The sequence below is a fragment of the Effusibacillus pohliae DSM 22757 genome, from assembly GCF_000376225.1.
Lineage (GTDB): Bacteria > Bacillota > Bacilli > Tumebacillales > Effusibacillaceae > Effusibacillus > Effusibacillus pohliae.
Genome location: NZ_AQXL01000127.1, coordinates 1 through 57,499, shown reverse-complemented (window position 1 = coordinate 57,499; position 57,499 = coordinate 1). Strand labels below are relative to the sequence as shown.

Sequence of the window (57,499 nt, the reverse complement as noted above, 5' to 3'; positions counted from 1 at the left end):
GCGGCGGGATCGTCTACTACCAGCCGGATTCGTTTGAAAGCTACATGTTGGCGTCCGAATTGCAGACTCGTCTCAACCGGTTATCGAAAAAGAAGTATATCCCGCGCCAGGGGAAGAGCTTTTTTATCTTGAGAAGATCGGACATCCCCAGCGTACTGGTCGAGTACGGCTACTTGTCAAATGACGAAGAGCTGGCCAACCTGCTCGACGAATCGTACCAGAATCGGCTGGTCCAATCCCTGTGCGACGGAATTGGGCAATTTGTCATGTTGTATCATGTAACAAAAAAATAGGAGGACTCGCGTCCTCCTAGTTGTGGAAACTCTCTTCTCTTTGCCCGCGTTACTTCTGGTAGCGCAGCACCGGATTTCTGGCGGCGGTCGCTTCGTCCAACCGGTTGACGACCGTCGTGTGCGGTGCCGACTTCACCATCTCCGGATTTTCGTCCGCTTCTTGCGCGATCTGGATCATCGCCTCGACAAACCGGTTCAGTGTATCCAGGTTCTCCGATTCGGTCGGTTCGATCATAATCGCTTCTTCCACATTCAGCGGAAAGTATATCGTCGGCGGATGGAACCCGAAATCGAGCAGCCGCTTCGCAATGTCGAGCGTTTTGATGCCTTTTACCTTCTGCCGCTTGCCGGACAGGACAAACTCGTGTTTGCAGATCCGGTCATAAGGCAGGTCAAAATATGGCTGCAGCTTGCGCATCATATAGTTGGCGTTCAGGACCGCATCCTCCGTTACCCGCTTCAGGCCGTCCGGCCCCATCGTCCGAATGTACGAATAGGCTCGCACCAGAATCCCGAAGTTGCCGTAGAACCCTTTTACTTTGCCGATCGTTTGCGGACGGTCGTAATCAAGCACGTACTTGCCGTCCTTATAGTCGACCACCGGAACCGGCAGGAACGGGATCAATTCTTTTTTCACGCCGACCGGACCCGCACCGGGACCTCCCCCGCCGTGCGGTGTCGTAAACGTCTTGTGCAGGTTCAGGTGAACCACGTCAAACCCCATGTCACCCGGCCGCGCATATCCCAAAATCGCATTCGCGTTCGCCCCGTCATAGTACAGCAAGCCGCCCGCTTCATGGACGATTTTCGCAATCTCCTCGATCTGTTCCTCAAACAGCCCCAACGTCGACGGGTTGGTCAACATCAAAGCGGCCGTATCGGCGCCGACCACCTGCCGCAGCGACTCCAGATCGACGTTGCCCCGTTCATCCGATTTGATCGTGATCGTATCGTAACCGGCCACCGTAGCGGAAGCAGGATTGGTTCCATGCGCCGTGTCCGGCACGATCACTTTCGTCCGTTTTTCTCCCCGCGACTCATGGTACGCACGGATCATCATCAGGCCGGTCCACTCCCCATGCGCGCCAGCCGCAGGCTGCAAGGACACCTTGTCCATGCCGGTGATCTCTTCCAATTCGGTTTGCAGTTTGTACATCAGTTCCAACGCGCCCTGCACCGTTTCTTCCGCCTGATAGGGATGAATCGACGAAAATCCGGCCAGTCGCGCCATCCGTTCATTCCGCTTCGGATTGTATTTCATCGTACACGAGCCCAGCGGGTAAAATCCGTTGTCCACACCGTAGTTGCGGCGGGAAAGTTCAGTAAAGTGACGGATCAGATCGACTTCGCTGACTTCCGGCAGTTCGGCCGGCGTTTTTCTCACGTAATCGGCCGGAATCAGTTCCTCCACCGGCTGTTCCGGCACGTCGCAAGCCGGGAGGCTGTATGCGACACGCCCGGGGCGCGACAGTTCAAAAATCAGCCGTTGGTCCTGCTTTTGTCTCATACGATCGCCTCCAATCGCTCCGCCAACAGATCGATTTCCTCTTTCGTGCGCAGTTCGGTGACGGCTAACAGCATGCCGCCTTCGTATTCCGGATAGGCGCGTGCCAAATCATAGCCGCCGATGATCTTCGCCTCGAGCAGTTTCCGGTTGATTTCTGCCGGATTGCCGTTCAACTTGACAGCAAACTCGTTAAAGAAAGGCGCTGTGAAAATCGGCTTGATTCCATTGATGCCGATTAGTTTCCTGTAGGCATAGTGCGCTTTTTGCAAGTTCAGCCGGGCCACTTCCTGCAGCCCCTGCTTCCCCATATAGCTGAGGTACACGGTCGCAGCCAACGCATTCAATGCCTGGTTGGAGCAGATGTTCGAGCTGGCCTTTTCCCGGCGGATGTGCTGCTCTCGCGCTTGCAACGTCAACACATAGGCGCGGCGGCCGTCCAGATCCTTCGTTTGCCCTACAACGCGGCCAGGCAGACGCCGCACCAAATCTTTGGTGGTCGCCAGCATGCCGAGATACGGACCGCCAAACGCTACCGGGTTCCCCAGCGATTGCCCTTCCGCGACGACGATGTCCGCGCCAAACGTCCCTGGCGCTTCCAGAATGCCCATCGCGATCGGATTGACTGCGGTGATCAACAGCGCTTTGTGCTGGTGAACCCGCTCCGAGATCGCTTTGAGGTCTTCGATCGAGCCGAAGAAGTTGGGATATTGCACCAGCACGCCGGCGATGTTGTCGCCCAATTTTGCCTCGAGATCCTGCAGACTGGTCAGCCCGTTTTCAATCGCAATCTCCTCGACTTCGATGTTCTGGCCGGATGCGTATGTTTTCACGACTTGCCGGTATTCCGGATGCACCGCCCGCGACACCAACAGCTTCGAACGACGGGTTGCGGCGCACGCCATGATGCCAGCTTCCGCCATCGCGCTCGGGCCGTCGTACATCGACGCGTTCGATACATCCATGCCGGTCAGTTCGCACACCATCGTCTGGTATTCAAAAATCGCCTGCAAAATCCCCTGCGAAATTTCCGGCTGATAAGGCGTATACGCCGTATAAAACTCGGAACGGCTGATGATCGCATCGACCACCGAAGGAATGTAATGCTGATAAGCGCCCGCCCCCAAGAAGCAAATGTACTCCTCGAGATTGGCGTTTTTGCCCGCCATCGCAGCCAGATTGCGGTTGAGTTCAATTTCCGACCAGGCCGCCGGCAGGTTGAGGTCCCGCTTCAGACGGACCGATTCCGGAATGTCTGCGAACAGTTCCTCCACATCGTTGAGCCCCAGCGAATCGAGCATCGCTTTGCGATCCGCTTCGGTATTGGGGATATAGCTGTGCTGTTTCAAAATCTCGCCTCCTGCACTGTTGTAGTGATCAGATCCTGGTGGGTCCGCCGCACGCTCCGCCCGGAAAACGGATGGCACGATTCGGACGCAGATGGCACACGCCCCGCGCGGAACGGACAGTCAAAACGGTGTCGCTGTGCCCGGGCGTGAGATTCCTTGCTACTTTTGCCGTTTGTAAAATGGAGTCTTCACAATTACCCCTTTGACCGGTTTGTTGCGGATGATGACGTCAAGCTCCTGGCCGATTTTTGCATAGTCGGCTTCGATCAACGCCAGCCCGATGTTCTTCTTGACGGTCGGGCCAAACGTGCCAGTTGTCACCTCACCGATTTTGCGGCCGTCCACCTGCACTTCGTAGTGGCTGCGGGGGATGCCCCGCCCGATCATCGCAAACCCGACCAGCTTGCGCCGCGGGCCTTCTTCCTTCTGCTTGGCCAATGCCTCGCGGCCGATGAAATCGCCCTTGTCCAGCTTGACAAACATGCCGAGCCCCGCCTCGATCGGTGAAATCGACGGGCTCAGTTCCTGCCCGTACAGCGGCAGTTTCGCTTCAAACCGCAGCGTGTCGCGGGCTCCCAGTCCGGCGGCCACCACGCCTTCTTCCCTGCCGGCTTCCAGAATCGCCTGCCAGAGTTTGGGTGCCTGCCCGTCATCCATATAAATCTCGAACCCATCTTCCCCCGTATAGCCGGTTCGCGACACAAGGCACGGAACACCTGCCACATTGACATTTTGCGCAAACCGGTAGTGTTTGATGGTCGGCAGGTCGTAATCGGTCAGCTTCTGCAGCACTGGTTCCGCCAGCGGGCCTTGCAGCGCCAACTGGGCGATGTTGGGCGACAGGTTGGTGATTTCCACGTCACCGGCAGCGTGTTGTTTTACCCACTCGTAGTCCTTGTCGATGTTGGCCGCGTTCACCACCAGCCAGTAGCGGTCGTTGTCCAGCCGGTAGACAAGCAGGTCGTCGACGCATCCCCCGTCCGGGTAACACATCGGCGAATACATCGCCTGGCCGACCTCCAGCCTGGAAGCGTCATTGGTGATCCAGCGCTGGATGTTGGCCAACGCGTCCGGTCCTTTCACTTCGATTTCGCCCATGTGCGACACATCGAACAAGCCGGCACGCGTGCGAACCGCCTCATGCTCCTCCAGAATGCTGGAGAATTGCACGGGCAGTTCCCATCCGCCGAAATCGATCGTTTTCCCGCCGTATTCCGCATACAAGGGAAACAGCGGCGTTCGTTTCAGGTCTGCCATCCATACCCCTCCTCAACATGTTCCGCAAGCGCATTCCGATTCCCGCTTAGTATAAAGTTCCCGATTTGAGAGAAATAAAAAGAGACACGAGCGGGAAAAATCCCTTCGTGTCTCTGTCCTCGCTACCTGAGAGTTCCCTTCCCGCCGCGGGAAGTTGCCCCTTTGGTGGCCGTTTGCACAGCTCTCTCCAGAGTCGCGTCCTGTTTACGGTACTTCTGCCTGAGAGATTCGTGGACATCCGGGCCATCTCCACTTGCTCCTTCGGCGACGATCGATCGTTCTCTCCCGTAACAGTCATCCGCCGCGTATAAAATTCCAATTTTGACACAATCTATTTCAGCACCTTGATTATACCACAAGAGGTGAGCCCATGAAACCAGATTCTTTGCAAAACGATCAAATGTCTGGTGCACCCGAATGCTCGATTGACGAGACGCTGTTCGGGCAGTTTTTGGAGCGGGTGCAAAATGGGCAGTGGGATGACTGGACCCTGTTTCAGCTCATATGGGAAGCGGAGGAGACAAAGGTCGTTCCGACGTTCGACCAGCTGCTTTGCTTGCAGCATCTGCCCTCCATCATCCCGTATCCGCATCAGATTGAGACAGCCAGACGGGTGTTGAACGAACTGCACGGCCGGGCGATTCTTGCCGACGAAGTCGGGCTCGGGAAGACGATCGAAGCCGGCCTGATCCTGAAAGAATATATCATGCGCGGACTTGTCAAAAAAACGCTGGTCCTCGTCCCCGCGTCGCTTGTTTTGCAGTGGACGCGGGAATTGAATGAAAAATTTGCGATCAAAGCGTTCGCCCAGCGCAACGAATGGTCATGGACGACCTATGACATCGTCGTCGCTTCGATCGACACCACCAAACGCGAGCCGCACCGGACGATCGTCCTTGAGCAGGATTGGGATCTGGTGATCGTCGACGAGGCGCACAAACTGAAAAACCGCAAGACGAAAAACTGGGAACTGATCAACCGGCTCCGGAAAAAATACATGCTGCTGCTGACCGCCACCCCGATTCAAAATGATATGCAGGAACTGTACAACCTGATCACACTTTTGAAACCCGGCCAATTGGGCAGCGCCCAGCAGTTTTCCGCCGCGTTTATGGAAGAAAAGCGGAAGCCGAAAAATCCGGCCGAACTGAAAAGCGCATTGTCCCAAGTGATGATTCGCAACAAGCGGAGTGAAGGCGGCGTCTTTTTTACCGAACGCAAGGTGACGTCGATCCCGCTGGATCTGTCACCGCAGGAGCGGGAATTGTACGAAGCGGTGTCGTCGTTCGTCAAGGAAGAATATTTGAAACGCCGCTCCGAAAAAGGAAACGTGCTGCCGCTGATCACCTTGCAGCGGGAGATCTGCTCGACACCTTACGCTGCCTTGCCGACGCTGGAACGAATGCACCAGGATCCGAAAATGCCCGCCGCATTGAAAGCGAGGATCGGCCAGCTGCGTGAGATGTGCGGTGCGATTCCGCTTGACGAATACACGAAAGGCCAAAAGGTGATCGAGATCATCGAGGCATGCAACGACAAAGTGATCGTCTTCACCGAATACCGGGCGAGCCAGGACTATCTGATGTACATGCTGCAGCAGGCCGGTATCCGCGCGATCCCCTTCCGCGGCGGATTCAAGCGCAGCAAAAAAGACTGGATGCAGGACCTGTTCGAAAAACGGGCGCAGGTATTGGTCGCAACAGAAGCGGGCGGCGAGGGGATCAACCTGCAGTTTTGCAACCAGGTGATCAATTTCGACCTCCCATGGAACCCGATGCGGATCGAACAGCGGATCGGCCGCGTGCACCGTCTGGGGCAGGAACGGGACGTGTTTATCTACAACCTGGCCACCCGCGGCACGATCGAAGAGCATATCGTCGATTTGCTGCAGGAAAAGATCCGCATGTTCGAGATGGTGATCGGCGAACTGGACATGATCATCGGCAGGATGAAACTGAGCAAGAATTTTGAGAACGATATCATGGATTGGTTTGCCGAATCGAACTCGACAGAGGAGTTTGCCGCCCGTTTCAACGAGCTGGGGGACCGGATGGAACAAGTCAAACAGGAAATCCTGAAAGAGACCTTCACAGACTACGCGAAAACGTGACAAGCCGATTGGTGCAATGCTGCGTGAGGGGGAAAGGGGAATGGATAAGACGCAGATCCAGCACTATTGCAGACGCTATTTTCAGGCCACAGGTTGTCCGATTTTGCGGGACGAACCGGGTTTTCTGCAAGTGGAACTGCCGCGCGAGATCGACAAGGAACTGATGGATCGCCCGTATTATTGGATGTGGGTGGAAGCGATCGGGCAAGATGTACCTCCGACCGTGCTGAACCTTGTGTTCGATTCGGAGACGGAGATCGCCGGCGTCGAGCGAACCGAGCTGGTCGCACTGGGCAGCTACCGGCTGGAAAAAATTTTTCAATCGGCCGCCCGCCGCGGCCAATTCGTCTGCCAGTACCAAACGGCAACCCCCTCCAATCGGCGCGTCCCGTTTTTATTGACAAATGTCAAGATCTCCTATCTGGCCGACCGGCGCCGGGATGAACTCCGCTCCTTCGGCGTCAACCTGCGAAATAACCAAGTGATCCCCGATCTGTACGAAGCGGTCCGCGACCTGCCGATGTCGTGCCAACTGCCGGAACATTACCGGGAACAGCTCAAGCAAACCGGTTTGCTCGTTGCATCCCTGCAAACCGGCTGGCAGCGGATCAAAAACACGATCCTTGAGGAAATCCGGAACAGCGACCACACCTGGGCGGAACTGGCAAAAGAGCAATTGGCGCAGGAGATCAATCAGCTGGAAACCTACTATGAATCGCTCATTCTGGAAAACGAGGAGAAAATGGACCTGTATTCGGCCGAGCGGGAATTAAGGGTCGCCGAACTGAAATGGCGATGCCAGCCGCGGATCCAGGTGCAGCCGCTGCACTTTGCGCTGCTTTACCTGGACCCTACCCAGTTCACCGCCGCTCCCGTCCGTACATAAACCGGGTACCTGGCGGCGGAGAACACATCCTCGATTTGCAAAAATTCGGTGTATTGCCGTCCACCGGTTGCAATCCGCTGTCGGTTGATACAGATGCATGCCTGGACCCGCATACAGATACGTTCCTGCCTGGTCGGCCGCCAGCATCGGTACAGGGGTCCTCCAACAATCGCTTGTCCGTCGCCTGCAGTTTGCCCGCTTGCCGGATGAATCCGCGGTATTTTGCCAGATCAAAGGATGCACAGCGGGCAAGGAATTATTTGGGAATTGAATGAAAAATTTCCACCCCGCGCTCGGCCGGTTGCAGATATAAAATGTTCGAATCGATCCCTTCCGAACGAAATCCCGACTGCAAAGCAGCCCCTACATCGGCCCCTTCGCCTCGGCAGAAAGCGATCAGGGCGGGGCCGGAACCGGAAAGCACAGCCGCCAGCGCACCGGCCTTCTTGGCACGGGCGATCGCTTCCTTCATGCCGGGAATGAGCGGCATCCGGTACGGTTCATGCAGCCGGTCTTCCATCAGTTCACAAAACAGCTCCAAATCGCCGTCCACCAGCGCGGCGACCATTAGACTCGCCCGATTAACGTTGCTCACTGCATCTGCATGAGGAACCGCAGGCGGCAGCGCCTTGCGGCTGGTACGGGTGGCAAGCTGAAACTCGGGCACCGCAACCACGCACTGCATGCCGGCCAGCGGCGAAAATCGCTTCACGTACACTTTTCCGCCAACCATCCCAGCCGCGACGATGCCTCCAAAAATCGCCGGCGCCACATTGTCGGGATGCCCTTCCAACTCGACCGCCAGTTGCAGCAATTTTCCCTTGGAAAGCGGCTGTCCAAGCAGTTCGTTGGCAACCCACAAGCCGCCGACGATCGCCGTCGCCGAGCTTCCCATGCCGCGCGTGACGGGTACCTCGTTGTGAATCCGGATGCTGAGCCCCCGCTCGTCCAGCAGGCTCGCCTGCCCGGCCAGCTCAAACACCGATCGCATCGCCTGGTACACTGCATTCGTTTCATCGACCGGCACAAGCTGTGCGCCATCGCCGGTCACTTCGATTTGCAGACCGCCGCTCGACCAGGCGGCTTCCACTGTATTGTAAAGCGATAACGCCATGCCAAATGTGTCAAATCCGGGACCCAAATTGGCAGTTGTCGCCGGAACGCGCACACGAACTCCCATGCGGCTTCCTCCTACCCGAAGATCGATCGGACAACCGCCTCTTGGCTGGCAGGCACGACCTTCGGTTCAATCGAAATGCCGTATTTCATCGCAGAATCCGGGTCTTTCAAACCGTTGCCGGTCAACACGCAAACGATCCGGTCGTTCTCGGAAAAATAACCCGATTTTGCCAGCTTCAACACGCCCGCCACCGATGCGGCCGAGGCGGGTTCACAAAATACGCCCTCCGCAGCAACCAGTCGATAGGCATGCAAAATCTCTTCATCCTCGACCAGATCGATTTTGCCTTTCGACAGCTTGGCCGCTTCCACCGCATGCTGCCAACTGGCCGGATTGCCGATCCGGATGGCGGTTGCGACCGTTTCCGGATTTTCAATCACCTTGCCCTTGACGATCGCCGCCGACCCGGCCGCCTCAAAGCCGAGCATCTTCGGCAGCTTGCCGCAGCGGCGGTGCCGCCTGTATTCGTTGAACCCTTTCCAGTAAGCGGTGATGTTCCCGGCGTTGCCGACCGGAATCGCCAGATGGGTCGGCGCTTCGCCCAACGAATCGCACACTTCAAAAGCGCCCGTTTTCTGCCCCTCGATCCGCTGCGGATTGACGGAGTTCACCAATTTGACAGGGTGGGTCTCCGAGATCTGCCGGACGATCGCCAGCGCCTCGTCGAAGTTGCCTTCGATCTCGATGATTTCCGCCCCGTACATCACCGTTTGCGCCAGCTTGCCGAGCGCCACCTTTCCGTGCGGAATCACCACAACCGCTTTCATGCCCGCTCGAGCCGCGTACGCTGCCGCCGCGGCCGACGTGTTGCCGGTCGACGCACAAATCAGCACTTCCGCCCCTTCTTCTTTCGCTTTCGTCACCGCCATCGCCATGCCGCGGTCCTTAAACGAACCGGTCGGATTCAGCCCCTCGTATTTCAACCAGACTTCCGCCCCCACCGCGTCCGACAGTTTGCGGGCCTGGTACAGCGGCGTATTTCCCTCGAACAGCGTAACGACCGGTGTCTCCTCCGAAACAGGCAGAAATTCCCGATACTCTTCAATGATTCCTCTCCACATGCTGGTCTCTCTCCTTCCGATTCAAGCCGATCAACTGTAGCCGACGATTTCCACTTTGCGCACGCCCTGCAAGTCCTGCAGCCGCCTGGTCAGTTCGTCCGTCGACACGTTCAGATGGCGGATGTCGATCGTCGTGGTCACATGTGCCGCCTGGCTCAACGGGATGCCCTGTGTGATCGTGATAATATTGCCGCCCGTTTGCGCGATCGTGTTTAAAACGGTCGACAAAATCCCCGAACGGTGTTCCAGAATCAGCGACAGAGTGATCAGCCGCTCCCGCTTTTCGTCATCGAACAAAAACACTAGATCCCTGTATTTGTAAAACGCGGACCTGGACAACCCGACGACGTTAACCGCATCGTTCACCGTTTCAAACTCCCCGCGGGCGAGCATTTCCTTCACTTGTACCGTTTTGATCATCGCTTCCGGCATGATCTCCTCGGCCACCAGGTAAAATCGTCTACGCGCTTTCAAGCAACTCTCCCTTTCATGACACGGATCCGGACTCGTTGTTCACTCCAGGAGGAATACAGTCTTTATATAGTAGACAGTATAACATTCTGTCCTTTTTCGACTCAATGATTTTTTGAAACATTTCCTGCGCCAACTCAACGATGCGCTTGATTTTTCCGTTGTCCATGATTGGGTGGCGCCGCTGTGCACGGAACGTACCCTCTGGTCAAGACCCGGAAATTGTGGCGAAAACACGGCGTTTTTAAGACGCTGATGAAACATGTTGTCGATCAATTCATCGCTGATTCCGATGAGGACAGAAAGCCGCCCGCACCGCCTGCACGAAAGGAGCAACGGTCAGGAAATGCATCTGCGGTATTTGGTGTATGATGTGGTCGATGTCAAATCGGGCGTTATTCTGTCCAGACAAGCGAGTATCGCATCTGGGACGGCGGAGCGGGAGACGAGTGTACAGCAACTGGCAGCGATTTGCTTTGCCCATCCGCAAATCCGGATTCGTACGCTCTCTGCCGACAAAGCCTACGGCACGACTGAGTATCTGCGTGCGTTGTTCGAGCAGGGGATTATTCCCTTGGTTTCGCTTCGCAACCTGACACTGGAAGATCTACCGACCTGGAAACGTCAAACGAACGATCTGGAGAAAAAACGCAAGCGGCTGGACAAAATTCAGGAAATCCAAATCCGAAACAAAGTCAAACAAATTCAACTTCAGGGTTCCTACCGTCATCTGCAAAAGTTACGGACGCGGTGCGAGCATGTGTTTGCCGAAAGCAAAGTCTCCCATGGTCTGGGTCGCGCACGGAGCCGCGGGCTGGACTGCATGCAAGAGCAGGAGCTGTTGACAGCGATCGTCCAAAATTTGAAAAGACTATGCCGATTTCAGAACAAGCGACCTCAAACCGGTATTTCGGCATGCCAAAAACCGGAATTCGTGATGACGGAAGTGGTATCAGGCCTGCCCATATCGACGCTGGTTGGGGTGTTTTCCTCATTTTGCATGCCGAATAGACGGCTAAGACTGAACTAAATCACCGGACTCTAAATGACTTGTTTTATTCTGTTGATCTTGAAAATAATGAAGCAGATTTCGATAAACATATATACTAACAAATCCAATCACCATATACAGAAGTGCCATGAACCAAGAAGGGAATAATACTCCAACCGTTATCCCAAGAGAGCCTAAGATCATCCCCCCCCGTACATTCAATTTGTTGACAGCTGAGTATTTACTTCTAGCATCCACAGGAATAATTTCTGCAAACATGGCTTGGAATACGGGAACATAAATTAGCTCTCCTAAAGTAAATACCAACGCAGCAAGTAACAAAATCCACACATCGTTGCTAATTGCCAATACTGCATATCCACTGACGAATAATAAAACTCCTAGATAAAAAGAAATGCGATCAGAGATATAATGAGATATCCTGGCAACAACTGAAGCAAGCAAAACTACTAACACCGTGTTTACTGTTCTAATTATCCCAAACATCTTAATGCCATCGATATTTCCAATAAATACCGAAACCTCAGGTATTGATTGAGTACCAAACTCTTTAGCCAACCTAACACTGATATAATTTCCCAACTGCATTTCAACGCCTAGCATTAGTACCCCAATAAGGAAATATTTCATGAATAAACGATTTCGAAAAACGGTTTTGTAACTTCGGAAAATATTAACAATTGAAACTTTCTCGACTGGCCCCTTCAACCGAAACGTATCCGTAACGAATTTATGGATAATTATGCAAGAAAGTAAGGACGATAATGCCATAATAATCACCAGCTGAAAAAAGTTTGACTTGTAAAAAAAAGACCCAAACATCGCTCCAATCGCAAGAGAAAAATTGGTGACCCAATAAGAAATGCTGTATACATATTTTCTTGTCTCAGTTGTACTTACATCAATGATTAAAGCTTCGTTAGCCGGAGTAGATATACTAATAAGTATAATATTTATTAAAAAAAGAAAAAAGGTTATTATTGGTATATGAATCCAATCTGAATTAACCACTGCTAAAAAAAGTAAAGAAACAAAACGAATCAGTTCCGAAACAACTAAGACTTTTTTTCTTCCTTTAACGTCCGCATAGTAACCACCAAAAAAACTGGATAATAAACCAGCAATAACCGTTGCTAACATGAGAAGACCGGCAATTGTTGGGCCAAAATGATCCGCAAAATAAATGGACATAAAAGGAAAAACCATGGATTGACTAGCTCTTTGAAAAAAACTAACTATTAGCCTCGTTTTTATATTTATGTGCAAATCTCTAAATCGCATTATCCAGTCCTCCCTCACTAACAAAATACCTTCCTTTTGCACTCACGATACAGAAAGCACATGGGTATTTTTTACCTTTGTTTCATCAACTCATGCTTCATCCTATAGCTTTCGCCTTCGAATACGAGAAGGTGTCCATGGTGTGCGAGGCGGTCAATCATCGGGGACTTCGGTAGATACAGGAAGGCGCGGCGATCTTCTTCAAATTAAAGGCGCTCAATCGTCAACCCTTTCTTGTAATGCTCGCGCTTCCAGTCGGCTTCCAAGCGGCTTAGCAGTTCCTGGTTGAAGGCCTGCGCATCGGTCACGGTCCGTCTCTCCGCCGAAAAGCTGCACGTAGGCTACGTTGCTGTTCGGGAAACTGAGGCAAAGATACTTGCCGGTTTTCTTTCGCCGCTTCCGTCGTAGAAATCCGCTTCGCCGAAGTCGGCCTGAGCCTCACCCGGGTGCCACACGTGCTGTTGCGTTCCCTCTTCATGGCGTTGATCCCACAGCCGTTTCACATAGCGTTGCACCAGGGATAGGACGCGTCGTAATCTTCGCATTCCTTCATCAGACGCATTTGAATCCGCATGGCCGTATGCCGCTCCTTGTAGCGATTTTCGGCAAGATGAATTTGATAGCCAAACCAAGTGATCTTATTGCCAAATGAGTCAAATTTGGCACCCCATGAAGCATTTCCGGTTTGTTGGCATCGGGACTTTGGCTGGTTTCGGTCAAACGCTCCGATCCGAGCCTTCATTGGCTGTGTGACTCCCGTCGATAATCCCTTCCAACCGGCACTGTTGAACCAAATCGTTGAACAGTTTTTCTGCCAGTCCTTTTTGAACAATCCTCAGAAATACACGACTCAGTGTCGAAACCGAGGGGCTTCCTGTCAAGCGAAACCACATCGGTAACGGTATCGCAGGGCAGAAACAAACCGGTTCCGAAAGGCCGTAAAGGTCGAAATCCCTTCTAGCGGAGCCACCAAGAGGGCTCGTAATATCGCTTCTCGTTACAACCTTTGGCTCCTTGGGGTGATGAACTACTCGATTCCTTGGCATAAGGTCGAAGATCCAATACAGAAAAGAATAAGTTTAATCGCTCATGTGAATCAAGTTTTAACCAATGCAAAACTCTCATTTACGAATGAAGTCAGCAAGCCGAGTCATTTTTCCTGATTCTTACCTGAATCATAGATATAATCATTTCCATTTTTTCTTTGACCTCTTCAAAAGTTTTTGCAAACACAATAACATAACCGTATCTGCTGGCAGAATCTCTAATAACCGGTACAACGTCTCCTGCTTGCAAGGTATTTTCGAAATGAATCACATAAGGAAGTTCTTTGACTTTATCCACCCCTTCAATACTTTCAATATAACCAGGTGGCCATTGGAAATATCTGATCATGGCAACCCCGTTGGATTGGGGAATCGGAGGATGAATCCCTTTTATACCTTGAAAAACTGCAGATTCCAATTCTATCCCAGTCGCTAAATGCACCAATGTTGGGATTCTGTCACCACCTAATCTGGCCTGTGATTCCACAATTTTAGGTCCATCTTGTGTAATTATTAATTCTGTGTGAGTAGGTCCGAACTGATAATTTGCAGCTGTGAGGAACCGGATGACCATCTCATGTATTTGTTCCTGAATATCCCTTCCCAACTGTGAAGGATGTACATGCCCCAGTTCAACAAATAGAGGAGGAGTCGTTTTTATCTTATCTGTTATTCCGATTATATAATGTTTTCCGTTTATAGTTAATGTTTCCACGCTGACTTCAGGTCCTTGTAGGTACTCTTCCATTAAGAATGGCCCTCGATAATCATACTGTTCCATAAACTTTATCCATTGCTGCACATCTTCCTGGTCGTTACACAGGTAGACCCCTCTGCTTCCGGACATCTTTGTAGGTTTCAAAACCAATGGGAAACCGAATTTGTCCATCATGCGCAGTACATCTTTTGTCTTTTCAGCAAACTGGAATTTAACTGTAGATATTTGATGAGCCTGCAATAACCTGCGCATGAAATATTTGTCGTTAATCAATTTAATAGTTTTGGATGAATTTAAAGCGCAACCATACCTCTCCGCAATTTGGTACGTCTCCTGCATGTTGTCTTCTCGACCAATATGATAAATATAGTCAACTGGATTCCTTGACTGAATCATCTCAACAATACCTTCTAAACGCATAAAATTATTAACGTCGAAAACGTACAACTCATCGGCCAGTTTAGCTATCTGAGGTAAAAATTCTTTGCCCTTTGTTTTCTTATCCCAAAGAGCAATGAGGTAAAAATCCTCCTCTTTTGCTTTTTCAACAAAACGTAGCCACGGAGTGACCATTAATAATTTCTTTTGTTCCATTGGATTCACCTACCCAAATGGATTAAATAGGATATAATCAACTTATTTGATATTAAAATAACTAATCATTAACAATTATCTGTACGATATTATAATGTTTTCCCAGTTCAGCTAATAGCTCTTTGATTTGACGTTCATCAAAATCAAGGACATAAAATTCCTCACAAAAAGTGATTATCTCGGGTGTTATCTGGTCTTTCCGCAGAATCGCAATCAACGTTTCTTGTTTTTGAAAATCGGATGGAATCCCTCCGATAACAATCGTACAGTTATTCAATTAACATTTCCCCATTTCTTTGCGATTATTTGATACAAATAAATTGGTAACAAAAATGAGATTGTCTACCAACTGTGAAACCTGATTTTTCCCATCCTCATGGAGTAAGGCGCCTTCTTCATTGAACATGTAAAGATCAAAAACGACTTGTTGCGGTAAAACGATAGCAAACACACCACGCAATACAAGTCTTAGATTATTCAAGGCGTTTATACCACCCTTACCCCCGCCGGCTGTTGCAGTTATTACAACAGGTTTGCCGTTAAAGTGGGTCTTTCCTAGGAAGTCAAATGCATTTTTCAGAGCACCACTCATTCCATTGTGGTATTCTGGCGTACAGATAAAGAAACCATCCGCTTCTTGGGCATACCTGCGAAGTTTATTTACCTCCTGGTGTTGATTTTGTTCTTCATCACCTAAATAAACAGGAAGCAGATTATTCCTAACATCAAAGTAATTCACATTTGCTACACGATTTTCGAAAAGTTCCCTTGCATACTTGGCTACACCGCGGCTATTCGAGTTTTCTCGCGGCCCTCCATTGATTACTAGAATATTCATACTCTACTCCTCCAATTTTTTCTGTGATAAAACAGCCAGATAATAACGGTTTCGATCTTGCACAAGGATTCTTTTCATTTGTAGACAAACAAACCCATTCTCATTGAGCAATGATAGAATCTCTTGTTGGGAAAAATGACGTTTATATTTTCCACTGGGCATGACATGAAAATTCCCTGCTCTTTCGTGCTCATCAACGGTGTACAATCCCAACGCCAGAAGTCCGCTGTCATGTAACAGATGATGTATCTTTTGCAGATATAATGTATATTCTTCCGGATGCTGATGATGAAAGCATCCGTTGTCGAGGACGGCAGTAAAAGTTTCTTTATGTTGCCATTGCCATTCAAGAAATGATGAGTTTACAAACATTACGCGATTGGAATAAAGACTCTTGTAACGTTCCCAATCACTATGAGGGCATATATCAATACCCGTATAACGAAACCCCTTTCTCAAAAATAGCTCCGCATGTCTACCATTTCCCGTCCCTATGTCCAAGACATGTTGTGGAGATTCTTTGTTCAGATGGTTTAACAAAAATAAAGCGATGTCTGTGAGACCTTGATCCTTTGACCACAGGTCCGTCCCTGTCTGATAACTACTGGCAAAACTATTTCTAAGTTTGATGCTATATTCTTCAGGCGAATCAATTTTGTCCATAAATTTCACTCCATTCTTCAGGTGCACCCGCATCCGGAAAGATGGTGACAACGGTAGAATTCGTTCCCAATTCGGCAGCAATGCTACGGGCAGCCAGCAAATTTGCTGCTGCGGAAGTTCCAATTTGAACTCCCGTCTCTACGTAAAACCTTTTCGCCTCTTCCAAAGTCTCCTCGAACCTGTATGTCCAATGACGAGTTACTTCCCCTTCATTACGTTCAACAAAATACTGCTTTCTTCCACAACCCAATCCTCCCGATCCCGCAAATTTACGCAGACCGTTTGGAGGTTGATCACTCCCGTAAGGAAGTTCAGCGGGAGTAACAGCGTGAAGTTGAATATTCGGGTATTTGGAAGATAAAGTTTCATAGACTCCCATCAGTGTGCCTCCCGTTCCAATGGAAGCCACCCATGCATCAATTTGATTGGGTATTTGTCTTAATATTTCGATTGCCGTCCCATTTCTATGTGCCCTAAAATTGGCTTCATTCCTATGTTGATAAAGAAAAGTATACGAATCACTCGATTCACTTAACCGAAACGCCGTTTCCATTACACCCCAAAATCCTTTTTGTTTGTCCACAAGCTCTACTTTGGCCCCAAGCATTTGCAACTTTTTAAGAAGACTTTTGTGCGAACCGGAGCTAAGTACAAGAGTAAGATTGATCTCCAACAAATTACAAATAGTAGCAAGTGAAATCCCTAGGTTTCCTCCACTGTACTCGAGAATATGCAGATGCTGCTGGTTATTTCTCTCTTTCTCTAATAGAACATCCATCATCATTTCATAAGCAGCTCGGTCTTTAACCGATCCCGTTGGATTATACCACTCACATTTAGCAAAAATTCTACCCGAACCAGGTACTGCAGGGATTTCAACAACAGGAGTATTTCCTAATTTTTGGGTGAACCTCTTCAATCTTTTATCTTGGATAAAGTTAATAAACTCCATATTTTTCTCCCTTTCCATCAATCGTGTTTTGGCAATTTGATGTTATGAGAAAATACCTTTGCTTTCGTAGCTAAATAGACATAATTATATTCGTTGACTTCTCCCGCCAATGGCTCAATCTCTGAAATGGACACTCCATGATCGCTAAGGAATTGAGCCTTTTCAGGATTATTGCTTAAGAGAATTACAGGTTTTCTCCGTAAGTATTTCAGAACAGTAACCACCTCATCATAACGACGCAGATCCACATGGAATCCTAAAGTAAGGTTGGCCTCAGCAGTATCCAATCCTTGTTCCTGCAGGGCATAGACTAACGCTTTGTTAAATAACCCTATCCCTCTCCCTTCATGATTGGCGATATAAAAGATTCCGCCAGCCCCAAAATTTACAATTTGTTTAAGTGCTTCTCGAAACTGACTTCCACAGTCACAACGCTGACTTCCAAAAATATCTCCTGTATGACAAATGCTATGAAGGCGAATTTTAACCGCATCGGCGTTAGAAAAATCGCCGTAAGTCAATAAGGAACTTTGCTGAACACTGGAAAAGTCTCTCAGAGTTATACTTTCAAGAAATTCTTCTATGTGTTCAGAAAGGTGTTCATCCTTGAGCCATGTATACCAATTAAAGTAAAACACTTTGTTATTAATTTTTATAGGAAGTTTATTTGGTCCGAACAGATACATAATTTCTCCTTTTTCATCCTTTAACACTTGCCAACGGGACAATATAACATCTCTGTATGGGAGACTTTTTGTCAGCATCAGTGGTCACCTCGCCTGTAAAACTTTTTGCTCCATTTCCTTTATCGTTTTCAAATTCGTGAGTTCGTAAGGGTTAACGAAATAAATTCCGCCGTCATAAGAAACAGCCACAATCTGGTTATTCATGCGAGCCAAACTGCTGATTCCGTTACCCGCGATCTTACGGCGTAACACATCACCCTTAGAAAGTTGTACTCTGACTAAATGCCCCCAGTAATCTCCCACAACAATCGTGTCTTCATCATAGAAACAAACGGATTTCAAGGATCGTCTGCCAAGACTGAATGAATGCAGTAATCTACCAGTAAAGAATTCGTATACCTTTAATGTGAAATCCCTCGATACACTTGCAAAAAATTTCCCAGTAGGATCCATATCTGTATCATTGATAATGGCCGTATGTCCCAAGTAGCGGTGCAGAACCTCTCCTTCATAAGTCCATGACAATAATTCTCCAGCCGCGGAACAACTTAGTCCTAATGTTTTTTTCGGATGGAGCCGTAATGCTTTGACTGCACCGTCATGAACACGAAGGTGGCCCTTAATACTCCCATCCCGGCCCACTCTAACAATCGCACCGCTGTAGCAACCTACAAATGACTCACCTTCATATCCAGGATGTTCAGAAATCCGAATTGTATTGATCGGACCTTCCCCAATCCATACTTCTTTTCCATCACACAAATTTCCATTCGCATTGGTGAAAATGTGCAGTTTTTGGTTGTGTGCTCCTCCCACAACCAAGTTATATTTTTCGTTTATCGACACACCATTCATAAGAAATCTTCCGGAAACCGGCTCAAATGCTTCTGACAGTACGGATTCTCGTGTGATTTTTTTCAGTCGGATATACCCGTCATCACTAACCAAGGCGAGTTCACCATTATCTGTGACGGCCACATCGTTAAAACAGGGATTTCCTTTAACGTCACCTTCGTTGCCAACCTCTTGCAAAAACTTCCCAGTAAGTACATCCCACGCTAACACCGTTCCGTCAAATGTACCTGCCAGGACAGTCTCCCCGTTTGTTGACCATGTCAAAGAACGTTCCCATTTTGTAGGATAATTTTCTAACCACAGCTTTAATTCAAAGGATTCTGCATCCCAAATCAAAAGTTGTTGGTCGTAAGCAGCAGATAAAATGTCGCCAGATACTGGTGAAATGGACACTTTTTTAATTCCGGAACGATGTGCTTGAATCTCGGAAAGTAATAAACCATTTTCAATATCAAAAACACGTATATATCCGTCATCACATCCAAGAATCACACGGTTGTGATGCACATCAATCGCACACGTATCCGTTTCGACTTCAAAAGGTCCCCACATATTGAGTATTTGACCCGTTTGCAAGTCCCAAACCCGCAGTGTTTTATCGTCTCCGGAGGAATATATTTTTCCTTCGTGATACGCCAAAGACAATACATCCTTTTCATGTCCCTCTAAGACATTCTCAATCGCGCCTGTTGTCAAATCCCAAACTAAAATCCGTTGATCCCGCGAAGCAGATACCCCAACATGCTCGGACACAAAACCGAAATCCTCGACATCATCACTGTGCCCACATAGTATTTTTTCCACCTCACATGTTTGAAGATTCCAAATTCTAATTGTGTAATCAGAAGAGCACGAAGCGGCTTTTGTTCCTTCTTTGTTAACAACTATTCGGTTTACCAAATGATTATGGTAGCCTAATAATCTTGCACTTCCGTTATTCAAATCAAACATTGCAACGGCCCCATCATAAGCCGACGTGACTACATTTTGCGTTGTCCCAACCTGAGCCACGCTTGTAACCGGACCTCTGTGTTTGGTAAAACTATCCCTAACCCCTGTTTCAAATACATCCACAATAAAACCCCCATAATATTAATTATTTTTAAATATTGCATTCAATTACTATTTTAATGTGTTGATTAAGTTGACTAATTCTTTCCTTAATGCCCCGACTCTGATCCTGAACCACAACATACCCGAGACGATCAAAATTTGACCGTAACTTGGGGAGTAAGGCTCCTTCCTCCCTCCACCATTGAGCATCTTCTACAAATGGCGATTGAACCAGTTCTTTCCATCCTTTTACTTCGATTAATTTTCCTTCACACGGTGGAGTGTAATGATAGGAATAGGCATAACTCCGTTTTCGTGGAGTTAAATCGATCGGATTCCCCAAATGAAGATTAATCGCTGCTTGAATCATATCTATTCCCATCGACAATTCGATCAGCTTTGGAATCAACCCCCCCGCAAGCCTCGGATTGACTTCAATTACTACAGGGCCATTGTCGGTCACAACCAACTCAATATGGCAAATTCCAAAATCAATCTCCAAAACTTCCACGACTAATTTGGCAGTTTGCTCTATTAACACCTTTTGCGGATGTTCTGAAGGAAAAAAAGATCCTATTTCTACAAAATACGGGTATCCAGTTACATCCCTTTCGGTAATTCCAACTACGTGAGTTTTTCCGTCAAACGTGATGGTTTCCGCACTAACAAGGAGACCTTGAACGAACTCTTCAACCAGAAATCTTTTCTCTCTTCTTATTGACCGTCCATACTCCTTAACGCTTTCAAGTTCACTGAAGTATTCTTTCATTTCGGCATCATTATGAATACAACGGACATACAAACTCCCCGTTCCATCAGTCGGCTTCACAATAACCGGATAGCCAATTTTGTGTGCAGCTTCTAATGAACCTTCCAAAGTCTCAACACATATGGATAAAGGAAAAGGAATGCCCCGTTTATAAAATATTTCCCGGCATTTCCATTTGTTTCTCGAACGTTGTGCAACATGATGCTTCAATCCTTTTACCCAAAACGGGCGGCCAATTCAGCAGCCACATGTACGTGAAGTTCATTAAATGTCATAATCGAGTCAGGCTTCTCATTACCCAAGCTCTTTAGTAAGTCCTTTTCAACCTGATTCATGTCATCGTAAGACGTAAGTTCGATAATTCTATCTATATTTTGTTGAACCGGTTGTAACTGATTTCTCTTATAGTAGTAATTCAAGTCAGTTGTAACAAAAGTTACCGAATGTCCATGTTTTTTTGCTTTTTTGATTCCTTCAAAACCAATAGGATTGCTTTCAATGAACAAAATATGCGCCACTACCCTTTCCCTCACTTAGGATCTACTCGTAATAATTTTAATTTTGCTACCCAACTTTTTCGCTGCTTCGATTGCTTCTTCAGTTGTAGCGCCGGTACATATCACATGTCCCAATCGATGGGACGAATTCTTCCATACTTCGACTTTATCCCCTACTTTGCATCGAATGGAAAAATCAAATACAGACCTATCTCTATGGACTTCCTCGACTCCCAAAATTTCCTTAACGGTTCCGGGTTCTGACTGAATGAAATAGATGGCCGCCCCTCCTTTTCCATCTTTAGGTACATAATTTTCATCAAACAGTTTTTTTACTGTCATCTCAAAAATATCGATCCCTAGCGCCCCCTCAAGCATGTGATAAATACGACCGCCCGGCCGAATCTGTGACTCTATAATTTTGACTCCGTCTTCTGTCACCGTTACTTCAGTATGGGCAGGCCCAAAAGTTAGCCCGACACAATTCAGAAAATCTTTCACCGCTTCTTGTATCTTTTCCTGAAGTTCTATAGGTGTAACACTAGGTAAAGAGTGAAAGGTTCCTACAAAGTGTGGTGGCCCTGTATTGGACTTGTCTGTAACCGCCAGTATCTCATGATCACCTTTGTATGTGAAAGACTCAACACTAAATTCAATTCCATTTATATATTTTTCAGCCAATATTCTTGCTTCACTTTCACTAATACTGTATTGAAATGCATTATCAATTTCATCAGGAGAATTTACTAATATAACCCCCCTACTACCAAAACCGATTAATGGTTTTAATACAATCGAAGAATTTACCTGCTCAAAAAACTCTCTTACCTCCTGTGGATTCTTACAAAGAGAATACGGTACGTTAATACGAGGATTCGCGTCCAAAGACCGCCTCATAATGTACTTATTGCAAGTTTTTTGTACCGACTTCAGTTCAATCCCAGGAATGTTCAGGTAATCTGCTATCGTAGCCGCCGGGATAAGACCCTGATCTGAAAATGAGAGGACTCCGTCAAAAGGATCCACTTGATGTAAGGCTTCTACTTTATTTATTAACTCTGATAATTTCGATAAATCGTGAATCAATACTTGGTCAGATAATTTAATTCCTTCGATCCCGAATTTTAGTTCCTCAACACAGGAAACGAGTGTGGTCCGATAATGTAAAGAGTATTTTCTTTGAGCATTCGGAAAACTTCCTACCAACAAAATGTGTTTAATTGTTTTCTCCCTCATGTACATCCTCCGCCAATCGAAATCCCACGGCATAGATATCGCGCGGAAATCTTCCGTGTCTTCGCTTACAGCGTGCCAAATCTCTAAGCCGAGTAAAACTACCACCTCTCGCAACACGATAGGCCCCTTGTGAATGAGATAAATCATCTTCAACGGTTTTTCCACCAGGATATGGGCCATAGTTGTCCGCTACATATTCTTCTACATTCCCAGCCATATCTGCCACCCCAAAGCGAGAGTATCCTTTCGGAAAAATACCAACAGGGGTACTAATAAGTAATCCACTCTCTACAGTATTTGCATGATCATCCAAAAATTCATTCCCCCACGGGAACTCCAATCGCTCCGGCCCGGCCGCCGCGTATTCCCATTCGTATTCTGACGGCAACCGGAATTTCCGACCGGTTCGTCGAGAAAGCCATCTTATATACGCATCAGCTGTTTTCGCTGAAATCGTATACACCGGATGATTTAGAAAATTCAAAGGGGTAGCGTCCAAATTTCCAAAAGCTAGGTATTTCGTTGTCCGGATTATCACGCAAAAATGCAAGATACTCGAAGTTCGTTACAGGATATTTGGCTATTTTGAATGTTGAAATTTCCACTTCAAAGGCAGGAGTTTCCTTTTCAATCCATTCAGCTATAATACCATTCTCCTCATATTGCTGGGTAATCTCATTGACCCTCTCGGGTTCCAATCCAATTTTTGCTTTGGAACCGGGAATAGTGATCATGGTAGGATTTAAAACATCTATTCTTGGATCACCTAATAAACCAAGGATTAATCCGGCAGTATAACGGATTTCCAAAGAAAAATCCTTTCCCTCAACAATCTCTACTAATTCTCGTATATCTTTTTCTCTTAGTACAGAAAAAACTTCCTGAACACCTTCAATTCGACATGAAATATAGTGTTCAGGTAACCCCATGGCTGCACGATCACTTAATTCATTCAACCGACCTTTAAATGGAACAAGTGAAATCAGATTCCACACAATCTTCACACTCCTTTTTGTAAAATACGTGATATCTCGACCGTCTCATTAATAAAGAGCAAATGATGTGGTTATGCCCTCTACTCAGGATCCTCTTCCAAATACGAACTTACGTGTTGTATATTGAATTTAAACAAACATATGTTCTGGTATCAAGAAGATAGCTAAAGCAGAGCCGATGTCTTTGATTGAATTCCAACAGAGGTTTCATAACGAAGAAGGTTGCCTATTTTATTTGAGCATCGTTGATCTGATGGAATTCGTTTCCTGTCTGCTACTATGACTAACATTACCTCATTCAGAAGTGTTTGTCAACTTCAAAATCAAATGTATAAAACCTATCAATCAAGTCAAACTTCAAGAAAAAAATTTGATATAGATAAGCAGGACAAGTACGTGAAGAAATTGATAACCAATACCCTACATCCTGTTGTTTCTTTATGCGGCGCTACAAAAACGGAAAGGGATTCAAGCGATCACCGATGACCTGGTGCAAGAAGAGTTTCAACAGGCTTTGGGATTGGAGTCGATCAGCGACGCCCCACTCTCCCGCAAACATAGGCAAGTGGATCCTGCATGGTTGGCTGGTATTTTCTATGATCTGGCAGCGTTAGTGCATATTTGGTCGAAACCCTTCGGCCTGCGGCACAGCCTCAAAAACGTGGACTCCACAACCATCAGTCTCTGCTTGCAGAAATACAAATGGGCCACCTTCCGGGAAACCAAAGCCGGAATCAAAATGAATCTGCGGCTTGTATTTGCCAGTCAGGATGTCGATTGATGTTGGCTTTCCTACCTGTTCAACCACTCCGAACGGGAATTGTATCAGCTGCTGCCCATGCATGCAGGCTATTTGTGGTTCTTGGGACAGGATTTCGAATCCGTCCTGCGACCCCATCCATCGCGGCCGACTTTGCCGGATCGGACCACTCTGGTCAAGACCCGGAAATTGTGGCGAAAACACGGCGTTTTTAAGACGCTGAACACTGGAAGAGATCCCGACCTGGAAACGTCAAACGAACGATCTGGAGAAAAAACGCAAGCGGCTGGCCAAAATTCAGGGAGTCCAGATTCGAAACAAAGCCAAGCAAATTCAACTCCGGGGTTCCTACCGTCATCTGCAAAAGTTGCGGACGAAATGCGAGCATGTGTTTGCTGAAGGCAAAGTCGCGCATGGTCTGGATCGCGCACGGAGTCGCGGACTGGACTGCATGCAGGAGCAGGCGTTGCTGACAGCGATCGTCCAAAATTTGAAAAGACTATGCCTGTACGTGCCCGTCAGCGGCAAAATTCGACACTTTCAAAGCATAGATACTAACCAATACCGATCGTATACTTGAATAAAAATTCAGGTTCAACCTAAATTTTTATTTATAGACACTTTCATAGTTGTGGGATAACATGAAGATGTGAAAAGTATGCCATTGTTTGTCGCCATGGTCCTTTTGCTAAACATTTCGGTCAGTTTTGCAGCCGAAGGATCAACAAAAACTCTGGATCCAGGCAGTGGTGGTACAGCGGCATATTATCCTAACGGCTCCCCTGTAGTGATAGGGGAAATGTTGGTGACAAACAGCACTTCAAGCGCTGGATTAACCGGACATTCTGGCATAGTAACCTCAAATTTTAAAGTTGCCCATATCGCAGGATATGGCTATCATCCAGAAGAATTGACACTAGATCAATGGTTTGCAAGGTACCCAAATACAAAAAGAGTGCGAAATAACACGACCTCTACTGCATTGTATATCGGGCGTTGGGCAGCCTCCTACGTTTCTCAATATCCTTATGCGAATTATGGGTTAGCTACCAAGCTGCAAGGGATGGACCCCACCTATTGTTCTAAAATTGTTTGGCAATCATATTACTATGGATCTGGTGTTGCGTTCCTGGGTTATAGACCGGATAGCACCGCGATTTTTGCTCCTTACGACATTCTTAGACTCTCGAATACTACCACACAGCTTGTTTCCGGAAGCGACTTTTAGATCCCGAACATTTTATCATCCCCCGCTTTTTGCGAAAATTTCGGGGGAAATTTATAATACAATTGGAAAGTGTGATGGGAATGGATCTGATAGCGTCGATTGTGATTCTCATTTCGATATTCTGTTTGGCTGTCGTAATTCGCATGAAATCCACCGCTACTTCCACAAAAACAATTATATAAATTGTTATTCTGTTTAAAAACATTGTCGAAATCAACCACAAAACATACCGGATTGTGATCGTTTGCCGAAAGGACCTGCTGCCATGGGTTCCGTTTGAAAAATGAGAGATCAGCCAGATTAACAAAGAGCAGTGATTGCACATCAGAAGGCGCTTTCCGTCAACCGTCACCTGATTTCAAGAATAAAGCTCAGCCGACATTGGCTGAGCTTTATGTTTCAATCGGTGGCTCCGACCAGTTGCTTGCCTCTCGACCGGCGCAGCTGCACATTCGGGCTGACTTCGCTGTTGATCCGCACCGACTGTTCCACATATACCTGGTGCCACAGCATAAAAATCAAAACGGTCCACACTTTGCGGGAGTTGTCCCGCACGTTGTTTTTATGGTCGTCAAGCAATTGCAACACGAATCGCTTGTTGATCAAGTGATCCACCGGGCTTGCGTCAATCACGTCGCGAGCCCAGCCGTAGAACTCATTTTTCAGCCATTTGCGGGTCGGAACCGGGAATCCGAGCTTCGGACGCTCCGCCACTTCCCGCGGCAGAATGTCCTTCACCGCTTCCCGCAGCACATACTTGGTGGTGCCGTTCATCATCCGATACTTCATCGGAATCTTTGAAGCGAATTCGAATACTTCCTTGTCCAGAAAAGGAACCCGCAACTCCAGCGAATTCGCCATCGTCATCTTGTCCGCTTTCATCAGGATGTCGCCGGTCAACCAGGTGTGAAAATCGACAAATTGCATCTTCGTCACATCGTCGTAATGTTTGGCCCGGTCGTAGTAGACGCGTGTGATGTCCATCGGCCGCCGCAGCCCCAGTTGGTCCGGGTCAAACCGCACAAACTGTTCTTTCTGTTCCTCGTCAAAAATAAACGCGTTGCCGACAAACCGTTCCTCAACCGATTTCGAGCCGCGCATCAGGAACGAGCGCCCTTTGATTCCCTCCGGCCAGCGTTTGGCAAATTCCCCCAGCGAGCGACGCATGGACGGCGGCAGGTATTCAAACATGCGAAGCGACAGCGGCTCCCGGTAAATCGTATAGCCGCCGAACACTTCATCCGCTCCCTCGCCGGAGAGCACCACCGTGATATATTGCGACGCCAATTCCGCTACAAAATACAACGCGATCGCCGCCGGGTCGGCGACAGGTTCATCCTGGTAATGCATCAGCTTTGGCAGCACATCGAGATATTCTTTTGCGCTGATCACCGTATCGCGGTGTTCTGTTCCAAGAATCCGGGCTGTCTCGCGCGCATACTCGATCTCGCTTTGTCCGCCCGCCCCTTGGAACCCGACCGTAAACGTTTTGACCTGCTCCAGTTCTTTTAACAACGCCACAATGGTGCTGGAGTCGACACCGCTCGACAAAAAGGCGCCGCGCGGCACGTCGGAATTCATGTGCGCTTTCACCGAGTTGCGGAGGATCTCCCGCGTCCCCTCGACGTAGTAGGCAAGCGGCCGCTCCCCTTCCTCAAACTTCACTTCCCAGTAGCGGTTGAGCGACAGCTTCCCGTCTTTGATGATCATATAGTGGGCGGCCGGCAGCTTATAGATTCCCTTGAACATCGTCAGCGGATCGGGCGCATACTGAAACGTCAGATAGTTCCAGAACGATTCCAGATTGACTTCCCGCTGCACGCCCGGCACCGCAAGCAGACTCTTGATCTCGGAAGCGAAAGTGATCGTGTCTTCCGTCTCCGTATAATACACCGGTTTGATGCCGAAATGATCGCGGGCGACCAGCAGCCGATTTTCCCGCGCGTCCCATATCGCAAACCCGAACATGCCCCGCAGATCTTTCACGCAATCGGGCCCTTTTTCCTCATAGAGATGGACGATTACTTCCGTGTCTGATTCCGTTGCAAACTTATGCCCGCGGTCGATCAACCAACGGCGGATTTCCTTGTAGTTGTAAATCTCGCCGTTAAATACGATCCAGACCGAACCGTCCTCATTCGACAGTGGTTGATGACCACCCTCCAGGTCGATGATTGACAACCGGCGGAACCCGAGTCCTACGTGTTTGTCAATATGAACGCCCGTATCGTCCGGTCCTCGATGCACGATCAGATCGGTCATCCGTTCCAGGACCGTTGGATCCACAGGCCGACCGTCTTTGGTCACCATGCCACAAATTCCGCACATGTAAAAAGCCTCGCTTTCTGTTGGTACAAACTAGTTCTAGTGTATCGGGTTTGTCGAATGCCGTCAACGCGCGGAAAAACACGCTTCCAAGCACAAACGCCGTGTGATTCCTGCAGGAAGGCGCGGCTTCTTCCCCTGCCTGCCGAAACCTGGGGACGCTTAAAGCACCCGCGGAAACGACGGGTGCCAAAGTATCTCCCTGACAATCTCCGCCACATCCCGGTCTGTTGTGTCGATCACGATATCCGCATCATTGTACAGACCGTTCCGTTCCTGTAAGAGACGGTCGATTCGCTGGTCCAATTCGCCGCCGGTCAGAAGCGGTCGGCCAGCTTGTTGCGACACCCGGTTTTTGATCGCCTGTTTGTCGGCCGTCAGCGAAATCACGCAACCGGTCTGCCGCATCCGTTCACGGTTGACAGGACGCAGCACGATGCCGCCGCCAGTTGTCACAAGCAGCCGGTGGCAGCCGGCAAGTTCCTCAAGAAGCTCAGACTCCCGTTTGCGAAAATAATCCTCCCCATTTTCCGCAAACATGTCTGCAATTGAACGCCCTTCCCTTTTTTCCAGTTCCTGGTCCATATCGATCCACGCCCAGCCGATTCGCGACGCCAGCGCTTGGCCTACGGTCGTTTTGCCTGTTCCCATAAATCCGATTACATAAATGTTCACGAGCGGACACCTCTTTGCATTATCCTACCATATTACTCCGCCCATTTGACAATTTTCTTTTGCTGCAAATCGTAGACAACCCGTATTTTGTGTTTCGCACGAGGCGGGATACCGGCATCTGAATGGATCGTCACAAATCGCGGTGCTGTCTGCTGAGTCAAGCCGATCCGGCTGTCCGCCAGGCCGCCGTCCTCGATGCGGACGGTGAAAGTTCCCGCACCGAACGGAACCGCCTGCCAGCCGTTCCGCCAGTTTGGCTCCGCATCTAACCTTGCGATCGCGCGAACAATTCCGGCTTCCGAAATATATCGAACTTGCGCTGACTGCAGGGAAGCAAGGGTTGACCGGTAGCCGGCGGCAGCCAATCCGAACAGCCCGGCCAGCAGAATCGTTCCGATCAGCAGCAACATGCAGGTCAAAAACAGGGTGCCGCCCCGCTCTTTTTTGTGCTTGACCGGGCTGGCGGGCCGCTGCGCCGAAGATGCCCGCTGCCCCGTTTGATTGGCAAGCGGCTCACTCATGTTGCCACCTTCTCATCGACAAAATGGCCGCTTGTTCCCATGTCATACCGGCCCGCTCAATGGTCAGAAAGACCTCGATGCCGCCTGTTCCTGTACTGCTGACTGCCCATTTTTTCACCCCGGTTGCAGCGACCGACGCTCCACCACCGTTCACCGTCCTGATTAAATTTCCCCGGTTCGATACGGCATACCGGATTCGCTCATCCTTGTCGTTGCGCAGTACCAGCTCACCGCCAACGGCCAAGATTTCCGCTCCGGTCCGTACATCCTCACCCAAAATGCGGAAAGCCGCATCGATTTCCGTCCGCATCATGACGTGATTTTCCACAACTTGAGCGGATCGCTGCCAGTGGTACAACCAGCCGGTTACCGCCAGCAGCAGTAAGGACAGCACAAACAGCCCTACCACCGTCTCGGTGAGTGTCATCCCTCTTTGATCAGGGAACCAGCGACTCATACACGACTTCATGGTCTTCGCCCCTCTCGCGGAAAAATACGCTGACCCGCAAACGAGTACCCGCCGTGTCCGGCGAGCGCTCCGCCCGTATCGTAAACTCCCCCGCTTCCGCCGTCACCGACCAGCTACCGGGGCGGGCCGAACCTGCATAGGCCCGTTCGATTTCGTCTGCTGCCAGTTGGGACGCGCGGGTTATTTTGGCGGCAAGCCGTTCTATGCTTTGGATGTCAGACCAGAGCGGAACTATAACAACCAATACAACCGACAGCACGAACACGGATGTAACCGACTCCAGCAGCGAAAATCCCGCTTCCGGCTGGGGTGGCCAGAGCAGCCGGTTCATTCGCTTCCCTCCTTCAATTGCATCTGCCCCGTATGCAGGTACAGAACCAGCCGAATTTCTTTGCCGTGCAGGTTGCGAAGCACGACCGAGCCTCCGCCGAGCGGATGCCCTTTTCCGTTAAATCCCAACGCGGGCCGATTGAAAGCCGTTTTGTACTCGGCAATTCGGATTCCCTTTGGCAATGTGACCGATTTTCGAAGCGCCGGCCCTGCCAAAACTTCATATCCGTCTCCCCCAATAAACTGCACCGACCAGGTTTCATTCAACAGGTCAGCGCGTGACCGACATTCCATAAGGTCCGCGTACAATTGATTGGCCGCGGATTTCAGGTTCCGATAATCGACCGTCTGTTGATATGCGGGCAAAGCGATCGCCAGCAGCACGGAGAGACAGAGCAAAACAAGCAGCAGTTCAAGCAGGCTGAAGCCGGTATCAATTCCCGCTTGTTTCCACTGTATGCTTGGAGCAGGTGACGACCGCTTGATCATTGGATACGGTAAGCTTATAGACGCCCCCTATCGGGCAGACGGGGACAGATTGCAGATAGCGCTTGCTTGTCAAATCTTCCAGCCCGCTTGGCCACTCGTGCTCCGCCAGATAATAATGTTCCATCTGGGAACGGATCAATTTTTGGTTGCTTTCACACGCGATGGTTTGCGCTTTCTCCCCGGCGGATCTCAGATGCGGCAGGGAAATGGCGATGATCACGGAAATCACGAACAAAGAGATCACCAGTTCCACCAGTGTAAATCCTGTTTCGCGTGAAGCCCGTTGCATACAATCACACCTTTCTGGAGATTTCCAACGATTGCTTGAAAAAAATCGGAGGTCGGCGGATCGAACAAAGGGGAAACGCGGAGAAACAAACGGGGAAGCGGCAAAATCGCACTCGTTGGGAGGAAAAGGAGCAGCAGCCATGGATGGCAACATTCACAACAAGCGAAGGTCGTATCAAATGGATTGCACCATTTGCAGCATCGGCAGGACGACCGCCAGCACCAGGAAACAGACGAATGCCCCCAAACCGATGATGACCATCGGCTCCACAAGCTGCACAATGCGTTGCAACAAACGCTGCAAGTCGCCTTCAAATTCCTTCGCCGCAAAGCGGCAAACACCAGCCAGATCGCCGCTCGCTTCCGCCGCCCGAACGGCATGCACGAGCATCGGATCCACCCGCTGGGCGCGCAGCGCTTCCGTCAGCGTGTCTCCCGACAAAATGCGCTCTTTCACTTGCCGGATCAGCTTCCGTTCCCATGAAAAATAGGCAGTCTGTTCACATGTTTCCAGTGCCCGGAGCAGCGGAGCTCCGCTAGCAGTGAGGACGGCGATCGAGTCGGCCAGCCGAAAGGAGGTCCAGATTCGCCACACCCGCTTGAGTCCCGGGATGGCAAACATCACCGCTGAGGCCTTCGGATAGCGGGATGCGGCCAATTTTTTGAGCAGAAACGGCAGACAGGAAAACGACAAGACACCCAACAGGATCGAAGGAAACGTTTCGCGAAGTCGAGCGGAAACCGCAAACAGTATCTGTGTTTCGGGAGGAAGGGCAAATCCAAGATCGAGGTACATCGATTCGAAGCGGGGAAGAATCTGATAAAGGACAAAAATCGTCACAGCCAACATCAAAACCGCCACGATGACGGGGTAAATCAATGACTGAATCAGTTTCTGCCTCCATTCAAACCGGTGCTGATAATGTTCGCCCAGGCGGCTGAACGCATCCGCCAGATCGCCGGTTTCTTCGCCAACCCGCACTATCGCCGGCACGAACGGGTGGAATTGGGCCTGCCGGAACAGAGCGGACAGCGATTGTCCCGCCTCGATGCCGGCAATCAATCGGGTGATCGTCGGAACGTCTTGCTTGGGCGCCTGTTCATGCACCAGCATCAGGCTCGTGTGGAGAGTGAGACCGCTTCGCAGCAGTCCGGCCATTCGTGTACAAAATCGGGCGAGTTTGCGATCGCTTGTCCATCGCCCGCGGAATCGAGCCACCGGAGATCACCTCCAAACAGTTTGACATATTCCCCAACCGCCACCTCCCCTTGCAAAATCAGGGTTCGCAGCGATACGTCCAACCGGCCGTTCGTCGTTAGGAAGGGTCTTTGTGTCGGACAGGCCCCGGCCCGCAACCACTCCCGAACCTCCTCCGTCACCGGCAGCAGGTCGAAAATCGCCCTGCGTCCGCCGTTTCGGCGCTTGACCAACCGCTGGTTCAACACGCCCTTGACCGCCGCGCCCACAAGATAGCTTTCCACTCCCAGATCGACCAGGCGAATCAGGGCTCCCTCGGTGCTGTCAGTATGCAACGTCGTCAGCACCAGATGCCCGGTGAGAGCGGCCCGCACGGCGATTTCTGCCGTCTCCCGGTCGCGAATTTCCCCGACCATGATCACATCCGGGTCTTGCCGCAGAATCGAACGCAACCCTTTTCCGAAAGTAAATCCGGCCCGCTCATTGATTTGCACTTGGCTGATACCGGCAATCCGGCTTTCCACCGGATCTTCCAGGGTCACGATATTGAGCGGCTGCCCCCGTAAAAAGCGCAGTGCGGCGAATAAGGTCGTCGATTTTCCAGAGCCGGTCGGACCGGAGGCAATGATCATGCCCCGCAATCGATTCAGCATCGCTTGAAAATCGCTCAGCATCTGTTCCTCCATGCCCAACTGTCGCAGGTCCTCCATCTGTGTCGCGTGGCGCAGCAGGCGCAACACCAATTTTTCTCCTTCGACGGTCGGCAGGGTAGCCACCCGGATATCCAACGGTCCTTCCTCTGTTTCCATCTGAAAACTGCCGTCTTGCGGCAGCCTTCGTTCGGCGATGTCCATCTCCGCCAGTACCTTGATCCGCTGCACGGCGCTCGCTTCGCATGGCGGCAAATCCGGTGCCTGCCGCAAATCTCCGTCCTTTCGAAACCGCACCTGATACTGCCCGCCGACCGGTTCGATATGAATATCGCTGGCGCCCTTCCGAACAGCAACCGCGATCACATGCTCCACCCAATCGGGGCTTGCCGGCGGTGTCATCGTGTCACCCCCTTTTTCAAAAAAATTCGACACATACATCTTATTCGCTAGTACACCAATATCTCCTTCCGATTCTTTCGAAAAAAATTTTCGACAAACGATAGCGAAGATAGGTTTTGCGTATGAAAGAAAGTCGGGGTCGCCGGCGTTGAAGTGTGGGAACGCGACGATCTGATTCGGGAATTGGCTAAAATCGGCAGGGCGGAACTGAAAACTGTAAAGCCGCCACACAGCAGCTTGCGAATTGTTATCGAATCCCCCTGCCTTTTGCCAGGGGGATGAGAGACAGGATTTTGATGACGCTGATAGCGGTTCAATGCATAATCTGAACGGGGCAGCGTTCCAATCGCTCCCCCCTTTTTCGATAGAGGCGCACCTGCGGCCAATTCGGGTTGTGAAAAGACACGATCAACATATAAGCATCCGGCCAGGCAAATCCCGCCATATCTTCGGCCGAAGGCTCCGGCGGAGAGGCAGGGTGGGAATGCACGATCGCCAGAATCCGCTCGCCCGTCTGTTCCAACGCATGCACAAGCGAGACCCATTCTTGCGGGGATAGGCGAAAATGGGTCTCGTCATGCGCCACATTTTGCAGCTTCCGGTAACGGACAGCAGTCCCGGAGCCGAGCAGAACGCCGACTCCCTCCCGCGGCAGTTCGCTTTTCAAATGATCGAGCAACTGATCCCACACACGCTGCGGAATTTGCACCTGCCAGCCGCCCGCCTTACTCGACAAAATCGAACTCGAAATCGGCGATCCGCACGGTCGAACCATCGACCGCTCCCCGCTTGCGCAGCGCATCGTCAACGCCCATTTGCTTCATGATGCGTTGGAACCGTTTGACCGAGTCGTATTGGTCAAAGTTGGTCATTTTCACCAGCTTCTCGATTTTCGGTGAATGCACGACGAATACTTCGTTGTCCCGTGTGATCGTGAACGTGTCCTCCTCGTCCTCCAGTCGATAGACCTTGTGCTCGGCAGCCTCGACATCGTCCAATGCGGTTTCTTCTACATGCGGCAGCGTATCCAACAGGTCGGCGATCGCGTACAAAAGCTGCTGCACCCCTTCTTTGGTGATGCCGGAAACGGGATACAACGGAATGTCAGGATCGAGCTTGCGCTTGAACTCTGTGAGATTTTCTTCCGCCCCTGGCAGGTCCATCTTGTTGGCAGCCACGATCATTGGCCGGGCGGCCAATTTTTCGTTATACAGTTTCAGTTCCTCGTTGATCTTCAGAAAGTCTTCCCACGGATCGCGCCCTTCCGTACCGGCAATGTCCACCACATGCACGATCACCTTGGTCCTTTCCACGTGCCGCAGGAACTGGTGGCCCAAACCGTGCCCCTCATGCGCTCCCTCGATCAGTCCGGGCAGATCGGCCAGCACGAAGCTGCGGCCGTCACCCACGTCGACCACGCCGAGATTGGGGGACAGGGTGGTGAAATGGTACGCCCCGATTTTCGGTCTGGCGGCGGAAACGACCGACAGCAAGGTGGATTTGCCGACACTGGGAAAACCCACCAACCCTACATCGGCGATCATCTTCAGCTCCAGTTGGATCCACCTTTCCTCGCCCGGTTCCCCCTTTTCGGCGATTTCCGGCGCTTTGTTTGCAGGTGTGGCAAACCGGGTGTTGCCCCGTCCGCCGCGTCCGCCGCGGGCGACAACCAGTCGTTGCCCGTGCCGGGTCAAATCGCCCAGGAATTCGCCCGTTTCCGCATCCGTTACGGTGGTGCCGGGCGGGACTTTGACCAGCAGATCTTTCGCGTTCGCACCGTGCTGATTTTTTGGTTTGCCGTATTCGCCCCGCGGCGCCTTGAAATGCCGCTGGTATTTGAAGTCGAGTAAGGTGCGCAGTCCTTCGTCGACGACCAGCACGACATCGCCGCCCTTACCGCCGTCGCCGCCGGCCGGTCCGCCTTCCGGCACGTATTTCTCGCGGCGGAACGAGACGATGCCGTTGCCGCCGTCACCGCCTTTCACATAGATTTTTGCAACATCAACAAACATCCCGATTCACCTGACTTCCGAATGACAATATGTATGCTTCACCGTCCTGCTCGCGTTTTTGCAGGTCCCAGTTTTTCGCCGCAAGCTGTTCAATTACGTCCTGGATATATATATCATTCACATGTTCCCCCAAAACGCGCAGGGTTATTGCAAACGACTGGGGCCGGTTGTGCAGCTCCAGTTTCCATTCCGCCTCAACCCCCAATTCCTGCGACAGCGTTTCGCCTGCATCGGCTACCTCCATCACGACCGCCAAAATTTTGTCTTCCAGCCGTTCGTCCCACTCGCCGCCCGGTTCGGCAAGCTCCACCTGCAAGCGCAGCAACGGTGACAATAAATCCCGTTCGATCAAGGCATACGCCAGCTTCGTGCCGGGCAGATTCGAGAGCGCGCTATGCCTTTGCGCATCGGAAATCAGCTTTTGCACCGGGTGTTGCAAGCGGTCAAATTTTTCCATTTGCAGGTAGCCTTTCACCAACTGAATCTGGTTCATTACATCGTGCCGGTATTGGGACATCATGCGCAATGACTCGAGCCGCATGTGATTGTCCCGCTGGTTGAACTCCCGTTGCAGCAGCAAAGGCAGCAACCAGCCGCTGCAAACGGCAGCCGCCAGCAATCCGGCGCCACCCGCCCCCACCATCCAAGAGCGCGTTTCCCCCATCGATGAGCCGGCCAGCATCGCGGTACCGCCAACAGCCTGTACCACCGCCAGCCATCGGAGAGCGAGTTTCGTCGTAGAAGTCCATTTGCCTTGAGCCGGCTTCATCCAGTTCCTCCTCTCTCCCCTTACGATAACCGCTCATCCGTACATGTCAAGACCGAACTCGTGTCCCCACGTTTTTTTCGAAAATACCGGGTGCAACAGCGTTGAAAGAAGCGAAACATGGAACAGGTTCGACAATCGTTGCCGGAACAAAATCAAGAACGGATCGCTGCACAAATGTTTGAGGGCAAACTGGAGCCGGGTACCCGATTGAAAGAAGAGTCGCTGGCAGACGAATTTGGAACAAGCCGGGCTCCCATCCGCGAGACCTTATACATTTTGAAATCTCGCTGCCGCTGTCCGACCATGGAGAAAACGCTTTATATTAATAGTAGACGAGATGGAGAAAGCAGTCAAAACGAAAGATTTCAACCGCCATGAGGAGCTGAACATGCACGATGATCATATTCCTGCAAGTCCCGCTCGCCGCGTTCCGGCATCGCGGGATTTCCGCCGTCCGTTCCCTCGTTTTCCATGCTTCATTCTTTATTCGCCACGCCAGACAGGCGGACGTTTTTCCAAAAAAAGCCCGGCCATCACGATGGCCGGGCTTCGCTTGCTTTGTCTGTTACGCCTGTGCAGCCTGTTCAACCGGATACACAGACACTTTTTTCTTGTCGCGGCCCAAACGTTCGAACGCCACGCGGCCGTCCACCAATGCGAACAGGGTGTCGTCGCCGCCCCGGCCGACATTGGTACCCGGATAAATCTTGGTGCCACGCTGACGAACGAGGATGCTGCCGGCGGTCACAACTTGACCGTCCTGACGCTTCACGCCCAGACGCTTGGAAATCGAGTCACGTCCGTTCTTGGAGCTACCTACCCCTTTTTTCGACGCGAACTGTTGCAGATTCAGCTTCAGCATTGTGTGCACCTCCTTTGTGTGAAACATCAACTGTCTATCGAATTCCGATCGAAAACGCTCACATGTTGCGGATATTCATCCGCAAGGGCACGCAAGCCGTACACCATGCTTTCCAACAGCAACTGCACCTGGCCGGAAACCGGTTCGGATAACACGGGAACATGACATTCCACAAGCCCGTCGCGGCTGACAGCGGGCATCTTGACACCCAACAGCGCCTCGATGCTGTTCACGCCGTTTTGCACCAGTACCGATACAGCGGCGCATACGATATCTTCACCGACATCGGCAAATCCGGCATGTCCGTCGACGCGGAAGGCCTCAATGCGGCCTTGCCGGTCTCGTTCCACCTTGACCCTGATCATCACGCGTTGATCTTTTCGATTTGAACTTTGGTGTACGGTTGGCGATGGCCCTGCTTCTTGCGGGCATTCTTCTTCGCCTTGTACTTGAAAACGATGATTTTCTTCGCTTTGCCGTGTGCCAGAACCTTGGCCGCAACCGATGCGCCGACCACGGTCGGAGCCCCGATCACCACGCCGTCTTCCTTGCCGACCAGCAGAACCTTGTCAAAGTTGACCGTTTCGCCTTCTTCGACAGGCAATTTTTCGATGTAGAGGACATCGCCCTCTTGCACTTTGTACTGCTTGCCGCCTGTTTCCACAATCGCGTACATGCTGCGCACCTCCTTCATTCAGACTCGCTCGCAACAAGGCACCCATTCATCCTCAACGTAATCGGTTCCGTTTGTGAAAATGGGATTTCGGAGCCCGTGCCATGCGGTTGCAATGAGCATAGCGATGTACGCTCACTACTCACCGCCCTATGGTACCACACTTGAAACCTGCATGTCAATGAATTGGCAGCCCCAGGGCTGCGGAGGGGCGGATTTTTGTATCCGGTCCCACACATCGGCAGGAAAATGGTAGAATATACATGGGCATGTGGGAATTTCTCAATCTGTGGAATGGATAAGTTTTCAGCCCCCGGCTGAACGGGGGATGCTTTGGTATTTTCACGGACTTGGGGGAGACAATCGGCCGGTCCGGTACGGAGGTTGCGAGAATGAAACATTCCGAGCCTGAAATCAAAGGGCTGCACGCAGTGGTTTTGATCGTCAAGGATTTGCAAAAGCAAAAGCGCTTCTACCAGGAGGTGCTCAATCTGCAACTCGAAGCGGATTACGGTGACGCCGTATTTTTCCGATGCGGCAACCAGAAAATCGCTTTGTTTGCCCACAGCCACCATCCGGAAGGCAGCAAACGGTTGGCGGGGGCCGAAAAAGGCATTTCCCATCTGGAGTTTCGCATCAAACGGGAAGACCGCGAGCACTGGGACCGGAAACTGCGGGAAGTCGGATTTCATGCGTATGGGGACAACTACGAAGATGAAGACGGAAATTTGTTCCATTTTGTGTACGAGTGATCGGAGGAAGAAGTCTGACAGGCTGGATGTGTGCAACTTGCGGCACACAATTTGCACCACAGCCAGAGCGTCGGACGGCTCTCCGATCTGTCGGGATGAGCGGCAGTTTGTCGGGCGCCAAGGCCAGCAGTGGACGAATCTGTACAAACTGCAGCAGGACGGGTACAGGACCGTCAGCGCCTTCCACATGAAAACGGAGTGCACACCGCAATGGGATCCCACTGCAATGGCTGCACTCCGTTTTTTCTTACGACAGCCGGGATGTTGCCCGCTTGCCGGTTGCCAATCAGCCTGCACTACACCTGCCAATGTTCCGGATCTTTCCGCCACGCTTCCAGAAACGCGACTTCCTGTTCAGAGATATAACCGTTGGCCAGGGCGGTTTTCAGCAATACATCGTACGAGGTCAGGGTGCGCATCGGGATCCCGGCTTGCGCAAAGGTGCGGGCCGCTTTTTCAAATCCGTAAGTAAAAATCGCCGCCACGCCGACCACCGTTCCTCCCGCCTCTTGCACCGCTTTCGCCGCCTTGATGGACGAGCCGCCGGTGGAAATCAGATCCTCGATCACCACCACCCGCTGCCCGAGCTGGATGATTCCCTCGATCATGTTTTCTTTCCCGTGGCCTTTGGCACTGGAACGGATGTAGGCCATCGGCAGCGACAATTTTTGCGCGACAAACGCCGCATGCGGGATACCGGCCGTCGCTGTGCCGGCCACCACATCCACCTGCCCCCACTCCCGATTAATGAGATCGGCAAACCCTTGCGCGATGAAATCTCTCACTTGCGGATACGACATCGTCAGCCGGTTGTCACAATAAATGGGAGATTTGATTCCGGATGTCCACGTAAACGGCTGCTGCGGCCGCAGCGCCACCGCATTGATTTGCAGCAGCATCCGGGCGATTGTCCAGGCGAAATCGGATTCAGCAAATTGCGTCATACGGGAAGGTTCCTCCTTTCGCTTGCTTCTTGCTTGCTTCCAACTACTCCTCATGCTGGCAGCGCTGCTGCCATCTCCTCGAGGATTCGCAGCGCGGCATCCCGTGGATCGGCCGCGTGCGTGATCGGCCGCCCGACCACCAGCTTGTGTGCTCCCGCCGCCAACGCAGTCGCCGGAGTCAGCACGCGTTTTTGGTCATTGGCTGCCGCCCACGCGGGGCGAATGCCGGGAATGACCGTCACAAACCGGTCGCCGCACGCTTCCCGGATCGCCGCCACCTCGTGTCCGGAAGCGACGACACCGTCCAGTCCGGCCGCTTGCGCCAGCTTTGCATACCGGATCACCGTCTCTTCCACCGTACCCGGTATCCCGATCTGTTCGTTCATCATCCGCTGATCGGTGCTGGTCAGCTGGGTGACCGCAATCACCAGCGGCGCGGGAATCCCCAGACTTTCGGCTGTGGTGGTCGCCGCTTCTTTTGCCCGTTTCATCATTTCCACGCCGCCTGCCGCATGCACGTTGACCATCGATACGCCAAGCGAGGCGGCGGAGCTTGTCGCGCCCGCAACCGTATTCGGAATATCGTGGAATTTCAAGTCGAGAAAAATATTACATCCTGCCGCATGCAGCCGCTCCACCACAGCCGGACCGACCTTGTAAAACAGCTGCATGCCTACCTTGTAGGAACGAATCGCATCCCCCAGCCGGTCGACCAGGCGCAGCGCCTCATCCAAACTGTCGAAATCAAGCGCCACATACAGCCGGTCTGCTACATCTTTTGTCCGCAACCCGCAACGCCCCCTCTATGCTGTTGAAACTTCAACCGCCAAACTGTTGCATCTATACCAAAAAGAAAACCGGAAAAAATGGGTGGCGCCCATGTGACTGCGTACCGGATCGGGATGCGACTATTTGCGCGCATCTACACCAACCGCCTGTGTAATATTCGTAAACCCATCCCGCTTCATTAACTCCAGCAAACGTTTGTTGATCGCCTTCACAATACCCGGTCCTTCAAAGATCATACCCGTGTATACTTGCACAAGGCTCGCCCCGGCACGAATCTTTTCATAGGCATCATCACCTGTAAAAATACCACCCACTCCAATGATCGGTACTTGTCCGTCGACAAAACGGTAAATGTTCCGAATCCATTCAGTTGATCGCTTCGTCAGCGGCCGTCCGCTCAATCCGCCGGTCTGTTCTGCAAAATCTTTCGCTTTTAAGCCTTCCCTGGACAGCGTCGTGTTCGTCGCAATAATGCCTGATATTCCTTCCGCAACTGCAACTTGCACGACATCTCGCATGTGCTCTTTTGCCATATCGGGAGCAACCTTCAGAAGAACGGGTTTTGGCTCTGCACCATTTTTCTCCAGTTCACTTGCTTTTGTCCGGATGGCCCGCAATAGCCGGCGCAAGTTGTCCGTTTCCTGCAAATCTCGCAAATTCGGCGTGTTCGGCGAGCTGACATTGATGACAAAATAATGCCCATAGGAGTAAAGCGCATCCAGGCATTTCTCATAATCACCCGCCGCATCTTCATTCGCCGTTACTTTATTTTTCCCGATGTTGATCCCAATCGGAATCCCCGTCTGCCGATAGCTCGCCAGATGTTTCGCGACTTCTGCCGCGCCGTGGTTGTTAAAGCCCATCCGGTTGATAACGGCTTGATCCTGTACGGAGCGAAACAGACGCGGCTTTTCATTCCCCGGTTGTCCGACAGGCGTAACGGTTCCCACTTCGATAAAGCCAAAACCGATTGCCGCCAGGGCGTGGTACACTTCCGCATTTTTGTCAAATCCGGCAGCAAGACCAACGGGATTGGGGAAATGAATTCCCCATACATGACAGTGCAAACGCGCATCATCAATCCGGTACATCATTCGTAAGAAAGCTTTGCCGCCGGCAACTTTGTCAGCTAATTTCAAGGCAGATAGGGTGCGCTCATGGGCCACTTCCGGATCCAGTGCAAACAAATGCTTCTTAATGAGCTGATACATCAATGGTTTCTCCTAACAGGGTCCCCGCCAACGCGGCCGGGCATTTTGCCTGAGCGAGCCCAAACCGTCATGGGATCCCATGACGTGCCACCCATGGAATCCACAAACTGCCAATACGCCCAGCCGTCTCCGGGGGAACGCGTGAAGGTATTCTTTGACTACTGAACCGTAGCGGTAAAATTCGGGTTGCCTTCCACCTGGCTTGTGCTGCAGGGCCGACCATCTGTTGTCGCCGCGACACCGCCCACCTGCGTGTTCACCTGCCGCTCCGTCATTGTTCCAAGCGGCCGGGTCGTAAACTTGATCGTACGCAGCACCTCCAGCATCGATCGCGTAGTGTCAAGCGACGTCAGGCACGGGATGCCGTGTTCAACCGCTTCCCGCCGGATCCGGAACCCGTCCCGCTGCGGTTCCTTGCCTTTGGTCAGTGTGTTGATCACCATCTGGGCTTTGCCTTCCCGAATCAGATCGACCAGATTGGGCGAACCCTCCGACAGTTTCTTCACCGCTTCCACGCGGATGCCGTGCTCTTGCAGGAAGTTGGCGGTTCCCCCGGTGGCGATGATTTTGAAACCGAGTTCCGCAAAGCCGCGCAGGACGTCGAGCGCCTCCTGTTTGTCCTTGTCCGCCACCGTGGCAATGATCGTCCCATGTTCCGGAATGCGGATTCCCGCTGCCAGCAGTCCTTTGTAGAGAGCTTTCGCGAACGTTTTTTCGCTGCCCATCACTTCCCCGGTCGACTTCATCTCGGGACCGAGCGTCACATCCACCCGGCGCAGTTTGGCAAACGAGAAGACCGGCACTTTCACCGACACATCTTCCGCTTCCGGCCACAGCCCATTTTCGTAGCCCATGTCAACCAGCCGCTCGCCAAGAATCGCCCGCGTCGCCACATCGACCATCGGAACACCCGTGACTTTCGACAAAAACGGCACTGTTCGCGACGAGCGGGGGTTGACTTCCAATACGTAGACCTTGTTGTCGTGAACCACGTATTGGATATTCAGCAGCCCCTTCACCCGCAGGGCGCGGGCAATCCGGATCGTGTAATCGACGATCACCGATTTCACGGATGGCGGGATGGTCTGCGTCGGATAGACGGCGATCGAGTCGCCCGAGTGCACGCCAGCCCGCTCGATGTGTTCCATGATGCCCGGAATCAGCACGGTCTCGCTGTCCGAGATGGCATCCACCTCCACTTCCTTGCCGAGCAGGTACCGGTCGATCAGCACGGGGTGTTCGTCGTTGACCCGAACCGCATGGTGCATGTACTGCAGCAGATCTTTTTCATTATAAACGATCTCCATTGCGCGTCCGCCAAGCACGTACGAAGGCCGCACGACACAGGGATAACCGAGCGTGCGTCCCGCTTCCACTGCCGCCTCGATCGTAAACACCGTTTTTCCGGCCGGTCGCGGAATGTCCAGTTCCGCTAGGAGCCGGTCAAATTTTTCCCTGTCTTCGGCACGGTCGATATCCTCCAGCGAGGTGCCGAGAATCTTGACACCCCGTTTCGCCAGCGGAGCGGCCAGGTTGATCGCCGTCTGTCCGCCAAACTGTACGATCACGCCGTCCGGCTGTTCCTGCTCGATCACACGCATGACATCTTCTACGTATAACGGTTCAAAATACAGCCGATCCGATGTGTTAAAATCGGTCGACACCGTTTCCGGGTTGTTGTTGATGATCACCGACTCATAGCCGGCCCGTTTCAGCGCCCACACCGCATGCACCGAACAGTAATCGAACTCGATTCCCTGCCCGATGCGGATCGGGCCGCTGCCGAGCACCAGCACTTTTTTCCGGTCGCTTTCGGCCACTTCGTTTTCCTGATCATATGCCGAGTAATAGTACGGCGTTTGCGCCTCAAATTCGGCCGCGCACGTGTCCACCATTTTATACACGGGCCGGATTCCCAGCTTGCGGCGCTGTTCGAGCACTTCCTCTTGCGTCAGACCGGTGTAGCGGGCGATCGTCTTGTCGGTCAGGCCCAATTGTTTTGCTTGCCGCAGCGTTTTCTCATCGAGCTGTTCCATGCCCGAAAGCGATTCACAGAACCGGATGATCCCCTCGATCTTGTCCAGGAAAAATCGGTCGATCCGCGTCAGATCATGCAATTTTTCCACCGAATACCCGCGCTTGAACGCTTCCGCAATCAGGAACAGCCTTTCATCGTCCGCCTGCACCAACCGCTTCTCCAAGTCGTCCTGCGGCAGCTCGGACGCGCCGGGCAGATCGAGCGAATCGACCCCAAGCTCCAGCGAGCGGATGGCTTTCAAAAGCGACGCTTCGAATGAACGCTCGATGGCCATCACTTCACCGGTGGCCTTCATCTGTGTGCCGAGCACCCGTTTGGCTGAGACGAACTTGTCGAACGGCCAGCGCGGAATCTTGGTCACCACATAGTCAAGAGCCGGCTCAAAGCAGGCGTACGTTTTGCCGGTCACCGGGTTGACGATCTCGTCCAACGTGTAGCCGATCGCGATTTTCGCCGCCACTTTGGCGATCGGGTAGCCGGTCGCTTTCGACGCCAGCGCCGAACTGCGGCTGACGCGCGGGTTGACTTCGATCACATAGTATTGGAACGAATCGGGATCCAAAGCAAACTGCACGTTGCAGCCGCCTTCGATGGCGAGCGCCCGGATGATTTTCAGGGCGGCCGAGCGGAGCATCTGGTATTCCTGGTCTGACAGCGTCTGGCTGGGCGCCACCACGATCGAATCGCCCGTGTGAATCCCGACCGGGTCGATGTTTTCCATGTTGCAGACGACGATGCAGTTGTCGTTCTTGTCCCGCATCACTTCGTATTCGATTTCCTTGTAACCGGCGATCGAACGTTCCACCAGCACCTGTGTAATCGGCGACAAGGTGAGCCCAAGCGTGACGATTTCCTTATACTCTTCCCAGTTGCTTGCGATGCCGCCGCCTGTGCCGCCGAGTGTAAAAGCCGGCCGGACGATGATCGGGAAGCCGATTTCCCGGGCAAACTCTTCCGCTTCCTCCCACGTTGTGACGATCGCGCTTTCCGGCACCGGTTCGCCCAGTTCCTGCATCAGCGACCGGAATTTTTCCCGATCCTCCGCCTGCTCAATCGAGGAAAGCTGCGTGCCGAGCAGTTCGACTCCTTCCGCCTGCAAAATCCCGCTTTCCGCCAGCTGCACTGCCAGGTTGAGGCCCGTCTGGCCGCCCAGCGTGGCGAGCAATCCGTCCGGCTGCTCCTGCCGGATGATCTGGGTGACAAATTCGAGTGTCAACGGTTCGATATACACGCGGTCGGCCATGTCGGGATCGGTCATGATCGTCGCCGGGTTGGAGTTGACGAGCACCACTTCCAGGCCTTCTTCTTTCAACGCCTGGCATGCCTGGGTGCCCGCATAGTCGAACTCGGCTGCCTGTCCGATCACAATGGGCCCCGATCCGATCACCAGTATTTTTCGCAAATCTTTGCGCTTCGGCATGCTAGTTCCTCCTCCCGTATGCAGCACTTCCGTGATGCTGCTCGATCATCGCCAAAAACCGGTCAAACAGATAGTCCGAGTCGTCCGGACCCGGCCGCGCTTCCGGATGATACTGGACGGAAAAAGCAGGATGAATCTTGTGCCGCACCCCTTCCACCGTTCCGTCGTTCTGGTTAATATGGGTCAGCTCCAGGTCTGTGCCTGCGAGCGACTCTTTGGTCACTTCGTATTCGTGGTTCTGCGACGTGATGTAGACGCGCCCGGTGGCTAAATCTTTCACCGGATGGTTCGCGCCGTGATGACCGAATTTCAGCTTTTTTGTTTTCGCTCCGCACGCGAGCGACAGCAGCTGGTGTCCCATACAGATCCCGAAAATCGGGACGCGGCCCAACAGTTGTTTTACCGTTTCGGCGATTTCCGGTAAATCGGCCGGGTCTCCCGGTCCGTTCGACAGAAACACGCCGTGCGGGCGCAGGCTCAAGATGTCTTCCGCCGGAGTGTAAGCCGGTACCACCGTGACATCGCAGCCGCGCGCCAGGAAGGAGCGGAGAATCCCCGCTTTCATGCCAAAGTCCATTGCCACAATCCTCGGTCCCTCGCCGGGGCAGCGGTACATGGACGGTGTGGTCACCCGCGCCACTTGATCCCGCGGCAGCGGTTTCTGGAGCATTTCCCGGATTTGCTCCAGCGGGGTGTCGAGCGTGGTCAGCAACGCCTTCATCGTCCCCTGTTGGCGAATCCGTCTGACCAACGAACGCGTATCGATGCCCGAAATGCCGATGATTCCGTGGCGTTCCAAGTATTCGGCGATCTTCCCGATACTTCGCCAGTTGCTCGGATGGTCCGCCGCTTCCCGTACGACAAATCCGAACGCATGCGGTTTTGCCGATTCGATGTCGTCCTGGTTCACCCCATAGTTGCCGATCAACGGGTAGGTCATCGTGACAATCTGACCGTAGTAGGAAGGGTCTGTCAAAATCTCCTGATACCCGGTCATCCCGGTGTTGAACACCACTTCGCCGATCGATTCGCCGACGGCGCCAAATCCGATTCCTTCAAAGAGAGTCCCATCTTCCAGTACCAGTCTGGCTCGCACGTACGTTCACTCCTTTTCCTGCTGTGTCCCAAACGGCCGATTGTGCCGGTGGATTCCTTACAGTTCGTTATGTGTCACCCGACCGTTACAGATTGTCAGCACCGGCCAGCCTTTTGCCTTCCAGCCTGCAAACGGAGTGTTTCGGCCTTTCGATGCAAACTCGGCCGGATCGATCACGCGCTCTTGCTGCAAATCGATCACCGTCAGGTCGGCTACGCCGCCCTCGACCACCCGGCCGCCGGGGACACCGAAGATGGCGGCCGGCGCGGCTGTCATTTTTTGTACCAGTTGGTGGAGGGAAAGCAGCTTCGCCTTCTCCACCAGTTCGGTGTAGAGCAGCGGAAATGCGGTCTCCAGGCCGACGAAGCCGAACGGTGCCACTTGGAAGGCCCGTTTTTTTTCCTCTTCCGAATGGGGTGCATGGTCGGTGGCGATCATGTCGATCGTTCCGTCGAGCAATCCCTCCAGGCACGCCTGCCGGTCTTTTTCTGTCCGCAGCGGCGGGTTCACCTTCCAGTTCGCATCCGTGCCGTCGATCCCTTCATCTGTCAGCAACAGATGGTGCGGTGTCACCTCCGCCGTCACCCGGATGCCGCGCCGTTTTGCCCAGCGGACCACATCGACCGCACTCGCGTCGGAGATGTGGCAGACGTGCAGATGGGCGCCGGTCAGTTCCGCCAGCAGCGCATCGCGTGCGACGTGCACCGATTCGGCCACTCCCGGAATGCCCGGCAGCCCGAGCCGCTTCGACACTTCCCCTTCGTTCATGCAGCCTTTGCCTGACAGCGATTCGTCTTCCGCATGAATGACGATCGGCAGCCCCAGTTCTTTTGCCCGCTCCATCGCCGATCGCATCATCCCGGCATTTTGCACGCCGATCCCGTCATCGGTAAAGCCGATCGCTCCCGCTTCTTTTAAAGCGTCCATGTCGGTCAATTCCTCACCTCGCTCGCCCTTGGTGATCGCTCCGTATGGATACACACGTGCGAATCCTACAGCCTGCGACTTTTCATACACATAGCGCAGCAGTTCCGGCTTATCCAAAACCGGCCGGGTGTTGGGCATGCAGGCGACTGTCGTGAATCCGCCTTTTGCGGCCGCTTGCGTTCCCGTCTCGATCGTCTCTTTGTATTCGAACCCCGGATCGCGCAGATGGACATGCATGTCAAAAAAGCCGGGAACGATCACATGTCCGTTGAGATTGACCGTCTCATGTCCGGCCGCCTCGATCCGTTCCGCGATGCGAGTGATCTGGTTGCCTTCGATCAGCACTTCCCGCGCCAGCAGTTCCCCGCTTTCCAGTTCCAGCAGTTTCCCGTTTTGCAGTAGGATGCCCATTTTCGTCACTCCTTTGCTTGGTTTTCACCCAACGCCTGCGCGAGCAGCGCCATCCGCACGTACACCCCGTTTTCCGCTTGCCGGAAATAAGCGGCGCGCGGGTCGGCATCGCATTCGGGGGTGATTTCTCCCGCCCGCGGCAGCGGGTGCATGACAATGCTGGTCCGTTTCATCCGGTCCATCAGTTCCTTGTCGACGATATACCGGCCCGCCGCTTTCTCATATTCTTCTTGTGACGGGAACCGCTCTTTCTGCACCCGCGTCTGGTAGAGCACATCGACCCGTTCCGCCACCTGGCGGAGATCCGATTCCTCGTAGTAGCGGACGCCTTTTTCATCCAGATACTCCTTCACGGTTTGCGGAATCGGCGTGTTCTCAGGCGCCGTGAACCAGATCGTCACATCGCGAAAATTGGCCAGTACGTAGGCGAGCGAATGGACGGTCCGCCCGTAGGTGAGATCGCCCACCATCGCAATTGAGATACCGTCGATCGAACCGAGCTCTTTTTCGATCGTATACAGGTCCAAGAGCGCCTGGGTCGGGTGTTCGCCCGCCCCGTCGCCGGCGTTCAGGATCGGCACTGTCGACACGTGAGCCGCCCGTGCGGCCGCTCCGATTTCGTAGTGGCGCATCACGATCACGTCGGCGTAGGAGGAGATCACGCGGATCGTATCCTCCAGCGTTTCCCCTTTGATCGCCGAGGAAAATTGGGAGGCGTTTTCGGTCGAAATCACCTGGCCGCCCAGGCGGGTCATCGCCGATTCGAACGAAAACCGGGTCCGCGTGCTCGGCTCAAAAAACAGGGAGGCCATGATTTTTCCGGCCAGCAACTGGCTGCCCCCGCTCCGCGCCACCTGCTCCATCGCCCGTGCGGCCGACAGGATAGACTCCAAACCGCTGCGGTCAAACTGTTTCGCCCCAAGTATGTGACGATCCATCCAAAGCCCTCCTTGCATCCGGTTGTGTCTGTTCGCCGGATCATCTGTTGTACGTTGCACGTTCTGCAAATTCCTTTTGCATTTCCCACAAAAACGGCCCCTGCCCGGTGGCAGGAGCCGATGCGCACGCAGCCGCGCCAGACAGAATGCCGCATTCCGCCTGAAACGTCGCCATCCGCACCTTACCTGCCTCACGGGGCCGGTTTAAAGGCGCTTCCTGATTCAGTTGTTTCCTCTTTCAGATCCGGCAAGATCAGGTTCAGCAAAATGCCGACGAAGGTGGCGAGCGCCATGCTCTCGACCGACAGGCTGCCGACATGTACCACCATGCCGCCGACACCAATCACCAGGATCACGCTGGAGATAATCAGATTCCGCTTGCTGCTGTAGTCGATTCCCGATTCCACCAGCATCCGCAGCCCGGCCGACGCGATGATGCCGAACAGCAGGATGGTGATCCCGCCCATCACCGCCACCGGGATCGAAGAGATCAGCGCGTTCAGCTTGCCGATGAACGCGAACGCAATCGCGAACACAGCCGCACCGCCGATCACCCACACCGAGTAGACGCGGGTGATCGCCATGACGCCGATATTTTCGCCGTAGGTGGTGGTCGGCGGGCCGCCGATCAGGCCGGCTACCGCCGTCGCCACCCCGTCACCCAACAGCGACCGGTGCAGCCCCGGTTTTTCCATCAGATTGCGGCCGACGATATTTTCCGTTACCAGCAGGTGGCCGATGTGTTCCGCGATCGTCACCAGCGCCACCGGTGCAATCATCCAGACGGCCGCCCACGAGAACTGCGGCGCGGTGAACAACGGGACGGAAAACCAGGCAGCCTGCCCAACCTTCGTGAAATCGACCACACCCAACAGCGCCGCGAACACGTAGCCGCCGATAATGCCGATCAGCACCGGAATCACGCCCAGGAACCCGCGGAAAAATGCGGATGCCGCAACCGCGATCCCGAGTGCCACAAATGCGACCAGCAGATTCTCGCTGGCCATCTTCACCGCCGTGCTGGCAAGCCCCAGTCCGATCACAATCACGATCGAACCGACCACCACTGGCGGCAGCAGGCGCTGCAGCCAACGAACCCCGAACCGGGCGACAATCGCCGCCACCAAGATATAGACGATCCCCGACAAAAAGCAGCCGAACAGGGCGGCTCCAACCCCTTGCGCTTTCGCTACGGCAATGATCGGACCGATGAAGGCGAACGATGAGCCGAGATAGCCGGGAATTTGCCCTTTCGTCAAGAAGATGTAAAGCAGCGTACCAATGCCGCTGGAAAGCAGTGCGACCGCCGGATTCAGCCCGGTCAGGAAAGGCACCAGTACGGTCGCCCCGAACATCGCGAACAGATGCTGCAGGGAAAGCGGCAATCCTTGCAAAATGGGCATCTTTTCCTGCACATCAATCACTCGTTGCTGTCCCATGTCGTTACTCCTCCCCGATCCGTTCCAGCAGGATCACTTTGTCTTCTCCGTCAATTTCCTGTACGTGCACGGCGACCAGTTCGCTTTGCGAAGTCGGCACATTTTTGCCTACATAATCGGGCCGGATCGGCAGTTCCCGGTGCCCCCGGTCAATTAACACCGCCAGCTGGATCCGTTTCGGGCGTCCGAAATCGATCAGCGCGTCCAGCGCCGCCCGGACCGTGCGTCCCGTGTAGAGAACGTCGTCGACCAGCACCACTTTTTTTTCCTTGATCGACACCGGGATTGCGTGCCCTTGGATCTGCGGTTGCTCCGCTTTTTCCTGCAGGTCGTCGCGGTACAGGGTGATGTCGATCGAACCCACCGGTACCCGCTTCCCTTCGATCGACTCAATCCGTTCGGCCAGCCGCTTCGCCAGATAGATGCCGCGCGTTTTGATGCCGACCAGTACGATGTCTTCGATCCCTTTGTTTTTTTCCACGATCTCGTGCGCGATTCGCGTCAACGCACGCCGAATCGCCTGCTCGTCGAGCAGCTGCGTCTTCACCTTGACGTTCATTGACGGCTTCCCCCCTTGTCAACAGTGTTCGTCTGCGTGAGTTCCACTATCCGGACACAAAAAAAACTTCCTACCCGTCAGGTAAGAAGCTTTCCAGTCTGCCGCCGCAGGAGTTGGATTGACGTTGTGGCTGTCATGCAGACCCGCGTACATGGTGCGCCGGGGCCGCAGTGCCAAACTCAACTCGCCGCTTGACTCAGACAATGTTCCGCTCTCCTTACCGACCTCACGGGATCAGTTTAAAGGAACTCATTTGTCTCCAGTAGAATATCAAAATCCGCCGGGGCCGGTCAAGCGGTTTTGTCCGAGTTGTTGTTCCGAGTTTCGCATCAGTCCTCTTCCTTTCGAAGCTCTTCGATCAACCTCGCCATATCATCCGGAATGTTGGTCCGAAACTCCATATATTCACCGGTGCGCGGATGGTCAAACCCCAACACCTGGGCGTGCAGGGCCTGTCCGTCGATGTCAAGCGTCCGTTTCGGTCCGTAGACGGGATCTCCTGCCAACGGGTGGCCGATGAATTCCATATGAACGCGGATTTGGTGGGTGCGGCCCGTTTCCAGCCTGCATTCTAGCAGCGTATATCGCTTGAACCGCTCCAACACGGCAAAATGGGTCACCGCATGGCGGCCGCCGCTCTTCACCACCGCCATTTTTAACCGGTGCACCGGGTGACGGCCGATCGGAGCGTCGATCGTCCCCAGATCGTGGTTGACCACTCCATGCACGATCGCGATATACTTGCGGGTCACTGTATGCTTCTTCAGCTGTTCAGCCAAGCTCTGGTGGGCCTGGTCATTTTTCGCCGCCACCAGCAAGCCGGACGTGTCTTTGTCGATCCGATGCACGATTCCCGGCCGCAGCACCCCGTTGATCCCCGACAAATCCTTGCAGTGGTAGAGCAACGCGTTCACCAGGGTGCCCCGCATATGGCCGGCCGCTGGGTGCACCACCATCCCCCGCGGTTTGTTGACGACGATCACATCCTGATCTTCATAGACAATATCGAGCGGAATGTTTTCCGGCTGCACTTCGGTCGGCTCCGGTTCCGGCAGGCTCACCAGTACCTCGTCGCCAGCCCGCAGTTTGTAATTTGACTTTACCTGTTTGTCATGTACCAGAACAAAGCCATTTTCGATCAGTCCCTGAATCTGGGAGCGCGACAAATCGCCGATCCGCTCCGCCAAAAACCGGTCGATCCGCTCCCCGGCCGCTTCCTCCTGGATCAGGAAGCTGATCGATTCCGCCGCTAAGTGCTCGTCCAATTCCCTGTCCAACAGGTCGCTCATGCTTGGTTCACCCGCTCACGCCGGTACTCGTTCCACGCGTCCAGCAAAATCAGCCCTACCGCAATCACGATAGCCGAGTCGGCCACGTTGAAAATCGGATAGTGAATGATCCGCACATCGAAAAAATCGACCACTTCCCCATACAGAATACGATCGATCAGATTGCCGACCGCCCCGCCCAGCAAGAGCGGCAACGCGGCGCGAACCAGCCCGCTTTTTACCCGGCGCGCGTAATACGCGACCCCAATGATCACCGCGATCGAAATGACGATAAACAGCCACCGCTGCCCCGCCAGAATCCCCCAGGCGGCCCCCGGATTGCGATGCGATGTGATGCGCAAGAAGTCGCCCAAAACCGGGATCGACTCCCCCTCTGTCATATAGGTCTTCACCAGGAATTTCGTGAATTGATCGAGCGCTGTCACCAGCGCCGCCCATACGTACAACATCGTGTCACCTTCTTACCAAACCTTTACTCGGACTAGAATAAGCGTGCCAATTGTAGCACAACTTGCCAAAGGTGACAACTTACCGGACCCGTCATGCGAACAACATCCGGCCGATGTAGACAGCCGCTCCCCACATCACAATCGCCGATAGTTTGTTGAGGATCGTCATAAACCGCCCTGATTTGTCCAATTCGCCGGTGATTCGTCCAGCCAATGCCAGCCCGGCGAACCAAATCCAGGAAACCGCAATGCAGGTCACCGAAAAGACCAATTTTTCAACGCCCGCATAGCCAAGCGAACTGGTGCCGATTACTCCAACCGTATCCATGATCGCATGCGGATTGAGCAGCGAAACGGACGCGGCGAACGCGACCTGTTTGCGGGGAGTGAACGTCCGAGCCGCCTCGTTTCCATTGGCACCGGGCGTGCTGTGCCACGTTACCCAGCCCATATACAGCAAAAAGAGCAGCCCTGCGCCAAGTAGCACCGTTTTCACCCAAACGGAACCGAGGACAACGACCGACACTCCCAAAACCGCCAATGAGATTAAAATCATGTCACAGACCGACGCAGTGAGAACGGCCGGCAAGGCTGCGACAAAACGCCGGTGCAGCGCCCCCTGGTTAAACACAAACACGTTCTGCACACCAAGCGGCAAAATCAGACCCAAAGCAAGCACAAAGCCGTGGATCGCGGCTTCGACCATTTTTTCACCTCTTCCGTTTTTTCTCCAACAGCCGGGATACAGTTGACGGTTGCTCTTGCTGTGCAGCGGGGGGGTTCGGCACTGCCTGAGATTGCTGAATTTCCCCGGCGGCTGGGGAGGCATGCACCAGTCTGGAGGAATCGTTCCAATCGGGCGGCCGATTTCCCACACGCCGCTCGGTGGCATTTACCGTTTTTGCTCTCAGCCTGCGCAAGGAGCCCGCTGTTTGAGCCATAGCCGGCTGCAACACTTTCCCGCCAAACCGGGAAGCCCACCACAATCTCACCCGCTCCCACGGCAAACTTACACGGCGGAATGCCACATCCATTGGCCATAAACATGCCGCAAGCAGCAACAGCAGCAGGGAAATATCGCGATGTTTCCATTTTGCCGGCAGATTGTCCGCATACGCCGCCGACGGCTCGGTGAGGACTTGACCGCCGCCTGTCTGGGCGATCGATTGCAACACCCGGTCACCGTCCTTGGGCAGAGCGTATTCCGGAGAATAGGCAACCGCAATGCCGGTAGACGCCGATGCCAACACATTACCGCCCTGTTCTTCTGTTACAGTGATCATGTACGTGCCCGGCCTATCAGCCCGGAAGTTCGCTGCATACTGTCCAGGCGCTCGCAGCAGCAACTGCACCTCCTGCCGCTGCAGGTCGGGACCGATCACTTCCGCTTTCAATATGGCCCCATCCTTTACCTGTTGTTTGAGATTGACTGTGAACTGCCCTTGACCTTCCGCGACAGTCGGGCGTATATCAAATGCGTTCGTGCGATACTGCGGCAGCAGCCAAGTCAGCAACTGGTTCCAAAATGGGCTGGAACCGTCCCATGCGGCCCATTGGTTGGCCCACATCCCTTTTGCGTCGCTCGTCCAGGCTGCCGCCCGACCGAGCCCATATTGCCATCGAGCCAACAGAGGTAGTCCTTGCGGATTTGCAAGCACCACATCGGCCGTCTCCTTTGCAGTTGTTGCAACCTGCGCGTTGATCTGCGGCAGCCCTTTCGCAAAAAGCGGCCGCAGGTCGGCGGCTTGCCCGATCTCCGGAGTAAATGGCTGATCCTGGATAAACGTTTTGCCTGCCATCGCCGTTTCCTTGCTGAAAATCTGCGGGACGTTTTGGCTGTCCGTAGTTTGATAGAAGCGGCCCTTTGCTTTTTCTGCCAGACTCCGCAACAAATTCTGGTCCGCATCGGTTCCCACCGCCACCGTCGACATGGTGATTCCTTTTTCCCGCATTTTGGCCGTTAGTCCGTCATAATCCCCATTTGGCGATTGTCCGTCCGTAAGCAGGATCATATGTTTGCGCTTCGCTTTCACATTCTGCAGTCTATCGAATGCTTCCGCCAGAGCGGGATAAATATCCGTGCCTCCGCCGGCATTGATGCCCGAGATTTTGTCCTGCAAAGATTTGGGATCGTTCACATTCGTCGGTTCGATCACCCACCACGGCGCAGAATCAAAAGCGACCACGCCAACCGTGTCTTGGGCGCTTAACATCGCAATCGCACGGCGGCCCGCCTCTTTTGCCAGTTCCATTTTTTGCACACCCATGGAACCCGAACGGTCGATCACCAGCATCAATCCCAATGAAGGAATCTCCCGTTGATTCCGCAGGTCCATGTAAACGGGAAGCGCTTTTTCGACCGGTGTGTTAAAATATCCTCCCAGCCCAAAGGAATCTTCTCCCCCCGTCATTAACAGTCCTACGCCAAAATCGCGCACCGCGATCTCGATTTGTTGCTGAATCGATGCGGGCAAATCTGTGCCCGACACGTTCGCGAGTACAATCGCGGAGTACCGCCGCAACTCTTCCAAAGCACTGGGCATCGTTTGCGGCTGCCTGATTTCATAGGGAAAATGGCCGGCATCCAGCGACTGCCGCAACCACTCGGCCTCCCCCGGCTTGCCTTCGACAATCAGCACGGATGGGCGCCCCGCAACTTCTCCATACGCGTATACGGTGTTATTGACCGCTTCCGTATCCTCAGCAGGTTGAATTTCCACTCGATACCGATGAAAACCCGGTCTGTCCGCCTGCAGCGGAAGCGACAGCCGTGTCTCGCCTTTTTGCACCTGCACAGACACGGTTGCGATCGGATGATTATCCTCATAGATGCGCAATTGTGCAGTTGTCGTTACGGTACTTTCTAAAACGGCGTTCAGCGCAAATTTCTCTCCCTGATACAGGGTGGTCGGAACCGAAGCGGATTTGAGCAGGACTTCCGCCCCAATTTCCCGCTGCAATTTCACCACATCCACGCGAATGCCGCGTTCTTTCAGATACGACGCTTCCTTTACCGCGTCCCCGATATTTTGTTCGCCGTCCGAAAGCAACACCACGCGTGTTTTGAATTCTGTATCCGCCAATCCGCCAGCCAGGCGAAGCCCGGCAGCAAGGTTGGTAAAGTTCTGATTTTTTACACCGTTCAACTCGACAGCGGCGTTCCCGTTCAGAGTAAGAGGATACTCCACTGACGGTTTCTCCCCCACTCCTACCACGGCAAATCCGTCCTGCTCCGTCTTCTGGCCGACCGCCTGTTCAATCCATTGCACAGCCTGTTTCAGACTGCCGACGCTTTTTGATTCATCGACAACAAACACCGTTTGTTGCTTTTGAATCGGGGCTTTCAAGGAAGTACCGGCCACCGCGAGAATCACCAACAAAAAGATCAGGCTTCGCAAGACGGCAACCGTTTTTTTCCGGACCCCGTCCAATCGTCGCTCGTCCGTGTACCACCAATACATTGCATAGGCGGACGGCAGCAAAAGCAATAACCACCAGGGGTGCGCGAACTCAATACCCACGTTTATACACCCCCCATTCGACATAAAGCAGGAACAGAAGTGCCAGAGCGAAGTACCTCCAGATTTCCGTCTGTCCCAATTTTTGCTGTGCGTTTTGTTGCTCGCCCTCGGCCTGCTCACTGCCGCTTGGCAGTGCGACTTTGACGGGAGTGACGTTCGACTCTTCAACCGGAGATGAAACGGCGAGCAGTTTTACTTCCCGTTTGTCATGGCTCTGAAAGCGATACAGTCCTGGCGATTCCGGCACGAAACCCTGCTCGATCATGCTCTTTTCCACCTTGTGGGACTTGCCGTAAGGATCCGTTACGCTCCACTCTTCCTCGCGAATGGGAGGCAACAAAGCAACTCGTTCTCCGACAGTTGCTTGCCCCAACAAATTGCCGCCGGAGGGAAGCAAGTAGTCTTTCAGATGTTTCACCAGAATCGGAAAAGCGGGCAGCAGCGGCAAGTCTGACTGGTGCAGATCGAACGGCAGGATCGCGATCCTGCGACCATTCAGTTCCCCCGTGAGAAGGAGCGGAGTGTTTCCGCTGTATGCGATCGGCTTCAGCCAGGAAACCGACTCCACCTGCCGTACGGCTTTCAGGTGCAGCCGATCCAGTTCAACATACTGGAGCAACGGAGACTGCGAGTCGACAATCTGCAGCTTGCCCGGCTCCAACAGGTCACCTGTCTTTACGATACCGGCACCCGCAGGCGGATTGACCAGCAGCACCGATCCGTTTGGCCATCGATCCGGTAAGACACCATCGTACACATAAAGGTTGGCGGAAGACGGGGCAGCATCCGAATCCGTTCCGCGCTCCACCGTCAAGTTGCTGCCGATTTTTAACGCTTTTTCAAGGAACAGGTTGCCGTTACCCGTCATCCACGCTTTTGCCGAACCGCTTTTCAACGGCAAGACGATCCGTTCGTTGTCAAATTCCAGCGCATCACCATTTTTTAACGAAACGCGGTAAAATTCACCAACAGGCAAATTTCGCCAGAACAGATCTTGTTTTCCGTTCGCCGGAAGTGCCACTTCCATCGCTTCCAGCAATTTGCCTGCTTCGTCGTACAGTTGCACCTCTGCCGAGCTTGCTTGCTCATTGTAATTCCGGACAGTGGCTACCAGTTCCGCACGGTCTGCCTGAACGGCGGCTGCCGCATGGCTGATCCCGACATTTTGCAGATTCCTGTCCGGCATGATCATCTGCGGTTGCCTTGCAAAACGCGGGTAAAGTTGCGGGTCGAGTCCCCAATTGCCGTCCGAAAATATAAGGACGCTGCTTGCCGGGTCTTTGCCGGAAAGGGCGGCTGCCAACGACAAAGCGCCTTCGTAATCCGCTTTTCCGTACTCCTGTTGAGCGTCCCGGACAGCCTTCTGCAATTCCGCATGGTCATGGCCGGCCGCAAGGATGCGTGCTTCCTTCGCCATCGCAATCAAGGTCATGCGTTGGTTGGGAGCCAATTGACCGATCCATTCCTGCAGTTGTTTTTTGCTTTTCTCCAATTGGGTTTGACCGTCCGATTGGGCCGCCATGGAAGCAGAAAGATCAAGCACCGCGATCGTATGGGTCGCCAGCGGACCGCTTCCGTTGATTGCCGGTCGGGCGAGTGCCACAGCAAAAATCAGGGCGGCCAGCAACTGCAGCAAGAGCAAAATGTTCCGCCTGAGCTTTTGCCAGGGACGGTTGGCTTCCATCTCGCGCAGAAATTTCTGCCACAGCAAAATACTCGGTACTGTCCTGGGTTCATAGGTTCGCTTCAAAAGATACAGCAGAACGATGAGCGGCAGAGTCACAAGGAAAGACAGCATCCATGGAGACAGCAGTTTCATCCCCGGATCACCCCCGATGCGGGCAACCTGCGGAATAACACGTCCTCGAGATTCTCCTCAGCGGGTACCAAGACATAAAACATCCCCCGGCGCCGGCAAAAATCCTGCAGTTCCGACGTATAGCCGGCCACCGCCTGTTTATAGCGCTGCAGCATATGCGGTGAGATTGCCACGTCCCGGCCGATTCCATTTTCGCTGTCGATCAGGTGCAAGTCGCCGACAAACTGCGGGTCCAACTCCCCCCGGCAAAGCACCTGCACAACCACAACCTGATGACGGCCTGCCTGCAATCGTCGAAGCCCTTCCTGATAACCGTCCACAAACAAAAAATCGGACAGCAGCACGAGGATCCCGGGTTCGCTGGGAACACCGCCCCGCAACAGCCAGGACAAACTGCCGTCGATACCCGGTTCGCTTGCTTCGACTTGCTGCAAGATATCGAACAGACGATAGGCGGACTGTTTGCCAGTAAACCTTTGTGACCTGGACAGCATCTTGTCGGCGAACAACCAGGCTTCCACCCGGTCATGGCAGGCCAATGTCAGGTAGCCCAGTGCGGCAGCCAATTTTTTCGCCTGCTCAATTTTCCCTCCGAATGCCATGGAACGGCTGGTGTCGAGGAACAGGTACAGAAGGGCGTCTCGCTCATCATGGAATGTTTTCAGGAACAACTTGTTTGATGAGAAAATAGAGTATCGTTGAGGCAGTAGGGGATCGGCTACCTCGGTTTTTGGGCAATAGGATGCCCGGGAGGCCCATTCTCCTTCCATATTAAGGGGATTAATTAAGTTGATTAGGCTGTGACGTCAGCTGATTTTGTCACCACATAGCCTTTCTTCTGAAGGCGGCGAATCATCAATTCTTCGGTCGAGATGCTCTTTCGCTTCTCCAAGTAATCAGCGCCGAGTTCGTTGTAAGGTTCCCCAGTCTTGAGTACAAA

Annotated in this window: 57 protein-coding genes, 2 pseudogenes and 1 riboswitch (1 of these 60 cut by a window edge); of the genes and pseudogenes, 9 read left to right on the top strand and 50 right to left on the bottom strand. The window is 52.7% G+C overall.

All coding sequences use genetic code 11. The features are described 5' to 3' along the window. Window positions 1-293, top strand: the 3' end of a protein-coding gene (locus tag C230_RS20365; protein ID WP_018132442.1) for an N-acetylmuramoyl-L-alanine amidase family protein. 388 nt of this gene lie to the left of the window's left edge; 293 of the gene's 681 nt are visible here — the last part of the coding sequence; its start codon lies beyond the left edge, outside the window; the stop codon is at window positions 291-293. 49 nt (window positions 294-342) lie between these two features. Here C230_RS20365 and gcvPB read toward each other — a convergent pair whose 3' ends face one another. The 3 genes from gcvPB to gcvT form a co-directional block, all read right to left on the bottom strand. Next, window positions 343-1,800 (bottom strand): aminomethyl-transferring glycine dehydrogenase subunit GcvPB, encoded by a 1,458-nt coding sequence (gene gcvPB, locus C230_RS0112805; protein WP_018132441.1) that lies wholly within the window; start codon window positions 1,798-1,800, stop codon window positions 343-345. Then, complete coding sequence (gene gcvPA / locus C230_RS0112800; protein ID WP_018132440.1) at window positions 1,797-3,146, bottom strand: aminomethyl-transferring glycine dehydrogenase subunit GcvPA; 1,350 nt, start codon at window positions 3,144-3,146, stop codon at window positions 1,797-1,799. Before gcvPA ends, gcvPB begins: the two co-directional genes overlap by 4 nt. Before the next feature lie 159 nt (window positions 3,147-3,305). After that, a complete protein-coding gene (gcvT, locus tag C230_RS0112795) occupies window positions 3,306-4,403 on the bottom strand; it encodes a glycine cleavage system aminomethyltransferase GcvT (RefSeq protein ID WP_018132439.1) in 1,098 nt (365 codons plus the stop codon). Window positions 4,404-4,599: 196 nt separating this feature from the next. After that, a riboswitch (glycine riboswitch) is annotated at window positions 4,600-4,701 on the bottom strand. A 72-nt stretch (window positions 4,702-4,773) separates the two neighbouring features. Here gcvT and C230_RS0112790 point away from each other — a divergent pair. Next, the gene (locus C230_RS0112790; protein WP_018132438.1) at window positions 4,774-6,513 is read left to right on the top strand and encodes a DEAD/DEAH box helicase; all 1,740 of its coding nucleotides are present in this window, start codon (window positions 4,774-4,776) and stop codon (window positions 6,511-6,513) included. A gap of 40 nt (window positions 6,514-6,553) precedes the next feature. Beyond that, window positions 6,554-7,399 carry a YqhG family protein gene (locus C230_RS0112785; RefSeq protein ID WP_018132437.1) on the top strand — a complete coding sequence of 282 codons (846 nt, stop codon included), beginning with the start codon at window positions 6,554-6,556 and terminating at the stop codon, window positions 7,397-7,399. A 256-nt stretch (window positions 7,400-7,655) separates the two neighbouring features. Here C230_RS0112785 and thrB read toward each other — a convergent pair whose 3' ends face one another. Genes thrB through C230_RS0112770 form a run of 3 tightly spaced genes read right to left on the bottom strand, consistent with a single transcriptional unit; the run spans window position 7,656 to window position 10,114 of the window. Further along, entirely contained in the window at window positions 7,656-8,579 is a 924-nt protein-coding gene (gene thrB, locus C230_RS0112780) for a homoserine kinase (protein WP_018132436.1), read from the bottom strand. Between the two features lie 11 nt (window positions 8,580-8,590). After that, window positions 8,591-9,640 carry a threonine synthase gene (thrC, locus tag C230_RS0112775; RefSeq protein WP_018132435.1) on the bottom strand — a complete coding sequence of 350 codons (1,050 nt, stop codon included), beginning with the start codon at window positions 9,638-9,640 and terminating at the stop codon, window positions 8,591-8,593. Window positions 9,641-9,670: 30 nt separating this feature from the next. Further along, window positions 9,671-10,114, bottom strand: coding sequence for an ACT domain-containing protein (locus C230_RS0112770; RefSeq protein WP_018132434.1), 444 nt, complete (start codon window positions 10,112-10,114; stop codon window positions 9,671-9,673). A 118-nt stretch (window positions 10,115-10,232) separates the two neighbouring features. Between C230_RS0112770 and C230_RS0112765 the strand changes: the two are divergent. Next, a pseudogene (locus C230_RS0112765) lies at window positions 10,233-11,141 on the top strand (transposase); the annotation flags it as partial. On the opposite strand, the gene C230_RS20360 reads toward C230_RS0112765, so the two are convergent. From C230_RS20360 to C230_RS23140, 13 genes are all read right to left on the bottom strand, one after another. After that, window positions 11,127-12,404: an MFS transporter gene (locus C230_RS20360; RefSeq protein ID WP_018132432.1), complete on the bottom strand. Its 1,278-nt coding sequence runs from the start codon at window positions 12,402-12,404 to the stop codon at window positions 11,127-11,129. The pseudogene C230_RS0112765 and the gene C230_RS20360 sit on opposite strands and share 15 nt — an antisense overlap. Window positions 12,405-12,903: 499 nt before the next feature. Next, window positions 12,904-13,146, bottom strand: a complete 243-nt coding sequence (locus C230_RS22620; protein WP_018132430.1) for a hypothetical protein — start codon at window positions 13,144-13,146, stop codon at window positions 12,904-12,906. A 395-nt stretch (window positions 13,147-13,541) separates the two neighbouring features. Next, entirely contained in the window at window positions 13,542-14,762 is a 1,221-nt protein-coding gene (locus C230_RS21435; protein WP_018132429.1) for an ATP-grasp domain-containing protein, read from the bottom strand. 277 nt (window positions 14,763-15,039) lie between these two features. Next, a complete protein-coding gene (locus C230_RS0112735) occupies window positions 15,040-15,600 on the bottom strand; it encodes an NADPH-dependent FMN reductase (RefSeq protein WP_018132427.1) in 561 nt (186 codons plus the stop codon). Window positions 15,601-15,603: 3 nt separating this feature from the next. Beyond that, window positions 15,604-16,263, bottom strand: a complete 660-nt coding sequence (locus tag C230_RS21430; RefSeq protein WP_018132426.1) for a class I SAM-dependent methyltransferase — start codon at window positions 16,261-16,263, stop codon at window positions 15,604-15,606. Next, entirely contained in the window at window positions 16,250-17,215 is a 966-nt protein-coding gene (locus C230_RS0112725; RefSeq protein ID WP_018132425.1) for a PLP-dependent cysteine synthase family protein, read from the bottom strand. Before C230_RS0112725 ends, C230_RS21430 begins: the two co-directional genes overlap by 14 nt. 17 nt (window positions 17,216-17,232) lie before the next feature. Beyond that, a complete protein-coding gene (locus C230_RS20340) occupies window positions 17,233-17,979 on the bottom strand; it encodes a GTP cyclohydrolase II (RefSeq protein WP_018132424.1) in 747 nt (248 codons plus the stop codon). Window positions 17,980-17,985: 6 nt separating this feature from the next. Then, entirely contained in the window at window positions 17,986-19,830 is a 1,845-nt protein-coding gene (locus C230_RS0112715) for a WD40 repeat domain-containing protein (protein ID WP_018132423.1), read from the bottom strand. 28 nt (window positions 19,831-19,858) lie between these two features. After that, on the bottom strand, window positions 19,859-20,788 hold the full coding sequence (locus tag C230_RS0112710) for an ATP-grasp domain-containing protein (protein ID WP_169332852.1): 930 nt from the start codon (window positions 20,786-20,788) through the stop codon (window positions 19,859-19,861). Between the two features lie 5 nt (window positions 20,789-20,793). After that, entirely contained in the window at window positions 20,794-21,096 is a 303-nt protein-coding gene (locus tag C230_RS0112705; RefSeq protein WP_018132421.1) for a hypothetical protein, read from the bottom strand. A 15-nt stretch (window positions 21,097-21,111) separates the two neighbouring features. Continuing rightward, the gene (locus C230_RS0112700; RefSeq protein WP_026174297.1) at window positions 21,112-22,311 is read right to left on the bottom strand and encodes an ATP-grasp domain-containing protein; all 1,200 of its coding nucleotides are present in this window, start codon (window positions 22,309-22,311) and stop codon (window positions 21,112-21,114) included. Continuing rightward, window positions 22,292-22,774, bottom strand: a complete 483-nt coding sequence (locus C230_RS23145; protein ID WP_245533992.1) for a formylglycine-generating enzyme family protein — start codon at window positions 22,772-22,774, stop codon at window positions 22,292-22,294. The genes C230_RS0112700 and C230_RS23145 overlap by 20 nt, the downstream gene beginning before the upstream one ends. After that, entirely contained in the window at window positions 22,746-23,306 is a 561-nt protein-coding gene (locus C230_RS23140; protein ID WP_211208027.1) for a hypothetical protein, read from the bottom strand. The genes C230_RS23145 and C230_RS23140 overlap by 29 nt, the downstream gene beginning before the upstream one ends. Window positions 23,307-23,736: 430 nt before the next feature. Between C230_RS23140 and C230_RS23000 the strand changes: the two genes are divergently transcribed. The 3 genes and pseudogenes from C230_RS23000 (at window position 23,737) to C230_RS22615 (ending at window position 25,294) form a co-directional block, all read left to right on the top strand. Continuing rightward, a complete protein-coding gene (locus tag C230_RS23000) occupies window positions 23,737-24,087 on the top strand; it encodes a hypothetical protein (protein WP_018132419.1) in 351 nt (116 codons plus the stop codon). A gap of 205 nt (window positions 24,088-24,292) precedes the next feature. Next, a pseudogene (locus tag C230_RS23990) lies at window positions 24,293-24,577 on the top strand (transposase); the annotation flags it as partial. Between the two features lie 147 nt (window positions 24,578-24,724). After that, on the top strand, window positions 24,725-25,294 hold the full coding sequence (locus C230_RS22615; RefSeq protein WP_156807454.1) for a hypothetical protein: 570 nt from the start codon (window positions 24,725-24,727) through the stop codon (window positions 25,292-25,294). A gap of 399 nt (window positions 25,295-25,693) precedes the next feature. Here the strand turns inward: C230_RS22615 and asnB are convergent, their stop codons facing one another. From asnB to C230_RS0112630, 12 genes are all read right to left on the bottom strand, one after another. Further along, on the bottom strand, window positions 25,694-27,622 hold the full coding sequence (asnB, locus tag C230_RS0112685; protein WP_018132418.1) for an asparagine synthase (glutamine-hydrolyzing): 1,929 nt from the start codon (window positions 27,620-27,622) through the stop codon (window positions 25,694-25,696). Between the two features lie 159 nt (window positions 27,623-27,781). Continuing rightward, complete coding sequence (locus C230_RS0112680) at window positions 27,782-28,294, bottom strand: shikimate kinase (protein ID WP_018132417.1); 513 nt, start codon at window positions 28,292-28,294, stop codon at window positions 27,782-27,784. 32 nt (window positions 28,295-28,326) lie between these two features. Next, window positions 28,327-28,815, bottom strand: coding sequence for a hypothetical protein (locus tag C230_RS0112675; RefSeq protein WP_018132416.1), 489 nt, complete (start codon window positions 28,813-28,815; stop codon window positions 28,327-28,329). Continuing rightward, window positions 28,808-29,272 (bottom strand): prepilin-type N-terminal cleavage/methylation domain-containing protein, encoded by a 465-nt coding sequence (locus C230_RS0112670; RefSeq protein ID WP_169332851.1) that lies wholly within the window; start codon window positions 29,270-29,272, stop codon window positions 28,808-28,810. The genes C230_RS0112675 and C230_RS0112670 overlap by 8 nt, the downstream gene beginning before the upstream one ends. Further along, on the bottom strand, window positions 29,253-29,615 hold the full coding sequence (locus C230_RS0112665; RefSeq protein WP_018132414.1) for a hypothetical protein: 363 nt from the start codon (window positions 29,613-29,615) through the stop codon (window positions 29,253-29,255). Before C230_RS0112665 ends, C230_RS0112670 begins: the two co-directional genes overlap by 20 nt. Further along, window positions 29,612-30,103, bottom strand: coding sequence for a GspH/FimT family pseudopilin (locus C230_RS0112660; RefSeq protein WP_018132413.1), 492 nt, complete (start codon window positions 30,101-30,103; stop codon window positions 29,612-29,614). The genes C230_RS0112665 and C230_RS0112660 overlap by 4 nt, the downstream gene beginning before the upstream one ends. Further along, window positions 30,048-30,392 (bottom strand): competence type IV pilus major pilin ComGC, encoded by a 345-nt coding sequence (locus C230_RS0112655; RefSeq protein ID WP_018132412.1) that lies wholly within the window; start codon window positions 30,390-30,392, stop codon window positions 30,048-30,050. Before C230_RS0112655 ends, C230_RS0112660 begins: the two co-directional genes overlap by 56 nt. Window positions 30,393-30,566: 174 nt before the next feature. Next, a complete protein-coding gene (locus C230_RS0112650; RefSeq protein WP_083910576.1) occupies window positions 30,567-31,550 on the bottom strand; it encodes a type II secretion system F family protein in 984 nt (327 codons plus the stop codon). Further along, window positions 31,505-32,641, bottom strand: coding sequence for a GspE/PulE family protein (locus C230_RS20325; RefSeq protein ID WP_169332850.1), 1,137 nt, complete (start codon window positions 32,639-32,641; stop codon window positions 31,505-31,507). The genes C230_RS0112650 and C230_RS20325 overlap by 46 nt, the downstream gene beginning before the upstream one ends. A 313-nt stretch (window positions 32,642-32,954) precedes the next feature. Further along, a complete protein-coding gene (locus C230_RS0112640; RefSeq protein ID WP_169332849.1) occupies window positions 32,955-33,416 on the bottom strand; it encodes a Mov34/MPN/PAD-1 family protein in 462 nt (153 codons plus the stop codon). After that, a complete protein-coding gene (gene obgE, locus C230_RS0112635) occupies window positions 33,367-34,653 on the bottom strand; it encodes a GTPase ObgE (RefSeq protein WP_018132408.1) in 1,287 nt (428 codons plus the stop codon). Before obgE ends, C230_RS0112640 begins: the two co-directional genes overlap by 50 nt. Then, on the bottom strand, window positions 34,643-35,422 hold the full coding sequence (locus C230_RS0112630) for a Spo0B domain-containing protein (RefSeq protein ID WP_018132407.1): 780 nt from the start codon (window positions 35,420-35,422) through the stop codon (window positions 34,643-34,645). Before C230_RS0112630 ends, obgE begins: the two co-directional genes overlap by 11 nt. A 117-nt stretch (window positions 35,423-35,539) precedes the next feature. Here C230_RS0112630 and C230_RS22050 point away from each other — a divergent pair, with 117 nt between their 5' ends. Beyond that, a complete protein-coding gene (locus C230_RS22050) occupies window positions 35,540-35,800 on the top strand; it encodes a GntR family transcriptional regulator (protein WP_083910574.1) in 261 nt (86 codons plus the stop codon). Window positions 35,801-35,987: 187 nt separating this feature from the next. On the opposite strand, the gene rpmA is transcribed toward C230_RS22050, so the two are convergent. From rpmA to rplU, 3 genes are read right to left on the bottom strand one after another with little or no spacing between them, the layout of a single operon-like run. Further along, window positions 35,988-36,284 carry a 50S ribosomal protein L27 gene (rpmA, locus tag C230_RS0112625; RefSeq protein WP_018132406.1) on the bottom strand — a complete coding sequence of 99 codons (297 nt, stop codon included), beginning with the start codon at window positions 36,282-36,284 and terminating at the stop codon, window positions 35,988-35,990. Window positions 36,285-36,310: 26 nt separating this feature from the next. Beyond that, on the bottom strand, window positions 36,311-36,649 hold the full coding sequence (locus C230_RS0112620; RefSeq protein WP_018132405.1) for a ribosomal-processing cysteine protease Prp: 339 nt from the start codon (window positions 36,647-36,649) through the stop codon (window positions 36,311-36,313). Further along, window positions 36,649-36,960 carry a 50S ribosomal protein L21 gene (gene rplU / locus C230_RS0112615; RefSeq protein WP_018132404.1) on the bottom strand — a complete coding sequence of 104 codons (312 nt, stop codon included), beginning with the start codon at window positions 36,958-36,960 and terminating at the stop codon, window positions 36,649-36,651. Before rplU ends, C230_RS0112620 begins: the two co-directional genes overlap by 1 nt. A 389-nt stretch (window positions 36,961-37,349) precedes the next feature. Between rplU and C230_RS0112610 the strand changes: the two genes are divergently transcribed. After that, complete coding sequence (locus C230_RS0112610) at window positions 37,350-37,709, top strand: VOC family protein (protein WP_018132403.1); 360 nt, start codon at window positions 37,350-37,352, stop codon at window positions 37,707-37,709. A 296-nt stretch (window positions 37,710-38,005) separates the two neighbouring features. On the opposite strand, the gene pyrE is transcribed toward C230_RS0112610, so the two are convergent. The 16 genes from pyrE to C230_RS0112530 form a co-directional block, all read right to left on the bottom strand. Continuing rightward, entirely contained in the window at window positions 38,006-38,653 is a 648-nt protein-coding gene (gene pyrE / locus C230_RS0112605; RefSeq protein ID WP_018132402.1) for an orotate phosphoribosyltransferase, read from the bottom strand. A gap of 50 nt (window positions 38,654-38,703) precedes the next feature. Next, window positions 38,704-39,441: an orotidine-5'-phosphate decarboxylase gene (pyrF, locus tag C230_RS0112600; RefSeq protein WP_018132401.1), complete on the bottom strand. Its 738-nt coding sequence runs from the start codon at window positions 39,439-39,441 to the stop codon at window positions 38,704-38,706. Window positions 39,442-39,561: 120 nt separating this feature from the next. Continuing rightward, window positions 39,562-40,653 (bottom strand): quinone-dependent dihydroorotate dehydrogenase, encoded by a 1,092-nt coding sequence (locus C230_RS0112595; RefSeq protein WP_018132400.1) that lies wholly within the window; start codon window positions 40,651-40,653, stop codon window positions 39,562-39,564. A 158-nt stretch (window positions 40,654-40,811) separates the two neighbouring features. Beyond that, window positions 40,812-44,111 carry a carbamoyl-phosphate synthase large subunit gene (carB, locus tag C230_RS0112590; protein ID WP_018132399.1) on the bottom strand — a complete coding sequence of 1,100 codons (3,300 nt, stop codon included), beginning with the start codon at window positions 44,109-44,111 and terminating at the stop codon, window positions 40,812-40,814. Between the two features lies 1 nt (window position 44,112). Beyond that, entirely contained in the window at window positions 44,113-45,207 is a 1,095-nt protein-coding gene (gene carA / locus C230_RS0112585; protein ID WP_018132398.1) for a glutamine-hydrolyzing carbamoyl-phosphate synthase small subunit, read from the bottom strand. Between the two features lie 57 nt (window positions 45,208-45,264). Next, complete coding sequence (locus C230_RS0112580; RefSeq protein WP_018132397.1) at window positions 45,265-46,545, bottom strand: dihydroorotase; 1,281 nt, start codon at window positions 46,543-46,545, stop codon at window positions 45,265-45,267. A gap of 5 nt (window positions 46,546-46,550) precedes the next feature. After that, window positions 46,551-47,483: an aspartate carbamoyltransferase gene (gene pyrB / locus C230_RS0112575; protein WP_018132396.1), complete on the bottom strand. Its 933-nt coding sequence runs from the start codon at window positions 47,481-47,483 to the stop codon at window positions 46,551-46,553. Between the two features lie 40 nt (window positions 47,484-47,523). Continuing rightward, on the bottom strand, window positions 47,524-47,658 hold the full coding sequence (locus C230_RS23625) for a hypothetical protein (protein ID WP_281168949.1): 135 nt from the start codon (window positions 47,656-47,658) through the stop codon (window positions 47,524-47,526). A 16-nt stretch (window positions 47,659-47,674) separates the two neighbouring features. Further along, a complete protein-coding gene (gene uraA, locus C230_RS0112565; RefSeq protein ID WP_018132394.1) occupies window positions 47,675-48,922 on the bottom strand; it encodes a uracil permease in 1,248 nt (415 codons plus the stop codon). 4 nt (window positions 48,923-48,926) lie between these two features. Beyond that, complete coding sequence (pyrR, locus tag C230_RS0112560) at window positions 48,927-49,481, bottom strand: bifunctional pyr operon transcriptional regulator/uracil phosphoribosyltransferase PyrR (RefSeq protein ID WP_018132393.1); 555 nt, start codon at window positions 49,479-49,481, stop codon at window positions 48,927-48,929. 329 nt (window positions 49,482-49,810) lie between these two features. Further along, on the bottom strand, window positions 49,811-50,770 hold the full coding sequence (locus C230_RS0112555) for an RluA family pseudouridine synthase (RefSeq protein ID WP_018132392.1): 960 nt from the start codon (window positions 50,768-50,770) through the stop codon (window positions 49,811-49,813). Further along, entirely contained in the window at window positions 50,767-51,219 is a 453-nt protein-coding gene (lspA, locus tag C230_RS0112550; RefSeq protein ID WP_018132391.1) for a signal peptidase II, read from the bottom strand. Before lspA ends, C230_RS0112555 begins: the two co-directional genes overlap by 4 nt. Before the next feature lie 91 nt (window positions 51,220-51,310). Beyond that, window positions 51,311-51,925: a LysE/ArgO family amino acid transporter gene (locus tag C230_RS0112545; protein WP_018132390.1), complete on the bottom strand. Its 615-nt coding sequence runs from the start codon at window positions 51,923-51,925 to the stop codon at window positions 51,311-51,313. A gap of 4 nt (window positions 51,926-51,929) precedes the next feature. Continuing rightward, window positions 51,930-54,740 (bottom strand): VWA domain-containing protein, encoded by a 2,811-nt coding sequence (locus C230_RS0112540; RefSeq protein WP_018132389.1) that lies wholly within the window; start codon window positions 54,738-54,740, stop codon window positions 51,930-51,932. After that, window positions 54,730-56,559 carry a VWA domain-containing protein gene (locus C230_RS0112535; RefSeq protein WP_018132388.1) on the bottom strand — a complete coding sequence of 610 codons (1,830 nt, stop codon included), beginning with the start codon at window positions 56,557-56,559 and terminating at the stop codon, window positions 54,730-54,732. The genes C230_RS0112540 and C230_RS0112535 overlap by 11 nt, the downstream gene beginning before the upstream one ends. Beyond that, complete coding sequence (locus tag C230_RS0112530) at window positions 56,556-57,329, bottom strand: DUF58 domain-containing protein (protein WP_407635580.1); 774 nt, start codon at window positions 57,327-57,329, stop codon at window positions 56,556-56,558. The genes C230_RS0112535 and C230_RS0112530 overlap by 4 nt, the downstream gene beginning before the upstream one ends. Window positions 57,330-57,499 lie beyond the last annotated feature (170 nt).

Excerpts from the sequence above, each read along its gene's own strand:
- gcvPB (WP_018132441.1), bottom strand. The coding sequence starts at position 1,800 with ATGAGACAAAAGCAGGACCAACGGCTGATTTTTGAACTGTCGCGCCCC.
- gcvT (WP_018132439.1), bottom strand. The coding sequence starts at position 4,403 with ATGGCAGACCTGAAACGAACGCCGCTGTTTCCCTTGTATGCGGAATAC.
- C230_RS0112790 (WP_018132438.1), top strand. The coding sequence starts at position 4,774 with ATGAAACCAGATTCTTTGCAAAACGATCAAATGTCTGGTGCACCCGAA.
- C230_RS0112785 (WP_018132437.1), top strand. The coding sequence starts at position 6,554 with ATGGATAAGACGCAGATCCAGCACTATTGCAGACGCTATTTTCAGGCC.
- thrB (WP_018132436.1), bottom strand. The coding sequence starts at position 8,579 with ATGGGAGTTCGTGTGCGCGTTCCGGCGACAACTGCCAATTTGGGTCCC.
- thrC (WP_018132435.1), bottom strand. The coding sequence starts at position 9,640 with ATGTGGAGAGGAATCATTGAAGAGTATCGGGAATTTCTGCCTGTTTCG.
- C230_RS20360 (WP_018132432.1), bottom strand. The coding sequence starts at position 12,404 with ATGCGATTTAGAGATTTGCACATAAATATAAAAACGAGGCTAATAGTT.
- C230_RS22620 (WP_018132430.1), bottom strand. The coding sequence starts at position 13,146 with ATGAAGGCTCGGATCGGAGCGTTTGACCGAAACCAGCCAAAGTCCCGA.
- C230_RS21435 (WP_018132429.1), bottom strand. The coding sequence starts at position 14,762 with ATGGAACAAAAGAAATTATTAATGGTCACTCCGTGGCTACGTTTTGTT.
- C230_RS0112735 (WP_018132427.1), bottom strand. The coding sequence starts at position 15,600 with ATGAATATTCTAGTAATCAATGGAGGGCCGCGAGAAAACTCGAATAGC.
- C230_RS21430 (WP_018132426.1), bottom strand. The coding sequence starts at position 16,263 with ATGGACAAAATTGATTCGCCTGAAGAATATAGCATCAAACTTAGAAAT.
- C230_RS0112725 (WP_018132425.1), bottom strand. The coding sequence starts at position 17,215 with ATGGAGTTTATTAACTTTATCCAAGATAAAAGATTGAAGAGGTTCACC.
- C230_RS20340 (WP_018132424.1), bottom strand. The coding sequence starts at position 17,979 with ATGCTGACAAAAAGTCTCCCATACAGAGATGTTATATTGTCCCGTTGG.
- C230_RS0112700 (WP_026174297.1), bottom strand. The coding sequence starts at position 22,311 with ATGAGGGAGAAAACAATTAAACACATTTTGTTGGTAGGAAGTTTTCCG.
- C230_RS22615 (WP_156807454.1), top strand. The coding sequence starts at position 24,725 with ATGCCATTGTTTGTCGCCATGGTCCTTTTGCTAAACATTTCGGTCAGT.
- asnB (WP_018132418.1), bottom strand. The coding sequence starts at position 27,622 with ATGTGCGGAATTTGTGGCATGGTGACCAAAGACGGTCGGCCTGTGGAT.
- C230_RS0112675 (WP_018132416.1), bottom strand. The coding sequence starts at position 28,815 with ATGAGTGAGCCGCTTGCCAATCAAACGGGGCAGCGGGCATCTTCGGCG.
- C230_RS0112670 (WP_169332851.1), bottom strand. The coding sequence starts at position 29,272 with ATGAGTCGCTGGTTCCCTGATCAAAGAGGGATGACACTCACCGAGACG.
- C230_RS0112665 (WP_018132414.1), bottom strand. The coding sequence starts at position 29,615 with ATGAACCGGCTGCTCTGGCCACCCCAGCCGGAAGCGGGATTTTCGCTG.
- C230_RS0112660 (WP_018132413.1), bottom strand. The coding sequence starts at position 30,103 with ATGATCAAGCGGTCGTCACCTGCTCCAAGCATACAGTGGAAACAAGCG.
- C230_RS0112655 (WP_018132412.1), bottom strand. The coding sequence starts at position 30,392 with ATGCAACGGGCTTCACGCGAAACAGGATTTACACTGGTGGAACTGGTG.
- C230_RS0112650 (WP_083910576.1), bottom strand. The coding sequence starts at position 31,550 with ATGGCCGGACTGCTGCGAAGCGGTCTCACTCTCCACACGAGCCTGATG.
- C230_RS20325 (WP_169332850.1), bottom strand. The coding sequence starts at position 32,641 with ATGACACCGCCGGCAAGCCCCGATTGGGTGGAGCATGTGATCGCGGTT.
- C230_RS0112640 (WP_169332849.1), bottom strand. The coding sequence starts at position 33,416 with ATGGTTCGACCGTGCGGATCGCCGATTTCGAGTTCGATTTTGTCGAGT.
- obgE (WP_018132408.1), bottom strand. The coding sequence starts at position 34,653 with ATGTTTGTTGATGTTGCAAAAATCTATGTGAAAGGCGGTGACGGCGGC.
- C230_RS0112630 (WP_018132407.1), bottom strand. The coding sequence starts at position 35,422 with ATGAAGCCGGCTCAAGGCAAATGGACTTCTACGACGAAACTCGCTCTC.
- C230_RS22050 (WP_083910574.1), top strand. The coding sequence starts at position 35,540 with ATGGAACAGGTTCGACAATCGTTGCCGGAACAAAATCAAGAACGGATC.
- rpmA (WP_018132406.1), bottom strand. The coding sequence starts at position 36,284 with ATGCTGAAGCTGAATCTGCAACAGTTCGCGTCGAAAAAAGGGGTAGGT.
- C230_RS0112620 (WP_018132405.1), bottom strand. The coding sequence starts at position 36,649 with ATGATCAGGGTCAAGGTGGAACGAGACCGGCAAGGCCGCATTGAGGCC.
- rplU (WP_018132404.1), bottom strand. The coding sequence starts at position 36,960 with ATGTACGCGATTGTGGAAACAGGCGGCAAGCAGTACAAAGTGCAAGAG.
- C230_RS0112610 (WP_018132403.1), top strand. The coding sequence starts at position 37,350 with ATGAAACATTCCGAGCCTGAAATCAAAGGGCTGCACGCAGTGGTTTTG.
- pyrE (WP_018132402.1), bottom strand. The coding sequence starts at position 38,653 with ATGACGCAATTTGCTGAATCCGATTTCGCCTGGACAATCGCCCGGATG.
- C230_RS0112595 (WP_018132400.1), bottom strand. The coding sequence starts at position 40,653 with ATGTATCAGCTCATTAAGAAGCATTTGTTTGCACTGGATCCGGAAGTG.
- carB (WP_018132399.1), bottom strand. The coding sequence starts at position 44,111 with ATGCCGAAGCGCAAAGATTTGCGAAAAATACTGGTGATCGGATCGGGG.
- C230_RS0112580 (WP_018132397.1), bottom strand. The coding sequence starts at position 46,545 with ATGGGCATCCTACTGCAAAACGGGAAACTGCTGGAACTGGAAAGCGGG.
- pyrB (WP_018132396.1), bottom strand. The coding sequence starts at position 47,483 with ATGGATCGTCACATACTTGGGGCGAAACAGTTTGACCGCAGCGGTTTG.
- C230_RS23625 (WP_281168949.1), bottom strand. The coding sequence starts at position 47,658 with ATGGCGACGTTTCAGGCGGAATGCGGCATTCTGTCTGGCGCGGCTGCG.
- uraA (WP_018132394.1), bottom strand. The coding sequence starts at position 48,922 with ATGGGACAGCAACGAGTGATTGATGTGCAGGAAAAGATGCCCATTTTG.
- pyrR (WP_018132393.1), bottom strand. The coding sequence starts at position 49,481 with ATGAACGTCAAGGTGAAGACGCAGCTGCTCGACGAGCAGGCGATTCGG.
- C230_RS0112555 (WP_018132392.1), bottom strand. The coding sequence starts at position 50,770 with ATGAGCGACCTGTTGGACAGGGAATTGGACGAGCACTTAGCGGCGGAA.
- lspA (WP_018132391.1), bottom strand. The coding sequence starts at position 51,219 with ATGTTGTACGTATGGGCGGCGCTGGTGACAGCGCTCGATCAATTCACG.
- C230_RS0112545 (WP_018132390.1), bottom strand. The coding sequence starts at position 51,925 with ATGGTCGAAGCCGCGATCCACGGCTTTGTGCTTGCTTTGGGTCTGATT.
- C230_RS0112535 (WP_018132388.1), bottom strand. The coding sequence starts at position 56,559 with ATGAAACTGCTGTCTCCATGGATGCTGTCTTTCCTTGTGACTCTGCCG.
- C230_RS0112530 (WP_407635580.1), bottom strand. The coding sequence starts at position 57,329 with ATGGAAGGAGAATGGGCCTCCCGGGCATCCTATTGCCCAAAAACCGAG.